Raw genomic sequence first — 57130 nt, 5'->3', positions numbered from 1 at the left:
TGCTGCAGCCGCAATTGCAGGCGGGCACGATTGTTCATCGATGCCAAGAGATCGCGGTTCTGCTTCTCGACCTCGACGTCGACCCAGGTGCGCAGCAGCGTGGTGGCACGGGTGAGCTTCGTCGACAGGTTGGCCTGACGCTCCTCGACCGAACGGCAGGTACGCATCGCCGGCGCCACGCGGCGCTGCAGAAAGCCGCCCCAGGTGTCGTAGCCGGGCACCGCCTCTTCCTCGAGCGCCTCCAGCCGTTCGCCAACGATGCCGTCATAAGCGCGGCTGGCGCCGAAGCGGTAGAGGCTGGAGGCGGCATCGGCCTCCAGCTCGGCCGCCAGTTCGGTCAAGTCGGCAAGTAGCGTCTGGCTGTCCCGGGTCTCGGCGACCTTCATTTCCAGCGTGGTCTGGGCCAGCCTGTCCTCGATGCGGCGAGCACGCCCCGAAAGCGTCAGCGCCAGCGGCAGGCCGAGCATGGCCAGCGTGCGGTAATTTTCGATATCGATCAGCCGCTGCGACAGTGCCCCGGTGCGCGCCGGCGTCAGCCCGCGATCGAGCACCAGCATGCGGGTCAGGCCGTCGCCATCCTGACGGAAATCGGTGACGATGGCCGCGTTGCCGCGCTCGACCAGCGAGTAGCACAGGCTGGTCGGGTCGAAGCCGGCGATCAGTTTTTCGTTCGCCGGCGTCCATTTGCGGATTTCCAGCCTGATGCCGGAAATCACCGTGCCCGGCGGCGAAAACCCGTTGCCGAAGGGTGTGTCTTCTTGCCCCCTGCCGTTTTCGGCGAGCGGCCCTTCCCAGAGATAGGTCGAGAACTCCGTGTGGCGTTCCCAGCGCAGTGAGCCCTTGCCCCATTTCATCGCGTGGTGGCGGGCGTGAGGGTCGGGCGCGGCGATGCCGAGGCGGCGCGACAATTCGGAAAGCACGGCCTGATCGACGCCGGATCCAGCTTCGGTCATGAAGGAAAGTTGCACCAGCACGCGCGGCTTTTCGACCAGCGGCTGCGGCCGGGCGTGGACCTCGCCAAGCGCGCCGGGGCGACCTTCATGCGCCGGAAAACCCATGACGCTGCCGCCCACTGCTTTGGCGCGCAGCTGGAATTCGAGGTTGGACGGGTCGGCGTCAGGCACGGCTGGTCCCCCGGGCTTCTCTGAGCCCTTTGGCAATGATGTCCCTCTAGAGCGGTTCATCGTTTCAAGGAAACGCCGAACCGCTCTATCTCTTTGATTCTGTGCAATTCCGGACGGAAAACCGTTTCACACTTTTCCTGGAATTGCTCTAGAGGCAATCTCGAGAGGACGCAAACGGCAGTTTAGCTCAAGCTGATATGAAGCCGCGGCTGTGAAACCGACCCGGCGCGGGCAAATTGGATAAATAATTTGACCAGTTGGCGACGCTGGCTTTATCTTGCGCGACATCGGTTCAACTCCCAGGCATCCCGTTTGAGCGACATTTTCTCCCGGATCGAGCATTCGCGCACCGCCGACGAGGTGGTGCAGCAGATCGAGAGCCTGATCCTCGAAGGCGTCCTGCGCACCGGCGACCGGCTGCCGGGCGAGCGCGAGCTGGCGCGCCAGTTCGAGGTGTCGCGGCCGATCCTGCGCGATGCCTTGAAGGCGTTGGAAGGGCGCGGGCTGTTGACGACACGGCCAGGCGGCGGCACCCATGTCGCCGACGTCATCGGCCAGCTGTTCACCAAGCCGGTGACCGACCTGATCTCTATGCATCGCAAGGCGGTGACCGACTATCTGGAGTACCGCCGCGAGATCGAGGCGGTCGCGGCGGAGTATGCGGCGCGGCGCGCCACATCGGACGATCTGGCGCTGCTCGACCGCATCATGGCGCGCATGGACGAGGCGCACCGGACCGGCAATTTCGACGACGAGGCGGAAATCGACGTCGAGTTCCATCACGCGATCTGCGAATGCGCGCACAACATCATCCTGCTGCACACGCTGCGCTCCTGTTATCGGCTGCTGTCGGAAGGCGTGTTTCAGAACCGGCGGCTGGTGTTCAGCGTGCCGGGCGCGCGCGAGGCGCTGCTCTCGCAGCACCGGGCAATCTACACGGCGGTCAAGGCCGGCGATCCGGCCGCGGCGCGGCAGGCGGCGATGGACCACATCTCCTATGTCGAGCGGTCGATGGCCGAGGCCGAGCGCAGCGGCGACTGGCAGCGCGTGTCGCGGCTGAGGCTCAGGCAGCGCTCCGAGCCCGGTGACGGCGAGGCGGCAAGAAAACAGCCGTAGGCACCGGCCAGAAAATTCAACGACGAACCAGCGAAGAACCAGCGGAAAAGGATCCATGAGCAGCATTCTCACCATCGCCGACCTCAAGGACCTGGCGCGCCGCCGCGTGCCGAAGATGTTCTTCGACTACGCCGATTCCGGCGCCTGGACCGAAAGCACCTACCGCGCCAACGAAGAGGATTTCCAGAAGATCAAGTTCCGCCAGCGCGTGCTTGTCGACATGGACAACCGCTCGCTGGAATCGACCATGATCGGCGAGAAGGTGACGATGCCGGTGGCGCTGGCGCCGACCGGCATGACCGGCATGCAGCACCCGGACGGCGAGATGCTGGCGGCGCAGGCGGCGGAAGAATTCGGTGTGCCGTTCACGCTGTCGACAATGAGCATCTGCTCGATCGAGGATGTCGCGTCGGTGACCAGGAAGCCGTTCTGGTTCCAGCTCTATGTGCTGCGCGACAAGGACTTCGTCTTCGATTTGATCGACCGCGCAAAAGCCGCGAAATGTTCGGCGCTGGTGCTGACGCTCGACCTGCAGATCCTCGGTCAGCGCCACAAGGATATCCGCAACGGGCTTTCGGCGCCGCCGCGAATGACGCCGAAGCACATCTGGCAGATGGCGACAAGGCCGCGCTGGTGCGTCGGCATGGCCGGGACAAAGCGCCGGAGCTTCCGCAACATCGTCGGCCATGCCAAGGGCGTCGGCGACCTCGCCTCGCTGTCGTCCTGGACGAAGGAGCAGTTCGATCCGCATCTGTCATGGAAGGACGTCGCCTGGATCAAGGAGCGCTGGGGCGGCAAGCTGATCCTGAAAGGCATTCTCGACAAGGAAGATGCGCTGACGGCGGCCAGAACGGGCGCCGACGCGATCATCGTATCCAACCATGGCGGCCGCCAGCTCGACGGCGCCTCGTCGTCGATCATGGCACTCGAAGAGATCGCCGATGCCGTCGGCGACACGATCGAGGTGCATATGGACGGCGGCATCCGCTCCGGCCAGGACGTGCTCAAGGCGCTGTGCCTCGGCGCCAAGGGCACCTATATCGGCCGGCCGTTCCTGTACGGCCTCGGCGCACTCGGCAAGGAAGGGGTTACCAAGACGTTGGAAATCATCCGCAAGGAGATGGACATAACGCTGGCACTGTGCGGAAAGCGCCTGGTCACCGACATGGGCAAGGATCAGCTTCGGCGCTAAGGTCCCGTGACGGCATGATCACGGAGGCGACGCAGGCATTGACGGAGCCCGGCATCAGTTTCTACGAGGCGCGCGGACCGCAAGGCATGCGCCTTTACGCGATCGGCGATGTGCACGGCCGGCTCGACCTGCTGACCGCCATGCACCGGCGGATCGAGGCGGAGCTCGGTCAAAGGCCGTCGACCGATTGGCGCGTGATCCATCTCGGCGACTATGTCGACCGGGGCCCGGACTCCAGGGGCGTCATCGATTTCCTGATCGACGTGCAAAGACGCGATCCACGTCACCTGATGCTGGCCGGAAATCATGATCTCGGCTTCCTCGATTTTCTCGATGTCCCCGACCCGGACGGCCTGTTCATGCGCTATGGCGGCATCCAGACGGCGCTATCCTATGGCGTGTCACTCGGTGGGAGCAGCGCCTGGTTTGGCCGAGCCGATGCGGCACTGCGGCAAGGGCACGCCGCACTGGTCGAGGCGGTGCCGCAGAACCATGTTGAATTCCTGCGCTCGCTGCCCTTTTCGGTGACGTTCGGCGATTTCTTCTTCTGTCATGCCGGCATCCGGCCCGGCGTTGCGCTGGAAAGCCAGAGCCGGCAAGACCTGATCTGGATCCGCGAGGTCTTCCACGATCACACCGGTCTTCATCCCAAGATCGTGGTGCACGGCCATACGCCGGTGCCCAAGGCCGAGATCACCGGCAACCGCGTCAATGTCGACACACTCGCCTGGCAGTCGGGAAACCTCACAGCGCTCGTGGTGGACGGCGCGGACAAGCATATCCTGACAGTCACGGGTGAGCGGGCTTAATTGATATTCAGCCGAGGCCGCATCCCAGGGCCAGCGCTCCGCTTCGCGTTCGCTGCGCCCTGGACGACGAAGGCTAGCGCAGCGCGGCGGTGACGCCGTAGCCGTCGACGGCATTGTGGTCATTGGCCGCGTCGGCGGAATAAATGCCGAGGCCACACAAGACGATGGCCGACAACATGACAAAGGACAAAAAGGCTGCTTTCACGGACGTCATCTCTTGTTGAGCTTCCTGCATCTATGCACGAGCGGGTTACCAATGCGTTGAAACGCAAAACACGTCGCAAATGTCTGCCGGTTTCGCGCTTCTAGGCATGTTCTGTATCGGCGGTGTGTCGCGCGGGTCACAGGAAAGGTTCATCGCGGTTGCACGCAAGATGCAGAGCGCGCGCCTTTTAGGCTGGCGGACAGACACAGGCCAAGGATGAAACGCGTTATCCCCGGCGGATTTGCCGCCGCGTGCCAAATATGCAACGTCGCCAAATACGTTGACTGTATGAGACGTCAGATCGTCGCCACCCAGGCGCGGGCGATGGCCAGGCCGGCGGCATCGGCTTGCGGTCCGTTGCCGGCCATTTCATCGTCGAGCCGGCCCGCCCACTCGGGATGCCGCTCGGCAATGAGCGGTGCAAAAGACGTGCTCCAGTCGCGAACCATCGGCCGGTCGGCCTCGAAATGAAACTGGAAGCCGTAGACGGCGCGTCCGATGCGGAACGCCTGGTTCTCGGCGACGGCGTTGCCAGCCAGCCGCACGGCCCTCTCGGGCAAGACGAAGGTGTCGTCGTGCCATTGGAAGATCGGGAATTTTTCGGGCAAGGCGGCGAGCACCGGATCGGCCTGCGCTGCCGCGGTAAGCGCGACCTCCTGCCAGCCGAATTCCGAGGCACCGCCTACCTGGTTCTCGCCGCCAAAGGCGCGCGCGACCAACTGGCTGCCAAGGCAGATGCCGAGCACCGAGCGATCCCTCTCGCCAAAGTCGCGCGTCAGATCGAGCAGACCCGGGAAATAAGGGCAAAGCTCGTCGTCCAGCGCATTCTGGGCGCCGCCGAGCACCACCATGGCGTCATGCTCGCCGCTATCTTGCGGCAGCGCGTCGCCGCGATAGGGCCGGCGCAGGTCGATATCGGCGCCCGCCTCGACAAGCGCCGCGCCGATCTGACCAAGGCCCTCATTGTCGAAGTTCTGGACAACCAAGACCCGCATCGAAACCTGCTGACATGAAATTGATGCAGCGAGCGATATCATGGCGCCAGCATTGCAGCCAACAGGGAACGCCTATGCCACTACAAAACCGGGTCGATCCGTTCGGCGCCATCCATGCCGTGCCGGAGCGCGGCCTGTTCATGGGCAATCGCGGCATCATTCACGACCCCGAGACGAGAACGCTGTTGAAGAAGCGCTGGGCGCTGCAAGCCTGGATCATCTGCGTCTGCGAATACGGCGACGTGCGGCGCGAGCCGATGGGGCGCAACCGGGCTGGCGGCAAGGCCGGCTGGACCGAGCTGTTTTTCCTCGACGAGGTGACGGCACTTGCCGCCGGGCACCGCCCCTGCTTCTTCTGCCGGCGCGAGCGGGCCAGGGATTTTGTTCAGCGCTTCGGCGACGCCTTCGGCATTGCCGAGCCACGCGCGCCGCAGCTCGACAAACGCCTGCACAAGGAGCGCCTTGCCTCGGGCGGCCGGGCGCCGAGACTGAAACCGGAAGCGCTTGCGGACTTGCCTGACGGCACGATGATCTCGTCAGGAAACAGGGCGTACGCCCTGTTTGACGGCGCCGCGCTGCCCTGGAGTTTCGGCGGCTATGGCGAACCGGTGGGCTTCGGCGGTTTTGCCGATAGTCCAGTCCGCCTGCTCACGCCGGCGACAACTGTTTCGGTGCTAAGGCATGGCTACGAGCCTGTCTGGCACGCCACAGCGGAGACTTGACGCCGGGGACAGCCTCGACCATTCCTCGGCGATGCGCGCTAATTACAAGATGCAGCGGCTGTTCGTGCCAGACGAACTTGGACCCGATACCGAGTTCGACATCGGCCCGCAGCAGAGCCATTATCTCTCGCATGTGCTGCGGCTCGGAGAAGGCGCCGGAATTCTGGTCTTCAACGGCCGCGACGGCGAATGGTCGGCAGCAATCGCCGCAAAATCGAAGAAGGCGTTGCGCCTGAAGGTGATGGAGCTGCAGCGGCCGCAGCCGCCGTTGCCCGATCTCGTCTATTGCTTCGCGCCGCTGAAGCAGGGGCGGCTCGACTACCTCGTGCAAAAGGCGGTGGAGATGGGCGCCGGCATCCTGCAGCCGGTCATCACCCAGCATACGCACGTGGCAAAACCCGGCATCGAGCGCCTGCGCGCCAATGTCGTCGAGGCGGCCGAACAATGCGGCATATTGGCGGTGCCGGAGCTGCGCGAGGCGGAAAAATTCGAGCGCCTGCTCAGCAACTGGGACCGAGAGCGGCGGCTGATCTTCTGCGACGAGGACGCATCGACCAATAATCCCCTGCCGGCATTGCAGGCGGTGCGGGAGAACAAGCTCGGCCTGCTGGTCGGACCGGAGGGCGGCTTTTCCGACGAGGAACGCAAGATGCTGAGAGCGCTGCCCTTCGTTACCGCCATTCCGCTCGGGCCGCGCATCCTGCGAGCCGATACGGCGGCGGTAGCGGCACTGGCGCTGATCCAGGCGACAATCGGGGATTGGTGATCAATTCCCGTTACCCTCTGGCTCAGGATTTTTCGCTTGATCGGCTACTGACATTTCGTCCATCTAGCGCCGGCAGTGGCCGCGCGTCCTTTCGGGCGCGCAAAGGACGCTGTAGCATTTGATTGGGCACATGATCCTTTCCGAAAATCGAAGCCGATTTTCGGGGTCATGTGCGGAGGGCTATTATGGCGCGCGATACTACCGATTTCCGGCCGATCGAAGGCGTCGACGAACTCGTCGAACACCTGGCCGAAGGCAACAAGCCGCGCGACAAATGGCGGATCGGCACCGAGCACGAGAAATTCCCGTTCTATGTCGACGGCAATGCGCCGGTGCCCTATGGCGGCGAGCGCGGCATCCGCGCCATCCTCGAAGGCATGCAGGACAAACTCGGCTGGGACCCGATCATGGATGCCGGCCGCATCATCGGCCTGGTCGAGCCGACCGGCCAGGGCGCGATCTCGCTGGAGCCCGGCGGCCAGTTCGAGCTGTCCGGCGCGCCGCTGGAGACGATCCACCAGACCTGCCGCGAAGGCAATGCGCATCTGGCGCAGGTGCGCGAGATCGCCGAACCGATGGGCATCCGCTTCCTCGGCCTTGGTGGCAGCCCGAAATGGTCACTGGCCGAGACGCCGAAGATGCCGAAATCGCGCTACGAGATCATGACCCGCTACATGCCCAAGGTCGGCACCAAAGGCCTCGACATGATGTACCGGACCTGCACGATCCAGGTGAACCTCGACTTCGAGAGCGAGGCCGACATGCGCCGCAAGATGCAGGTGTCGCTGAAGCTGCAGCCACTGTCGACGGCGCTGTTTGCCAACTCGCCCTTCACCGAAAGCCGGCCGAACGGCTTGCAGAGCTGGCGCGGCGAGATCTGGCGCGACACCGACAATCAGCGCTCCGGCCTGCTCGACTTCTGCTTCTCGCCCGATTTCGGCTTTGCCGATTATGTCGAATGGGCGCTCGACGTGCCGATGTATTTCGTCATCCGCGACGGCCAGTACCACGACATGACGCACGTCACCTTCCGCCAGTTCATGGCAGGTGCTGCCCGCAACGAATTGCCGGACGGGCTGCCGACGATGGGCGACTGGGCGAACCATCTGTCGACGCTGTTTCCGGACGTGCGGCTGAAGCGCTTTCTCGAAATGCGCGGGGCCGATGGCGGGCCGTGGCGGCGTATCTGCGCGCTGCCGGCCTTCTGGGTCGGGCTGCTCTATGACGCGGCGGCGCTCGACGCGGCCGAGGCGCTGACTTCGAGCTGGAGCTATGACGAAGTGCTGGCAATGCGCAACGCAGTGCCGGAACAGGGCATTTCGGCGCCCTTCCGCAACACGACGTTGCGCGAGATCGCCCGCGACGTGCTCATCATCTCGCGCATGGGACTGAAGAACCGCGGCCGCAAGAACCGCGACGGCTATGACGAGACCTCGTTCCTCAACACGCTGGACGAGGTCGTCGCGCGCGGCACGACCAGCGCCGAAGAGATGCTCTCGGCCTATCACACACGCTGGGGCGGCTCGATCGAGCCGGTGTTCATGGAATACGCGTATTAACGCTTCGCCGTCCGCTTGGTCGATGGTCCGGCAAATTCGCTTCAATCGGTGATGGAAACGAACTAGGCTTCTCCAACGAGGATTTTCCCGGAGGAGAGAACAATGCCTTCCTTGTTCGATATTCTGGCACAGGCCCAGAACGGCAACGGCATGCAGGCGCTGGCCCAGCAGTTCGGGCTTTCGCAGCAGCAGACGCAGGCGGCGGTCGCGGCGCTGCTGCCGGCCTTTTCGCAAGGACTGAAGCGCAACACGGCGGACCCTTATGGACTCGGCGCCTTCATGACGGCGATGGCCAGCGGCCAGCACGCCAAATATTTCGAGGATGCAAGCCGGGCCTTCTCGCCGCAGGGCCTCGATGAAGGCAACGGCATTCTGGGGCATTTGTTCGGCTCGAAGGACCTGTCGCGCGCCGTCGCCAGCCAGGCCGCGCAGGCGAGCGGCGTCAGCCAGCAGGTGTTGCAGCAGATGCTGCCGGCAATCGCCTCGATGATGATGGGAGGATTATTCAAGCAGACCACCAACCAGCTAGGCGGGCAGATGCATGCGGCAGGCGGTGGCGGCAATCCGCTCGGCGAGCTCATCGAGCAGATGATGCGGCAGGCGGGCGGCGGCAGCCAGGCGCCGGCCCCTCAGCCTGCAAGCCCCACGGATAACCCGCTCGGCAAGGTGCTGCAGGACATGTTCGGCGGTGGCGCGCAACAGCCGCAGCAGCCGCAGAACCCCTATGGTGACAATCCGCTCGGCAAGGTGCTGCAGGACATGTTCGGCGGCGGGCAGCAGCCGCAAAGCCAGCCGCAGCAGACACAGAACCCTTATGGTGACAATCCGCTCGGCAAAGTACTGCAGGATATGTTCGGCGGCGGTGCACAACAGCCGCAGCAGCCGCAGAACCAGCCCCAGCAAACACAGAATCCTTATGGTGACAATCCGCTCGGCAAAGTACTGCAGGATATGTTCGGCGGCGACGCACCGCAGTCTCAGCCGCGTCAGGCGCCGCAGCAGCCCCAGGCGCCGCAGCCGCAGGCCAATCCGAGCGGCAGGCCGAGAAATCCGTTCGACGACCTGTTCGGCAAGATGTTCGAGACAGGCGCCCAGCAGCGCGACGACTACCAGAAAGGCATGGAGTCGATCTTCGACCAGTTCAAGCAGGGCATGGGCCGGCGGTAGGGCTTCTCGCTGACCCACGCGGCGTCGTCATCCTGGGGCGGAGCAAGGAGCGAAGCGACGCGGCGCAGACCCCAGGATCCATGCCGTGAATTGGGAGCGCCGCTGCGGTGCAAAATTCTGCTCCGCTGCATCCTCGGTTGAGGTCACGGCATGGATCCTTGGGTCTGCACTCCGCTTCGCGTCGCTACGCCCAAGGATGACGAAGCAGAGGAAAAATGCCCGGTCCTGGGAGGACCGGGCAGCGCGCAGGCTGGCCGGGGGGATCCGGCAGGGAGTGGGGAGCCTGCGTAACTTGGTGGCGTCGTGCCTCAAAAAGGTTCAATGCGCCCGAACGGCGAAACCACGCGATCAGGCCACCTTGCGGGCAAGATCCTCGATCGTTTCGGCGCGCTCGATGGCGATGACGCGAAGCCTCTCGGTCGGATCGCGGCCAAAGGGTACACCGACAGCGACGTGCAGGTCGGCGCGGGTCAGGCCGATGTCGGCGAGCTCGGCATCCGACATCTCGCCGAGGCGATAAAAGGCGCGGCGGTTTTTCCAGGCGCGGTAAACATTGGCAGCGGCATTGGCCACGCGCGTCGCAACGGCCGGACGCGAAGTGATGCGCGAGGTCTCGGTAGCGAAATCAAACGTAGCCATGTCGGTCTCCTTCACATTCGAACGGGCGAAGCCGGTCGATCGGGCGCTGGCGACAGCGGCCGTTCCGGCTTCGATTCACATGCCTTCATGTGGACAATCGGAATTTGCCATGGCGCGATTGATTAATCCAACGAATGTTTCTAATCTTTAGCATCAGCATCAATGATGGATTAGGCCAATGAAAGCGCCGCTCGATCTCGATCAGTTGCAGACCTTCATCTCGATTGTCGACACCGGCAGCTTTACCCGCGCGGCGGAAGCGGTGCATCGGACCCAGTCTGCGGTGTCGATGCAGATGCGGCGGCTGGAGGAACGGATCGGCAAGCCGCTGTTCGAAAAAGACGGCCGCACCAACAGGCTGACCGAGGAAGGCGACAGACTGCTCTCCTACGCAAGGCGGCTGCTGTATCTCAACAAGGAAACACTGGCCGCCTTCGACGACCGCCGGCTCGAAGGCACCATTCGCATCGGCACGCCGGACGATTATGCCGATCGCTTCCTGCCAGAGATCATGGCGCGGTTTGCCCGTTCCAATCCGCATGTCGAACTGACCGTTATCTGCGAACCGACGCCGGGACTGGTCGAACACATCAAGCGCGGCAATCTCGACCTGGCGCTGGTGACGCACAATGACGCGCGCGGCCAGTCGGAAGTGGTGCGGCGCGAACCGCTGCTGTGGGTCACCTCGGCCAACCATGCGACGCATGAACAGCCGATCCTGCCGATGGCCTTCGGCCGGCCGAACTGCATCTGGCGGCGGGCCGCCGCCGACGTGCTCGACCAGCAGAACCGCGACTACCGCATCCTGTTCACCAGCTTCTCGGCCACCGTCATCGCCGCGGCGGTGCTTTCCGGCCTGGCGATCTCGGTGCTGCCGGAATGCGCGCTGCGGCCCGGCATGCGGGTGCTGGGCGAGGCCGACGGTTTCGGCGCCCTGCCCGATTGCCGCATCGGCATCATGCGCGGCCAGACCTCGCGGCCGGAGATCGTCGATGCGCTCGCGCGCCACATTTCGGAGAGCCTCGACAATATTTCCGTGCCACTCGGCGAGGAGACCGGCACGTTCGATTTCGCCGCCCTCGCCTTCGCCAAGATGAAGCGGACCAAGCCGAACCAGATCCTGCCGGGCTGGTGAGGGATCGCGCAATTGGGGCGTACATCGAACACGGCCGCCTTGACGGCGGGCAACAACCGTCCCCCAATCGGCCGATGAGCGACGCAGCATCCGAATCACGCACCAACGCCACCGAATATACGGTGAGCGAGATTTCCGGCGCGCTGAAGCGTACGGTCGAGGACGTCTTCGGCAATGTACGGGTGCGCGGCGAGATTTCCGGCTATCGCGGACCGCATTCCTCCGGCCATGCCTATTTCTGCCTGAAGGACGATCGCGCGCGGCTCGACGCCGTTGTGTGGAAGACCACGATGAGCCGGCTGAAATTCCGTCCAGAGGAAGGCATGGAGGTGATCGCCACCGGCCGGCTCACCACCTATCCCGGAAAATCCAACTACCAGATCGTCATCGACAATCTCGAGCCGGCCGGTGCCGGTGCGCTGATGGCGCTGCTGGACGAGCGCAAGCGCCGGCTGCAGGGCGAAGGCTTGTTCGACGCCGGCCGCAAGCGCCGGCTGCCGTTCATGCCGCGCGTGATCGGCGTCGTCACCTCGCCGACAGGCGCCGTCATCCGCGACATCATCCACCGCATCAAGGACCGGTTTCCGCTGCACGTGCTCGTCTGGCCGGTGCGGGTGCAGGGCGAGACGGCAGGTGCGGAAGTGACCGCTGCCGTCAACGGCTTCAACGCACTGCCATGGGACGGCGCCATTCCGCGGCCCGACCTGTTGATCGTGGCGCGCGGCGGCGGCAGCCTGGAGGATCTGTGGGGCTTCAACGACGAAGCGCTCGCCCGGGCTGTTGCCGCTTCGGGCATTCCGGTGATTTCCGCTGTCGGTCACGAGACCGACTGGACGCTGATCGATCTGGCGGCGGATGTGCGGGCGCCGACGCCGACAGGCGCCGCCGAAATCGCCGTGCCGGTCAAGGTCGACCTCGAAGCGATGCTTGCCGGCATTGGCGCGCGGTTGAAGACCGCCCTGTCGCGCAATTTCGAACGCAAGCGGCAGGCGGCGCGCGCAGCAGCCCGGGCACTGCCCTCGCCCGACCAGTTGCTGGCGCTGCCGCGGCGGCGCTTCGACGAGGCGACGAACCGGCTCGGCCGGGCGCTGTCGGTCAGCGTCGAGCGCAAGCGGGGCAGGCTTCTGGGGCAGCGGCTGACGCCGGCCACCTTGTCGCGGCGCATGAACGAGGCGCGCACACTGACCCTTCGCGACCTCGCCCGTGCGCAAGCGGCGTTCTTTGCCATCGTGCGCGAGCGTCGGGCGCGGTTTTCGCGCACGGCCGCCAGACTCTCACCGGCGCCGATCGCCAGACGGCAGAAACTGCAAGGCGATACCCTGCTGGCACTGACGCGGCGGCAGGACCAGGCGATTTCGCGGCGGCTGGACCGCCTGCGTGGAAAACTGACGCAGGCCGACCGGCTGCTGGCGACGCTCTCGCACAAGGCCGTGCTGGCGCGAGGCTTCGCGCTGGTCAAGGATGTGGACGGCGCCGTGGTCAAGCATGCGGCGGAAGTTGTGTCGGGAATGGCGCTTTCGCTGGAGTTCGCCGACGGCACCGCGGATGCCGTCGCCATCAGTGGCACGGCGCGGCCGAAGACGGTTGCCAAGCCCGCGCCCAAGCTCAAGGCGCCTGGCGGCCAAGGTTCGCTTTTCTGAGGAAAAAATGACCGACCCGCATCTTGCGACGCCCTCGGGCAAACTGCGCGCCCGCGCCTTCGCGATCCCATTCGATGGCACGCCAGGCCGCTTCAATGCCATCACCGATGTGCCCGGCGTGACGGTCGGCTATACCACGCTGATCTCAGAGGACGGGCCGCTCGTCGTCGGCAAGGGTCCGGTACGCACCGGCGTGACCGCGATCCCGCCACGGCCCAGAGACGAGTTGGCCGTCCCTGCGTTTGCCGGCGTGTTCAGCGCCAATGGCAATGGCGAACTGACCGGCTCGCATCTGATAGAGGAGCTCGGAGCGTTCAATCTTCCCATCACCATCACCAACACGCATTCCTGCGGCGTCAGCCGCGACGCAACGTTGCGCTGGATGCAGACGGTGCTGCCGCAATCGCTCGACAGCGCCTGGGCGCTGCCGGTGGCGGGCGAGACTTATGACGGCTTCCTCAACGATATCAACGGCCATCATGTGAGCTTCGAGCACGTGTTTTCCGCGCTCGAAACGGCTGAAACCGGGCCGATCGAAGAGGGCAGCGTCGGCGGCGGCACCGGCATGATCACCTTCGGCTTCAAGGCAGGGTCCGGCACATCCTCGCGCAGCGTCGACTGGAACGGAGCGCGCTTCACGATCGGCTGCTTCGTCCAGTCGAATTTCGGTGCACGGCGAAACCTCGTGATCCGTGGCATCAGGGCCGGAGCGGAACTCGCCGAACCGGCGATCCGGGACAACACGCCGCGAGCAGAAAAGAGCTCGATCATCGCGATCGTCGCCACCGATGCGCCATTCATGCCGCACCAGTTGAAACGGCTGGCGAAACGCGTGCCGCTCGGCGTAGCGCTGACCGGCGGCTATGGATACAATTCATCCGGCGATATTTTTCTGGCGTTCAGCACGGCCAATGCCGATGCGGCGCGCGGCGCGGCCGGCAAGCTGGTCAGCGCCGGTTATATATCGGATGCCGACATCAACCCGTTCTTCGACGCCGTCGTTCAGAGCGTGGAGGAAGCAATCCTCAATGCTCTGGTCGCCAATGAAGACATGACCGGGCGCGACGGCAATTTCGTGCCGGCATTGCCGAAAGGGTGGCTTAAGGAGAGATTTGGCAAAGCTGCGCGGCGATGAGACCGCGCAACTGCATCAGACAGGCAATGTTCGCCCGGCAGGTTTTGCCGGGGCGATCCGTCAGCCGGCAGGCTTGTTCGAGTGCCGCTCATCCTGTTCGGCCTCGGCCGCCTCTTCGAGCCTTGAAGCAATGAGCTCCTGAATGTCGCCGACCTCTTCCTGAATATCCTCCAGGGGTATGCCGGCTTCGGCGGCCTTGGCCGCACATTCCCTGGCGAGGGTCTCGGCCTGCTTCTCGATCCTGGCTGGCGAGGGCTGGCAGTGGACTTTTTCGCCAATCCACCCGCGCAGGAACTCGATCGCGTGTTCACTCATACTGCTGTTTCCCTAGCGGCTATGCCGGTTGGTAATCATAAACGTCGGCATCTTCGAAAAGATGCGTGCTGCCATTCGAGCCGAGTCGGCTTCGCCCGGCAAGCCGAACTTGTCCGAGGTCCACAGAGCTGAAGGGAATGGTGGGTTCAAGGAGCACGTTCTAGTTCTTGAGGACTGATTCTCTCGACGAAACTCGTTCGACCCGCGCTATTGTTTCTATTTGCTTTTTTTCGGTTTTCAAGCCGTTTTAGATCACAATAGATGACACAATAGCTAGCATATTTACCGCGCTCTCGCTGGCACCACGTAAAAGGCGAGCCGTCAAAGCCGCCGCTATATAGTGATAACCATTTGCAATGTCGACTCTGCTCGCGGTCCTGCTTCTTTCCGCCGCGCTTGCTGGGAGATATGTGGAGTGACGGGCCTTGCAGTGCAAGCTGCTGAGCGCCTCATGCGTCTTGTGGAACCCTGAAGTGCTTGTCTCAGGGTGGCTCTCTACCGCTGGCGGTAAAGAATCATGCCGCCATGATAGAGGACGCCTTCGATGAACTCACCATCCGCGGTGAAGCCCGTATCGTCCCAGTATTCTATGTGGTTGCCCTGCACTTCATAGCGTCCCCGGTAGGCGCTCTCGCGGGCACCGCGCGCTTCGTCATAACGGCCGTTCGGCAGGAGTTCGTGCCTGATATGGCGATCCTCGGTGACCCACAGTCCGACGTAAGCATGATCTTGGTGCGTCATTGGTTCTTCTGCAAGGATTGGAGTTGAAGGAAGGGTCAGGCCGGTTGGAGCTACAGCAACGGCAATACCCGTAAGCACTGCGGCCAAAGTGGATCGCATCAATGCGCCGCCTTCGTCGGACGCACGACGATCTCGTTGACGTCGACATCGTCGGGCTGTTCGATTGCGTAGCGCACGGCCCTGGCGATGGCATCGGGTTGCAGGGCAATAGCACGCCAGGTTTTCATGGCGGCGGCAGCGGCTTCGTCGGAGATCGTGTTCGCCAGTTCGCTTTCCACCACGCCAGGATGAATGCAGGTTACGCGGATATCGTCACTCTCCTGGCGGAGCCCATCGGAAATCGCGCGGACAGCGTATTTCGTTGCGCAATAAACGGCAGCCGTGGGCGAGACGGCCAGTGCGCCGATGGAGGCGATATTGATGATATGCCCGGAACCACGTGCCGTCATCTCAGGCAGAACGGCCGCGACGCCGTACAGCACACCCTTGATGTTGACGTCCACCATCAGCTCCCACTCATCGACCTTCATGGCTGCCATGGCCGACAGCGGCATGACGCCCGCATTGTTGACGATGACATCGACCCGGCCCCATTCGGCTCGGGCGGCATCGGCGAATGCTGCGACATCCGCCCTCCTGGTGACGTCGAGCGCTCGCACGCGAACCATTCCACCAGCCGCCTCGATCTCGGCCGCAAGCGCTTCAAGGCGGTCGGTGCGGCGTGCGCCGAGCATCAGCTTTGCACCTGCCGCGCCAAGCTCGCGGGCAATGCCAGCACCGATGCCGCTGGAGGCACCGGTGATCAGTACAACTTTGTTCATGGTCATCGAGATGATCCTTTTGGTTCTGTGATTATTTTCACGATATGAAGGCTGGCGCATGGGTGAGCTCCCGCAGTGCGTCAGCCTTATTTGGGGTCACTGGGCGGTGTAGCCGCCATCGACCAGAAGCAAGGCCCCGGTGATGAAACTGGATGCCGGCGAGGCAAGAAAGGCGATGGCCTCTGCAACTTCGTGCGGCTGGCCGATCCGGCCGATTGGATGCGCGTTGCCAAAGCTGCGCAGCATCTCCCGGCCATTCTCCACCACACCTTCCATGATGTCGGTTTCGATCACGCCAGGGGCAACGGCGTTGCAGCGAATGCCCATGCGCCCGTATTCGATCGCGATCACCTTGGTCAGCTGTGCGACAGCCGCCTTGGAGGACGCATAGGCGGCCTGCGTCTCGAAGGCCGCGACGGCCGAGATCGACGAGACATTGACGATCGCGCCGCCACCGCCGGCGGCCATCAATTCCACTGCGGCACGGGCGGTGACGAAGCTGCCGCGCGCATTGATCTGCAGAATGCGGTCATAGTCGTCGACCGAGGTCTCAGTCAGACGCTTGTTGAGCGTGCGACCGGCATTGTTCACGACGATGTCCAGTCGTCCGAAGCGCTTCGCGGCGAGTTCGACCGAGCGTCTGGCCAGATCCTCGTCGGCGACATCGCCGACCAGGGTCGCCACATCCTCGGCTTCCAATTCGCGTACGCTGTCGCTGAGATCGGTTGCCACGATCCGGGCGCCCCGCGCCCGCAGCAGTTCCGCTGCGCAGCGACCGATGCCGCGTGCCGCGCCCGTCACAAGGGCAATCTTTCCATTCAGATTCCAGGAGGAAGGCAGTGACGTCATGGGATATCTCCTTTGTCGGCCGGCTTCGGCTTGGATCGGGCGGATCAAGCCTTCTCGCCGTTGCGACAGAGATAGAGCCATGGCATTGTCGCGATAACCCGCCGGCTGTTAACCTCCGTGGTAAGTATGGCTAACCAATGGACATCGATCTCAATGCAATTGCCGTCTTCGTTGCCGTGGCCGAGGAACGCAATTTTCGCGCTGCGGCAGACCGGCTGGGCGTGACGCGCTCAGCGGTCAGCCAGAGCATCCTCAAGCTTGAACAGCGCCTTGGCATCGCCTTGCTGCAGCGCACGACACGCAGCGTTAACCTGACCGAAGCGGGCGAGCGCCTGCTGGCGAGCGTCGCACCGGCGATCGCCGACGTGAACGCGGCAATCGAAGCCACCACGGAGTTTCTGGACCGCCCGCGCGGCCGCCTGCGGATCGCAGTTTCGTCGATCGCAGAGGCCTTTCTGTCAGGACCGTTGCTGGCGTCCTTTGCAGAAAGGGTTCCCGAGGTGCATTTGGATATTGTGGTCACCGACGAGGAATTCGACATCGTTGCCGAAGGCTATGATGCGGGAGTGAGGCTCGGCGAAGTGATCGAGCAGGACATGATTGCCGTGCCGGTATCGGGCGATCAGCGACAGATGGCCGTCTGCGGCCCGCGCTATCTCGAAAAGTTCGGAGCACCCGCCCATCCGCGCGAGCTTGTGGCTCATCGCTGTATCGGCTGGCGGCCGGCGCCGGGAGTTTCGCCCTATCGGTGGGAGTTTGGCGAGGACGGGCGCGAGTTCGACGTGGCGGTTGCGCCCGAGATCACGACCAACGACATGTGGCTGATGATCCGGCTGGCCGTTGCAGGCGCCGGGATCACGTTCGGCATGGCGGACACATTCCGCCCCTGGATCGACCGCGGCGAGCTTGTGCCAATCCTCGACGGCTATTTTCCGCCGTTTGCGGGCTTCTATCTTTATTTTCCCAGCCGACGGAATATCGCGCCGAAGCTGAGAGCCCTCGTGGATCACCTGCGCGGTGCGCGTCAGGCGGGATCGCCGGTGACCGCGCCAGGGTCGTAGAGATCGCTTGGCGCTATTGGTCAGAAACCTGGCTGAAAGCTGAATGGTACCGTTGGCTGGGATCGAACCAGCGACCTCCGGATCCACAATCCGGCGCTCTAACCATCTGAGCTACAACGGCACGCTTGCCCGAGCGAGATCCAGACGGAACGTTCATCCTCCGGGACCCGCTCTGTCGTTCGGCGATGCGTCCATACGGGCTATCGGAGTTTAATTCAAGGCTTTTGGCAAAAGCAAAAGATCGCTCCGGCATCGCGTCATTTTTCGCCGGACAAAAGAAAAGGCCGGCGGGAGGAGGTGCCGGCCTTTTCCTGTTACGAGCCAGCGGGAGGAGGTGCTGGCTGGTTATCCCGGTGAGCAGAGGGAGGAGGTTCCACCCGCCGGGTATTCGCTTAAACCACTATATCGCACATCTATTTGTCTGACGAAATGCGACCTTTTGATGCATCGTCAAACTGTGTCCAAATATTAGGCGATCTTAATTTCTTTCACGGCCTTCTCGAAGGCGGTCTTGATCGGCTTCGATACGTCCTCGGCGGCCTTGGCAGCAACCGCCTGGAAGTCCTTGGCCTGCTCGACGGTCATTTCGACGCGCTTGCGCAGGAAAGCAGTCTGCAACTCGACGACTTCCGACAGCGACTTGGCGCCGATCAGGGCTTCGAAATGCGAGAAGCCGGCTTCGGCATTGGCGCGCAGGGCGGCGATGGTCTTGAGCGACAGCTCGCTGGAAACGGTTTTGGCGGTCTCGTAGGTCGACTCCAGAGCCTTCTGGGTCTCCTCGGCGCCGGTCTTCAGCTTGGCATAGGCCTCTTTCGACTGCTCGACGCCCTTTTCGGCGAAGGCGCGAATCTGGTCGGTGGCCTTGGAAGCGTCGAAGCTCGGGAATTCAACGTTTTCGATCGTGTCAGCGGTCTTGGTCCTGGACATTTTCCATCCTTTTCAGCGGCAGCGGCTTTGACGGAAAGCCGTCTCGTTCATGTATCATGGCAATATAAAGGCAAATTTTGTGCGATGCAACATGTTTGTTGCATCGCACCATAAATTATTTGTCCGTGGCGTTAACCACGCGCCTAGAGATTCCGTTGGTTGCACGCTAAGACTTGTGGACCTTGGCGCCGTCGGCTTTTATTAACAAAGCGTTAACCGCAAATTGCCCGCTCTGTGAGGGTCGCCAAGCGCATGCCGGCTGAAAACTACTCCTTCCTCGATGTCGCCGTGCTCGACGCCGTCCGCCTGCGCTTCGCCGCAGGCGACGCGATCGCCATTCTGTCGGCAGATCTCGAGCAGGTGATCTGGGCCAACGGTCCCGGCGCAGCGGTATTCGGCTATCCCGACATCGGCGCGATCATCGGCGCCTCGGCAGGATTGCCGCTGATCGCCAGGCGCCAGATCATGGCGACCAGCGGTTTTCCGCGGATCGGCCGCGACCGTGCCATCACTGTCCGGCTGGCGACCGGCCTGACCAGCCGCGCGGTCGGCTTCCTGGCCAGCTCGGTGACCATGCCGGATGGCGAGGAAGCAATCATGCTGGCGCTGCCGGCGGCGCAGACCGGCTCGCGTAGCGCGGCCGAGATCGCCGACCGCGCCATCGGTGGCTTTACGGAAGACGGCCACTACATCGCCTTTGTCGACGCCAAGGGCAATATCGACGCCGCATCGGACGGCTTTTCGGCGCTCGGCATCCGGCCTGAGACGCTGGCCGCACTTGTCGCCGACGTGGCGAACGAGAGCGACCGCATCGTCAAGCGCCTGGTTCCGGGTGGATCCAGCTCCTATCCGGCGGGCCTTGCCCGGCTGACGGACGAGCGGCACCTGCTGGTGGTGATCGACGAGGACCGGCTTGACGGCGAGCCCCCTGATGGCGAGCGCGCCGGCGGAGAAACCGAGGCAGCAGCGGCACCGAGCGGTGGCGATCTTCCCCAGCCAACGGATCAGGACAACGAGCAGCCAATCGCCAGCACCGGCGCGGCGGAGATCAACCTTGCAGCGATGGAAGGCACCTCCGCATCGGCGGAGCACGAACCTGCCGACGCGGCTGACGATCAGCAAGCGCCTGGCGAGGCGCCGGCGCAGCATGACCATTGGTACTTCAATGCCGGCGACGACGCGCAGGTCCCGCCCGGGGCAGCTGCGTCCGGCAAAGTCGAGACCAGCCCGGACGCTACGCAGGCCGGCGCGGATACTTCGCCGGAAAGCGCCGCAAAAGCCACCAAAGCCGCCTCCCCGGCCGAACACCGCGCTTCAGCGATCGATCGCACCGCCGCGCCCATGCGTTTCGTCTGGCGTACCGACGCGGAGGGCCGGTTCGGTGCCCTGTCGCCGGAATTTGCCGAGCTCGTCGGCAAGCCTGCCGCCGACGTGATCGGACGCCGCTTCGGGGATGTTTCGGCCGCCTATGGCCTCGATGCTTCTGGCGAGATTGCCGGCCTGCTCGAACGGCGCGACACTTGGTCCGGCCGCTCCGTGCTGTGGCCCGTCGCCGGCACCGATCTGAAGATACCCGTCGATCTGGCGGCGCTCCCGGTTTATAGCCGCAGCCGCGTTTTCGAAGGTTTTCGCGGTTTCGGCGTGGCCAGGAGCGGCGATGCGGTGGTCGATCCCGATGCCGTCGGCAAGGCCCTTGTCGCCGAGGAGAAACCTGCCGAGACCATCGGGCCGAAAGCCGTTGAACCTCTCCTCGAGACACCGAAACCCGCCGATCCGTTCAGGGGCGAAGTGCCGGCATTGACCATCGTGCCAAAGCCCGAGCGGCGCTTTGCCGACAAGGTGATCCGGCTGGCCGAGCACCGGCAGCCGGCCAACGACAAGGGCCTGTCGACGCTGGAACGCAGCGCGTTTCGCGAGATTGGCGAGCGTCTCAAGAAGGACAGCACCCCGGCCGAAGAACAGCCCCGCGCCGGAAGGCCGAAGCCGGTTGCGACCAAAGTCGAGGCAGCCGGCAAGGCCGACGAGCCAAAGCTGAAAGAAGCCGGCCCGACAGACAAGGGTGAGATGCCGGCACAGGGTCTGGAAAGCGGGGCTGCTGCCGCCGAACCACCCGAGGCCGATGCCGAGGACCAGAAGGATCTTGCCCGGCTCGACGGCGAGCAACCCGAGGAGGCGGCAGCAGAGGAGCAAGCCGGCGAACCCGTCACGCGCGCGGCCTCCGGATCGCTGCGCGACTATGCCGACCGCGAACCCAGCGACGAACCGCAGGAAGGCGTTGAGCCCAGCACGAACCGTCGAACGATCGTCGCCGAAGCGCCGCAGGATGGCGACGACGACAGCATGACGGCCGAAGATTTCCGTGACGCCGAGGACAGCGAGGATTGGTCCGAGGACAGCGCAGCCGCAGCCGACGTTGCCGGCCAGGTGCCGCCCATCGAGCGGCCGCAGGCACCGCCGCTCAAACTCGACGGCTTCGTGCCGTCGGCGTTTGCCGGAGAGGACAACAAGGGGCCCGATACCTCGATCCTCGGCAAGCTGCCAGTGCCAGTGCTTATCCATTCCGGCGACCAGCTGCATTACGCGAACGATGAATTCCTCGGCTTGACCGGCTATGCAACGCTCAATGCCCTGGACGAGGCCGGCGGGCTCGGCGCCCTGTTTGCCGACCCTTATGCGGACGACGGCAGTTCCGACGGCGGCAACCGCGCTCTGCGGCTGAAGACGCGCGACGGTCAGGAGTTTCCGATCGACGCGATTTTACGCTCCGTCCCCTGGGGAAACGGCAAGGCGCTGATGCTGGTCGTACGCCGTTCCGGCGACGACGAAGCAGCAGCCATTCCACATGGCGCCGCCGATGACCAAACGCAGCCGGATGTTTCCGAGCTCAAGGCACGCATTGCCGAAATGCGCACCATCATCGACACCGCCACCGACGGCGTGGTGCTGATCGGCCGTAACGGAACGATCCGTTCAATTAGCCGTCCGGCGGAAGCGCTGTTCGGCTTCGACAGCGACGAGGTGACCGGCAAGCCGTTCGTCTCGCTGTTTGCGATCGAAAGCCAGCGCGCGGCGCGTGACTATCTCGATGGGTTGTCGGAGCCCGGCGTTGCAAGCGTGATGAACGATGGCCGCGAGGTGATCGGACGCGAGGCGCAGGGGCGCTTCATTCCGCTGTTCATGACCATCGGCAGGCTGCCCAACGACAGCGGCTTCTGCGCGGTGGTGCGCGACATCACCCAGTGGAAGCGGGCCGAAGAGGACTTGACCCAGGCGCGCGCAGTCGCCGAGCGCGCCTCGTCGCAGAAGACCGATTTTCTGGCCCGCATCAGCCACGAGATCCGCACGCCGCTCAATGCCATCATCGGCTTTTCCGAGCTGATGGTGGACGAGAAATTCGGGCCGGTGGCCAATGACCGCTATCGCGACTATCTGCGCGACATCAACCGTTCGGGCAACCACGTTCTCGATCTGGTCAACGACCTGCTCGACATTTCGAAAATCGAGGCCGGCCAGCAGGAGATGGCCTACGAGGCGGTGTCGCTCAACGACACGCTGGCCGAAACCGTGGCGATGATGCAGCCGCAAGCCAACCGGGAACGCGTCATCATCCGCTCCAGCTTCGCCTCGCGGCTGCCGGAAGTGGTGGCCGATCTGCGCAGCGTGCGGCAGATCGCGCTCAACATCCTGTCGAACGCCGTCCGCTACACGCAGGCCGGCGGCCAGGTGATCGTGTCGACGGCCTACGAGATCTCCGGCGATGTCGTCATGCGCGTGCGCGACACCGGCATCGGCATGAGCCAGTCCGAGATCGAGCAGGCGCTGAAGCCGTTCAAGCAGATCAACGCGCTGAAGCGTGGCCGCGGCGACGGCACCGGTCTCGGGCTGCCGCTGACCAAGGCGATGGTCGAAGCGAACCGGGCCCGGTTCACCATCAACTCGACCCCCGGCGAGGGAACGCTGGTCGAAGTCGCCTTTCCCTCGACCCGCGTGCTCGCTGGTTAGCTATGGCTGAGCAAAGAAAAAAGGCGTCCAACAGGACGCCTTGATAAATTGGAATTGCTGTCACAACGGGGCTTGAGCGAATCAGATCCTCTCGGGGCTAAGAGGAACGGGATTTCTCCCTCAAGTTACGCACGACTATCGATGCCGGGCCTTAACAAATCCTTACTGCCACGCCGGAAAATTTACCAATGTGTACCACTCATGAAATCTAGGTAAATTCCGAAGAGATAATTTGTTAACGATACCGGAGACCTCAAAACGGCTCCCCCCTTGGACCCGGGTCAGTCGGCAAGCTGCGGCAGATTGCGGAACAGCTCGAGCGCTTCAGGATTGGCGAGCGCTTCCTTGTTCTTGATGGCGCGGCCATGCACCATGTCGCGTACCGCGAGCTCGGTGATCTTGCCCGATTTGGTGCGCGGAATATCGCTGACGGCAACGATCTTGGCCGGCACGTGGCGCGGGCTCGCCCCGGTGCGGATTTTCGCGCGGATGCGTTTTTCCAGCTCGGCATCGAGCTCAACGCCGGCCGCCAGCCGCACGAACAGCACGACGCGAACGTCATTGTCGAAATCCTGGCCGATGCATAGTGCTTCGAGGATTTCCGGCATTTGCTCGACCTGATTGTAGATCTCCGCCGTGCCGATCCTGACACCGCCCGGATTGAGCGTGGCGTCCGAACGGCCATGGATGATCAGCCCGCCATGGACGGTCCATTCGGCGAAATCGCCGTGGCACCAGACATTGTCGAAACGTTCGAAATAGGCGGCTTTGTATTTCCTGCTGTCAGGGTCGTTCCAGAAGCCGATCGGCATCGCCGGAAACGCCTTGGTGCAGACGAGCTCGCCCTTCTCCTGACGGAGCGGGCGGCCGTCATCGTCCCAGACATCGACGGCAAGACCGAGCCCGGGCCCCTGAATCTCGCCGGTCCATACCGGTTCGATCGGCACGCCGAGCACGAAGCAGGAGACGATATCGGTGCCGCCGGAAATCGAAGCCAGATGCACGTCCTTCTTGATGCCTTCATAGACGAAGCGGAAGTCTTCCGGCGATAGCGGCGAGCCGGTCGAGGAGATGGTGCGCACGCTGGAAAGATCATGCGTGCGGATCGGCTTCAGGCCGGCCTTGCGCACGGAATCGATGAATTTGGCCGAGGTGCCGAAATACGTCATCTTTTCGGCATCGGCGAAGTCGAACAGCGCATTGCCGTCCGGGTAGAACGGCGAGCCGTCATAGAGCAGCAAGGTGGCGCCCGATGCCAGGCCCGACACCAGCCAGTTCCACATCATCCAGCCGCAGGTGGTGAAATAGAAGAAGCGGTCGCCGTCGAGCAGACCGGCATGCAGCCGTTCTTCCTTGACGTGCTGGATCAGCGTTCCGCCGGCCGAATGGACAATGCATTTGGGAACGCCGGTCGTGCCCGACGAAAACAGGATGTACAGCGGATGCGAAAACGGCAGCCTTTCGTAGGCGACAGGCCTGGCGGCAAAGGGTGACAGCGCCTCCTCCAGCGCAGCCGCCTTGCCGATGGTCGCCGCGACGTCGAGCGAGGTGCCGAGATAGTCGACAATGAGGACCTTGCGGACGGTGGCGAGCTTGTCCGCCACGGCCGCGATCTTGTCGGCGACTTCGATCGCCTTGCCATTGTACCAGTAGCCGTCCGGCGCGATGAATATGACCGGCTCGATCTGGCCGAATCGGTCGAGAACCCCCTGCTCACCGAAATCTGGGGAGCAGGACGACCAGACGGCGCCGATCGAGACGGCCGCCAGCATCGCAGCAACGGTCTCCGGCATGTTGGGCATCATCGCGGCGATGCGGTCGCCCTTCTTCACCTTGAGCGACAGGAAAAGCTGCTGCAAGCGCGAGGTCAGCGCATGCAGCTCGTTCCAGGACAGCCGCCGCTCGACCTTGTCCTCGCCGCGAAAGACGATTGCGTCGCCAAGCCCGGTTTTCTTCAGGAGATTCTCGGCGAAGTTCAGCTTTGCGTCAGGGAAGAAGGTCGCGCCGGGCATCTTGTCGCCATCGACCAGCACGCGTTCGCCCTTGTCGCCGACGATGCCACAAAAGTCCCAGACCAGGCTCCAGAAGGTCTCGCGATCCTCGATCGACCAGCGATGCAGGTCGGTATAGGAGGAGAAAGCCTTGCCGGCCATGCTCGCCGCGGCGTTCATGAAGGCGGTCATCGGCGCTGCGTCGATCTGCTCTTGCGTCGGGATCCAGAGCGGTGCGTCGTCAGCCATCATTGTTCCTCCGCAGGCTGCATCGCTTATGCATATCGCGATGCAGCAGAGCAAGATTTTGTTGGACCGTGCCGGTCAGGGTGTGCGCAAATGCCATCGCCGGGCCATAAAGACTTGAAATGCGTCAGCCGTCGGTTACACCCGTCGGGCGATTTTGTCGGAATGGAAGCATACGGGGCGATATGCCATCACCTTTGATCCGACGCGGAATATGGGCGATCGGCGCAGCCGTCATTGTCATCGCGCTGGTTGTCGCAGCCTTGCCGTTGATCGCCTCGACCCGCATCGTGCGTGACCGCATCGCGTGGGAAATGAGCGCCTGGAGCGGTTTCCGGGTCACCATCGACGGCGCGCCGCGCATCGAGGTCTGGCCGAATTTCCGGGCGATCCTGAGCGACGTGACGCTGTCGCAATGGACAGAGACGGATGCGCCGCCCGTGGTCGAGGCCGAACGGGTCGAGGTCGACCTCTCGGCCATGGCGGCGCTGCGGGGCGACGTGGTGTTTTCGACGGCGCGGCTGGTGCGACCGACGATCAGGGTCCAGCGTACCGCGAGCGGGTTTTTCCTGCCTGCGATTCCTAGCGGCGGGCGCATTACGCGTTCGATCGACGCTGCCCGCGCGGTGATCAACACAAATCCCGCCAAGCCGGATCTTGGCAAGCTGCCGACAGATCCGTTCGGCGCAGTCGAGTTCAGGGACGGCCGCGTAGTGGCTGCCATCGGCGGCAAGGACCAGGAGATATTGAGCAGCCTGAGCGGCCAGGCGAACTGGGCCGCGATGAACAGCAATGCGACGCTGTCGGCGACCGGGATATGGCGCGGCGAAAGCGTTGCCATCGACGCCGCATCGCCGAACCCGCTTGTGCTGTTTGGTGGCGGCACAGCACCGGTCACGTTTTCCTTCAAGGCGGCACCGGCCAGTTTTTCGTTCGACGGCCGCGCCAGCATGTCGGAAAACGGCTATTTCGACGGCCAGGCAAAATTCGCCGCACCTTCGCTCCGACGCGTGCTCGAATGGTCGCAGGCCGGCATCGCGCCCGGTGCCGCAATCGGCTCGATCTCGGTTTCAAGCAAGATCACGGCGACGGCCGGGCGCATCAAATTCGAAAACACAGCCCTGACCCTCGACAACAATCCCGGAATGGGCGCGCTGGACTTCACCTACGGCGAGGCACTGCCGGTGATCTCCGGCACACTTGCTTTCGATACGCTCGACCTCAGATCGTTTCTCTCCGCCTTTACGCCGGTGCCATCCGCCGGCGGCACCGGTCCGGGCGAAATCGACACAAGCTTCGCCGACCGGATCAATCTCGATCTCAGGCTGTCGGCGGCGCATGCCACCGCCGGTGCCATCCAGCTTGCCGACGTCGCCGCCACCGCCCAGGTCAAGAACGGCCTTGCCGTCTTCGACATCTCGGATGCATCCGCCTTTGGCGGCAATGTCCAGAGCAGCGTCCGTTTCGACCGCAAGCCCGCCGGCACGGAAGTCGAGATCCGGCTGCTTGCTTCCGATATCGACGGCGGCGCTTTCGGCACCGCGGCCGGGATGACGCGGCTGGTGCCGATCGGCACTGGAACCGTTTCGGTCATCCTCAAGGGGCCTGGCAGAACCTGGGACTCGATTTTCGAAAACGCCAATGGCTCGCTGTCCGCGACGTTCGGCGCGGGTGCGCTGAGCCGGCTTAACCTGCCGGCGTTCCTTAAGCACACCGAACAGGGCGGATTCTTCGCGCTGGACGACGTCTCGGACGGAACGCTGCCGATCGACGGGGCCGAGCTCAAGGCGAGCATTTCGAACGGCGTGGCGCGCATCGACAAGGCCGAGGTGAATTCCGCGCAATACAAGATCTGGCTTTCCGGCATCGCATCCTATGCCGGACGCGGGCTGGCGCTGTCCGGCGGCATCGTCCAGCCGAGCCAGGCTGCCACGCAGACGAACAGCCAGGCGCCCAAGCAGTCGTCGTTCTTCGTCGGCGGCACGTGGAGCACGCCGTTCATCTCGCCGATAAGCCGCGGCGTCTCGGGAGAGTAGCGAGCCCTTCAACCTCGCTGCGCGGCCCGCTCGTCGCGCTGGCGCTGCACCTCGCGCCGTTTGTTTGCGAGCGAAGCGATGATCACGCCAACTGCGACGACCGCGATCAAGATGGTGCAGGCCGCGTTGATTTCCGGCGTCACGCCAAGGCGAACCTGGCTGTAGATCTTCATCGGCAGCGTCGTGGCGCCAGGCCCCGAGGTGAAGCTGGCAATAACCAGATCGTCGAGCGACAGCGTGAAGGCCAGCATCCAGCCGGAGACGATAGCCGGCATGATAACCGGCAGCGTGATCTGGAAGAAGGTCTTCACCGGTGGCGCACCGAGGTCCATCGCGGCCTCTTCCAGCGAACGATCGAATGTGATCAGGCGCGACTGAACCACCACCGCAACGAAGCACATGGTTAGCGTTGTGTGGGCAAGCGTCACCGTGAGAAAGCCGCGATCGAGGCCGACGGCGACGAAGAGCAGCAGCAGCGACAGGCCGGTGATGACTTCCGGCATGACCAGCGGTGCAAACACCATGCCGGAAAACAGCAGCCGGCCGCGAAAGCGCGTGTAGCGTGTCAAGGTGAGCGCCGCCAGCGTGCCGAGCACGGTCGCCACCGTGGCCGAGATGACGCCGACGCGGGCCGTCACCCAGGTGGCGTCCATCAGACCCCGATTGTGGAACAGCGAGACATACCATTTCGTCGAAAAGCCGCCCCAGACGGTGACCAGCTTCGACTCGTTGAAAGAGAACACAACGAGCAGGACGATCGGCAGGTAAAGAAAGGCAAAGCCGAGCACGATCGAAGTGATGTTGAAGCGGCTCCAGGTCGCATTCATTGGTCCTGCTCCTGGGCACGCGCCTGGGCTCGCTGGAAGAGCATGATCGGCACGATCAGCAGCAGCAGCAGGATGACGGCGACGGCGGACGACACCGGCCAGTCGCGGTTGGCGAAGAACTCGTTCCACAGCGTCCTGCCGATCATCAGCGTCTGCGAGCCGCCGAGCAGGTCGGGGATGACGAACTCGCCGACGGCAGGAATGAACACCAGGAGGCAGCCGGCGATGACGCCGGGCAGCGACAGCGGAAAGGTGATTTTCCAGAAGGCGCTGGTCGGTGGGCAGCCGAGATCCTTGGCCGCCTCGATCAGCGTATGGTCCATTTTCTCCAAGGACGAATAGAGCGGCAGCACCATGAACGGCAGATAGGAATAGACGATGCCGATGAAGATTGCCGTATAGGTGTTGAGGATGATCAGCGGCTGGCTGATGATGCCGCTGGCGAGCAGCAGCTGGTTGAGCAGGCCCTCGGGCTTGAGGATGCCGATCCAGGCGTAGACACGGATCAGGAACGAGGTCCAGAACGGCAGGATCACCAGCATCAGCAAGGTCGGGCGGATCGTCGCCGGAGCGCGCGCCATGCCATAGGCTATGGGATAGCCGACCAACAATGTCAGGACCGTCGAGACGGCGGCGACGATGACGCTCGTCACATAGGCGTTGAAGTAGAGCGCATCCTGCGTCAGCCAGGTGTAGTTGTCGAAATTCAGCGCGCCGAATTCTGAGATAAACCCGGAAATGCCACTGCGGAAATCAAGCACCGGCGTGTAGGGCGGCATGGCGATCGCCGTCTGCGACAGCGAAATCTTGAAGACGATGATGAAGGGGACGAGAAAGAAGAACAGCAGCCAGAGATAGGGCACGATGATGACGAGCCGGCTAACGAAGGCCGCTCCCAGCCTGACCAAGGCGGATTTGCCGGCAGCGCTTGCCGGAGAGCTTGTTGCGGCGGTGACAGCGGCCATGATCAGTCCCTACCGTGTCAGGACGACGCCGGCGTCGGGGCGAAAAGAGACCCAGGCGCGGTCGTTCCAGGTCAGCGGATCCTCGGTGAGGCGTGCCGCGTTCATGGTGCTCGCCCGCACGACCTGACCGTCATCCAGCCTGACGTGATAGACGGTCATGTCGCCGAGATAGGCGATGTCGTAGACCTCGCCCTCAATGGCGTTGACGGCACCGGCCGGTTTCGTGGAGGACACCTTGATCTTCTCCGGCCTGATGGCGAAGGTGACGGATGTTCCGGCGGCCGCACTGCCGGCATTTTCGGTCCGGATGGTGATGCCGTTGCCGGCATCGATGCTAGCGCTGCCAGCCTCGCCAGCCGCGATCTTGCCGTCGAACATATTCACGTTGCCGACGAAGCCGGCGACGAAGCGGGAACCCGGCGCCTCGTAGACCTCGGCCGGCGTCGCCACCTGCATCACCTCGCCCTTGTCGATGATGGCGATGCGGTCAGCCATCGTCATCGCCTCTTCCTGATCATGGGTGACGACGACGAAGGTGAGGCCGAGGTTCTGCTGCAAATCCATCAGCTCGAACTGGGTTTCCTCGCGCAGCTTCTTGTCCAGCGCACCAAGCGGCTCGTCGAGCAGCAGGACTTTCGGCCGCTTGGCGACCGAGCGGGCGAGCGCGACGCGCTGGCGCTGGCCGCCCGACAATTGGTGCGGCTTGCGCTTGGCGAACTGCTCGAGCTTGACCAGCTTCAGCATCTCGGCGACTCGCTTGTCGATATCGGCCTTGGCCATGCCTTCCTGCTTGAGGCCGAAGGCGATGTTGTTCTCGACCGTCATATGCGGAAACAAGGCGTAGGACTGGAACATCATGTTGACCGGCCGCCTGTAAGGCGGAATGCCGCGCAGATCCTGGCCATCGAGCAGGATGCGGCCGGCGGTCGGCTCCTCGAAGCCGGCGAGCATCCTGAGCAGCGTCGATTTCCCGCAGCCTGAGGCCCCGAGCAAGGCAAAGAATTCGCGTTCGAAGATGGTCAGCGATAGGTTGTTGACGGCTGTGAACTCACCGAATTTCTTGGTGACGCTGTCGAACTGGATGTATGGCTTGGCGTTCGGATCGTTCCATGGCGCGAAATCCCTGCGGATGCTGCCAAGCGATTTCATGTCCCACTCCGTCCTGCTGCTTGCCCCATAAGAAAGCGCCCCGGCAGCCGGCTGCCGGGGCCTGGTCAGATTGTTATTGGCCGGTGACGATCTTGGTCCAGGTGCGGGTGATAATGCGCTGGGTCTTGGGATCGTAAGGCGAGACGGTGTAGAGCTTCTGCAAGGTGGCAGCGTCCGGATAGATCGCCGGATCTTCCAGGATCGCCTTGTCGATGAACTGCTGCGAAGCCTTGTTGCCGTTGGCGTACAGAACGGCATTCGACGATTTGGCGATCACTTCCGGTTTCATCATGTAGTTGAGGAATTCGTGTGCCTCGGCGACGTGCGGTGCATCGGCCGGTATCGCCATCTGATCAAACCATATCTGCGCCCCTTCCTTCGGCACGGAGTAGCCGATTTCGACACCCTGCTTGGCTTCATCGGCGCGGTCGCGCGCCTGGAAGATGTCGCCCGAGAAGCCGACCGCCAGGCAGATATCGCCGTTGGCCAGGGCGTTGATGTATTCGGAAGAATGGAACTTGCGGATGTAGGGCCGGACCTTGAGCAGAGCCTCCTCGGCCTTGGCGATATCGTCGGCAGACGTGCTGTTCGGGTCAAGACCGAGATATTTCAATGCAGCCGGTATCATGTCCGCCGGCGAGTCCAGCACATGAACGCCGCAATCATTGAGCTTCTTCAGTGTGTCTGGATTGAAGAAAACATCCCAGCTGTCGATCTTGTCGGAGCCAAGTGCCGCCTGCACTTTCTTGATGTTGTAGCCAATTCCGACCGTTCCCCACATATAGTTGACCGAATATTCGTTACCGGGGTCGTATTTATTGGTCCGCTCCGAAATAACGTCCCACATGTTTGAAATGTTCGGCAGTTTCGATTTGTCGAGCTTCTGGAACACACCCGCCTGGATCTGTCGTGCAAGGAAATTGCCGCTGGGCACGACAACGTCATAGCCGCTGCCGCCGGCGAGCAGTTTCGTTTCCAGGATCTCGTTGGAATCGAAAGTGTCGTAGACCACCTTGATGCCGGTTTCCTTGGTGAAGTCGTCGATGATCGAACTGTCGATATAGTCCGACCAGTTGAAGACGTTGACGACGCGATCCTCGGCATGCGCGCCCAAGGTAAAAGCTGCCAAAAACGCCGAAGTCGCCGAAAGCCAGAGCGCTTTGCGGATCATGCTATTCTCCTTTGATGAGTGTTCCGTCGCCAGCTCGTCGCGGCGTTCGCGCGGCTGGGCATTTGCTTCAGGGTATTGGGCTTGCAGGCAGGCGACAAGCGGGAATTGCCCGCGCCATTATGGTCCGTCGACGAGCCGACAGTGAAGACTTGGCGTGGCGTTGGTGGTGTTGCGGCGCCGTCGGAAGCTTTCGCTACCGCGCGGGCAGGAAGACGACGATATTGTCCGGCCTCGATGCGGCCGGCATGGAGACTTGGCAAGATACGCCTGTCTTGTTGTTGCCGTGATCGCAGCCTGCCCGCGCGGCTGCGACGTTGTCAATGGTTCATCTCGCTTTGACGCGCGCACTGCATCAATTAGGCGAAGGCACACCGGTGACGCCCGCTCGCGCGGGCCGCGTCTGACGCTTGAATTCGAGCCCGATGTGGACGAGCAGCGCGGTGACGACGACCGCACCGCCGACGATGGTGCGCGCCGACGGCACCTCGGAATGGATGAGCCAGACCCAGATCGGGCCAAGGATCGGTTCGAACGTGCCGAGCAGCGCCGCGACAGCGGCCGGAACAAGTCGAGCTCCGGTGGCGAAGAAGGCGAGACCGAGTCCCAGATTGATCACGCCGAAGGCAAAGAGGAAGCCCATGTCATGGCTGGAGACGCCCAGCGCCGACGCCTGGGAGGCCGCAAAGGCGGCCGCCAGCATCGTGCCGAGGCAGGTCGCCGGGGTCATACGCACATGGGCAAAGCGGCGCGTGATGACGGTGGCGATCGAGAACATGACGGCGATGAGCAGCGCCAGCCCGTCGCCGATCGGCGACACGGCGCCATCGAGCGATTCCGAGACCATGATGGCGACGCCGGCAATGACGGCAGCAATTGCCAGCCAGGTCGCCACGGCCACCCGTTCGCGAAACAGCGCCCAGGCAAACAGCGCCGCCAGAAGCGGCACGCCGGCCTGCATCAGGAGGATGTTGGCGACGGTGGTATAAGCAAGCGCCACGACAAAAGAGGTCGAGGCCGTGGCGAAGCAGAACGCCACCGCAAGACCGGCCAGGCCCATGCCGCGAAACAGCTTCAGCGTGCCACGCCAGCCGTCGCGCCAGACCATGAAGCAGAGCAGGAAGGCGGCGGCCCAGACCGAGCGCCAGAACACCACCGTCCAGCTGTCGTCGGCATCGATGAAACGGGCAATGGTACCGCCGAGGCTCCACATCAGCGCCGACAGGAACACCAGCAGGAAACCGATACGCTCCTCATTTCGCGGAGGCGAAACGGCGATCTGCGGTGATGATATGTCGGTCATGACTACGACTGTCGGCGATTTCGGGGCAGCACGATGAACACGACAGAAACGTGCCTTAATCGCGTAACGCAAAGACGGAGATCGGGCGTGATCCAGCGCGGTGTTCCGTTTGGGGCACCCAGCTATCAGCAGGCGTGAGAGTTGAGCCGATGAAATCGATCTAGGAGGTTGTCTTGTTGCCGCGAATGAGGCGCCAGAGACCTGCCAAGGGAATCAGCAGGATAAGACCGAATTTTTTCAGCGCGATGAGCGCTACCACCAGAAATCCTGCCTTTGCCGCCAGTTTGCCGGCAATGAGGCCACCGATGCCAATCGCCGCGACCGTATCGACGCCTGGTCTGAAGTCCAAATATGTCTTGCCGGGCTTGAAGACAGCAAGATCAAGCACTTCATCGAGACTCTGCTTGATTTCCGGCAACTGGTCCACAGTTGCGATGTAGCTCATCACGAAAACGCCCTCCCTGCCGAGAAAGCGAACGTCGTAGTTAAGCGTGTGGACTGCATCGTTTCCGAACTGCAGTTCCTTGGCCCAGTGCAGGCGCTTGTTGACTGCGTCGTACACGGGCGGTGATGCCCAGCCGATCAGAGTGATGGGCGAATAGCCGTCCTTTACCCTTTGATCGTTGCCCGACAAGGTATCCGCCCGCATGTTGCGCAGCAGTTCATTGTAGTCGATGGATCCCGCCTCGCTGTCGTCGACGTAACCTATCTTCTCCCATCTCAGCTCTATTCCCCAATTGTTCTCGGCAATGGGGTCATTGCTGACTGGAAAGATCATGCCGAGCGATTCGGAAGCGGCGTCGGGTGGATTGCCCCAGGCTTCCGTCAGGACGGAGGCAGTATCTTTCTTGTTCAGGAAATAGAATTTGTCCTTGAGGTCCAGGTGCACGCCTTCGGCTAGGTCTATCGCGCCAGTCTTCGGATCGATCTTGTCCAGGAACGCTTTGCCGGCGTCATTATACTGTTGATAGGATTTGAAGAAGTCCGCGGACTTTTCCGCAAATGCGGGGCAGATCGAAAAGGCAAGCACCAAGCCAAGCCAAAAAAACGTCCTGCCCATCCCTGATCCCCCGATCGTCGCCCAACTCGTCTTTTGATATCTCACGGCCGATGCTGAATCAATACGATGCTGAATCAATACTTCGACGATCAATGTCCCAAGGGACAGCTTGTTATTTTCCTGCCGTGAAACCGCGTATGATCTTCTCTGGCCAGCAAGCTGCCACGGCCCTCACTGGAAATCGAAAGCCGACAGTCCCGTCACCATCTCGTCGAGGCCGAGCGGACGTGTCACGGGTGGCTCGGCGCGGGCGAGGCAGCCGATGCGTTCGCACAGCCGGCAGGCAGGGCCTATCGGCGTCGCCGGCGCAGCGGCGCTCTGTCCGGTCTTGCCGATGGCGGCCGGCCCCGGCAATGCCGCTCCATAGACGACCTCGTCGCGAAAACCGATGTCGCAGCTGAGCAGCAGCGCCGTGCGCCGCGGTCGCTCGGCAAACGAGCCTTGCGGCCCTTCGAGCGTGCGGGCCATGCAGAGAAACGCTGCGCCGTCGGGCATTTCCACTGCCTCGACCAGGATCTGGCCGGGCTGGGCGAAGACGGCATGGACCGGCAGTTTCGGACAGCCGCCGCCGAAGCGGCTTTGCGGAAAGCCGTGGCTGCCCGCCTTGCGGAACCGATTGCCGGCACTGTCGACCTCGAGCATGAAGAACGGCACGCCCGACGCACCCGGCCGTTGCAGCGTGGTCAGCCGGTTCGCCGCCTGCTCGAAGGAGACGCCGAAGCGCGACCGCAGCATGTCGATGTCATAGCGGGCACGGACCGCGGCGGCGTGAAAAGGCCGATAGGGCATCATCAGCGCGTGCGCGGCATAGCGGCCGAGCTCGAAACGTGCCAGCCGGCGGGCTTCGTCCGTGGCCAGCTTCAGCGCCTGGATCTCGGCGGCGACAGCGACGCTCATGCGGATCAGGCAGGCCTCCATAGCCACCTCGCGCAGCTGATCGAATGGCGACAGGCGCTCGGACAGGAACAGGCGTTGCGAGTGACGGTCATAGCGACGGCGCCAGTTGGGCATTGTGGCGACCGGCAGTACCTTGACGACGATGCCGAATTCACGCCGCAGCCAGGCCTTCAACGCACTGAACAGATCGTCGCCGGGATCGAGCACCGACGTGAATGCCTCGGCCTCCTCTTCGAGCGCGGTAAAATGGTTCGGCCGGCGTTCGAAAATCTCATGCACCTCGTCGATCGGCAGCCGGGCACCGGAGAGTGCGGTGGCCTTGCCCTCACGCGCGAGCAGCTCGTTGAGATCCGATAATCGCTCGGCCTGCTCGCGATAGGCGCGAAACAGCTTTATGACAGCGGCGGAAGCGTTTGGCGCCGCCTCGGCAAGCTCGATGAGTTCCTGGTCGCCCGGCAGTTCGCCGGCCAGCAACGGATCTGAAAACACTTCCTTCAAATCGGCGACCGACCCCCTCGCCTCGCCCTGCAATTCATGCGGGTCGACCTTGTAGACGGACGCCAGTCTCAAGATCAGTTGCACCGTTAGCGGCCGCTGGTTGCGCTCGATGAGATTGAGATAGGACGGCGAGATGCCGAGCCCTTCGGCCATCGCCGTCTGGGTCAGCCCCTTGGCGTTGCGGATGCGACGAATGCGCGGCCCGGCAAAGATTTTGTGGTCGGCCAATCGACTGTCCTTGACAAGAATTTACATCCGCTGATGGCATGGCGGCGTTTTACAATCATGACAAATTTACAGCTCTCATCAGTCAAACACAACACAGGTTTTCTCTTATTTCATGGGCAATTTCGGAGTTTGTCTCGCTTGCCTAGTGCCGACATGTGAATGATGTCACACATACGGCGCACATATTTCCCCTGTACGGCGTTCCGAAACCGGCATTAAGGCCAGCCTGGAGTGACCAATGACCGATTTTTACAACCTTGTCCCGTCAGCGCCGCAAGGGCGCTTCGATGGCATCGAACGCCCGTATTCGCCAGAGGACGTGAGACGGCTGCGCGGCTCGGTGCAGATTCGGCAGAGCCTCGCCGAAATGGGCGCAAACCGGCTGTGGCAGCTCATCCATGAAGAGGATTTCGTCAACGCGCTCGGTGCCATGTCGGGCAACCAGGCGATGCAGCAGGTGCGGGCCGGGCTGAAAGCGATCTATCTGTCGGGATGGCAGGTCGCCGCCGATGCCAACACCGCTTCCGCCATGTACCCGGACCAGTCGCTCTATCCCGCCAATGCCGCGCCCGAACTGGTCAAGCGCATTAACCGCACCTTACAGCGCGCCGACCAGATCGAGACTTCGGAAGGCAAGGGGCTGTCTGTCGACACCTGGTTCGCGCCGATCGTCGCCGATGCCGAAGCCGGCTTCGGCGGGCCGCTCAACGCCTTCGAGATCATGAAGGCGTTCATCGAGGCGGGTGCGGCCGGCGTCCATTACGAGGACCAGCTGGCTTCGGAAAAGAAATGCGGCCATCTCGGCGGCAAGGTGCTGATCCCGACCGCTGCACACATCCGCAACCTCAACGCGGCGCGGCTTGCCGCTGACGTCATGGGCACGCCGACGCTGGTCGTGGCGCGCACCGATGCGGAGGCGGCAAAGCTCTTGACCTCCGACATCGACGAACGCGACCGGCCCTTCGTCGATTATGGCGCCGGCCGCACGGCGGAGGGCTTCTATCATGTCAGCAACGGCATCGAGCCCTGCATCGCCCGCGCCGTCGCCTACGCGCCCTATGCGGACCTGATCTGGTGCGAGACTTCCAAGCCCGATCTGGCGCAGGCCAGGACGTTTGCCGAGGGCGTGCGCAAGCATCATCCAGGCAAGCTGCTTGCTTATAATTGCTCACCGTCTTTCAACTGGAAGAAGAATCTCGACGACGCGACGATTGCGAAGTTCCAGAAGGAACTCGGCGCCATGGGTTACAAGTTCCAGTTCATTACGCTGGCCGGTTTTCACCAGCTCAATTTCGGCATGTTCGAGCTCGCCCGCGGCTACAAGGAGCGGCAGATGGCGGCCTATTCGGAATTGCAGGAGGCTGAGTTCGCCGCGGAAGCCAATGGCTACACCGCCACCAAGCACCAGCGCGAGGTCGGCACCGGCTATTTCGACGCCGTCTCGATGGCGATCACCGGTGGCCAGTCTTCGACCACGGCCATGCATGGATCGACCGAGCACGCCCAATTCAGGCCGGCGGCGGAATAGCGGGGTAGCAGACAAACAGAGGGAACGCCCAAACGGGCATGGCAACACAACAGACATGGCAACACAGGGAGAAGACCAATGGCATCGATAAGCCGCGTCAAGGAACGGGCCGAGGAGCAGGCCACCAGCATGAATGTCGACCAGCAGGCGACCATCCGAATGCTGGCGAACGATCTGCACAGGCTCAATCAGTCGGTGATGAAGGCGGTCGAGGCCGGCGTCTCGGTCGAGCTGGTGCGCTCGGCACGGCACCATGGCGGCGACGGCAACTGGGGCGATCTGCTGATTCCGGTCATCGTCACGCAGCGGAGCCGCGACTGATGAACTCGATCGCACCGCGCCTTTTTGAACGCGTGCTATCGCACCTCGCAGGCAGCGGCTCTGCCTAATCCGGCAGAGCCGCTAATGCAACGATTTCAATGACAAGATCAGGCTGCGCAAGCGCTGCAACGCCAATAACTTCCGAGGGCGGCGGGTTGTTGTAGCTGCAGTGCTTCGGGCAGTGCACGGCAAAGAATTCGTCCAAGACGTCCAGGCGAAAATTGGGCGAGCTCAGCACGCCGCCATCGGGAAATGGCCCCTTAACAAAGAAGGTCAGCCGGATGAGATGCTCGAGCGCACTGCCAAGCTCCTCCAGATCTGATTTGATATTGGTGAGAATTGCGCGCCACTGTGCGGCCGCATCGCCGACGGCGCCGCCGCCGCTTTTGCCGATCGGATCGTAGTCCTCGGCCGTCGCGGTGTTTCCGGAAAGGTAGACAAACCCCTTTGCGCCGGTAACGACCGTACCCTTTCCCCATGGCATCAACCGGCCGTTTTTAAATTTCTTGTGAGTCACGAGTTCCATTGTCAGCTCCCGTCGCTCAAAGAGACGTGCTTAGCCAACGAGGAAGGATAGTCCAGCGAGGCGATGCGACAAGCTCGCGACAGACCCGCCTCGCCTTCATCCAACCTGCGTCAATCCGGCTACGGCTGCGAGTTGATGCGTTCGCGCTGCACAGCCAAACTTCGCTGAAGCCTGCCCAGTTGTAATGGCGACTTCTCCTTTCGAGCGGCGGCAAAGAAAAGCATTTAATTTTAATTTTAATGTTTCTCGCGATATTCTCCTGATATGCCATTTGAGCTTGACATGAGCAATGATCTCACGCCAATTACCTCTCGAGTTTCAACCCTGCATTGAAACATTGAACAACGGCCTGCCCCGCCATGTGCCCAGCGAATCGCGATATCGAGACTGCAAAACAGCTGGCTTTCGTTAGCCGGGACATGGCGACGCGGATGCTCCCGGATTTCTCGCGGGTGCTGGTGGTCGGAAAATCACCGATCAACCGCGTCGTGGTTTCAAAGATCGTGGAGCGGTCCGGCCTCAAACCGATCTCGGAAACTCCCGAAACCGCGGCAAAGGCCTTGCACGCGCTGATTCCCGGGACTGTCGTTCTCGACGGCGGCGCGGAGAACGGGGACTGCGACGCCTTGCTGTCGGGTATCGACGCACTGCGAAGGGCGTCAGGCAGATCGCTTCCGTCGGTGATCCTGCTTTCAGTCAAGACCGGCACTCCGGAGAGCCTGGGCCTGTCAAGCGTCATCGATGCAGTGGTCGTCAAGCCGATCACCACCGAACGGCTGCAGCCGGTGATCGACCGGCTGATCGCAATTAGCCGCAATTGACGCCTACCGCGATGCCTCGGCTGCAGACCTGATCAATCAGTCTCGCCAATACGCTCGATCAAGCCCGGCAGTTCACCGAGATCGGCTATCTGGCGGAAGCGTGGCGCCGAGACCGGCGGCTCGACATGTTCCAGCACCCAGGTCAGCTCATGCGGAACGTGGATGCCCCAACTGCCGGCTTCGATGGCCGGCACGACGTCCGATTTGAGCGAGTTGCCGACCATCATGCCCTTTTCCGGGCCGTCGCCGTGGCGGCTGAAGATGCGGCTATAGGTGGCCGCGCTCTTGTCGCTGACGATCTCGACGGCATCAAACAGCTCGCCCAGGCCGGATTGCGCCAGCTTGCGTTCCTGGTCGAACAGGTCGCCCTTAGTGATCAGCACCAGGCGGTAGGCGCCGGCCAGCTTTTCCACGGTTTCGCGCGCATGCGGAAGCGGCTCGATCGGATGGCTGAGCATCTCGCGGCCCGCGGCGAGAATTTCGGCGATAGTCGAGGCCGGCACCTGGCCGTTGGTGACCTCGATCGCCGTCTCGATCATCGACAGCGTGAATCCCTTGATGCCGAAGCCGTAGACCGCGAGGTTGCGCTTCTCGGCCTCCAGCAATCTTGCTGAAATCCGGTCCTCCTCGGCGTGATCGGCGAGCAGTGCGGCAAAGCGTTTCTCGGTAACGCGGAAGAACTGTTCGTTCTGCCACAGTGTGTCATCGGCGTCGAAGCCGATCGTCGTCAGTTTGCGGCTGTGTTGCATGCGGCCCATTAATTACAGCGTTGCGGGATGCCGACCCTAAACCAGGAGGCTTTTATCCGGAAGTCGTTGTGTTCCCCGGGGTTATCGAGGCGCACGCCAGCCGGCTCCCCTTCCCTTTCGTGGTCGGCAACGGCTATACTCCACAATCTGCAACAAATCTGGTGATTGATGCCGCCTGCAAAAAAGGAAGTCCGTCCGTCGAGCCGCGGAGGACGCGCCCGCACGCCTGCCTTCGTGAAAAACCAACGCGGCGTCAAGAACTGGAAGGAAGTCAGCGCCTGGCTGGAATGGCGCGGCATCGAAGATATCGAATGCATCACACCCGACCAGGCCGGGGTTGCGCGCGGCAAGATGATGCCATCGAAGAAATTTACCTCCAATACCTCGCTGGCACTGCCTTCGGCGGTGTTCATGACGACGATTTCCGGCGGCTATCCGGAGGACGGCAACGGCTTCCACTATCCGGAGGACGATGGCGACCTCAAGCTAATGCCTGACCTCTCGACGCTGACCGTGGTGCCGTGGGAGGAGGACCCTACGGCGGCGGTTATCTGCGATCTCGTCCACCAAGACGGCCGCTCGGTCGAGTTCACGCCGCGCAACGTGCTGAAGCGCGTGCTTGCCGCCTATGACAAGCGTGGGCTGAGACCGGTCGTGGCGCCCGAGATCGAGTTCTACCTGGTGCGCAAGAACCCCGATCCGGACTACCCGCTCACCCCGCCTGTCGGGCGCTCCGGGCGACCGATCGGCGGCGGTGCCGGCTATTCGATCGCCGGGGTCAACGAATTCGACGAACTGATCGACGATATCTACCATTTCTCCGAAAGCCAGGGCCTGGAGATCGACACGCTGATCCACGAGGAGGGCGCCGGCCAGCTCGAAATCAATCTGCGTCATGGCGATCCGATCGAGCTCGCCGACCAGGTGTTCATGTTCAAGCGCACCATCCGCGAAGCGGCGCTCAAGCACGAAATCTACGCCACGTTCATGGCCAAGCCGATCCAGGGGCAGCCCGGTTCGGCCATGCATATCCATCAGTCGATCATCGACAAGAAGACCGGCAAGAACGTCTTTTCGGCGGAGGACGGCTCGGAGACCGACGCCTTCTTCCACTTCATCGGCGGCATGCAGAAACATGTGCCGAACGCGCTGGTGATGTTTGCGCCGTACGTCAATTCCTACCGGCGGCTGACGCAGTCGGCCTCGGCGCCGGTCAACAACAAATGGGGCTACGACAACCGCACCACGGCCTTCCGCGTGCCCCGCTCCGACCCGGCGGCGCGGCGCGTCGAAAACCGCATCCCGTCCTCGGACGCCAATCCCTATCTGGCGATGGCGGCATCGCTCGCCTGCGGGCTGATCGGCATGACCAACAAGATCCAGGCCGAGCCGCCGGTTCTGACGACCGCCAACGAGGACCAGATCGACCTGCCGCGCAGCCTGCTCGAAGCCGTCGACCTGTTCGAGGCAGACGAGGAACTCTGCGCGCTGCTCGGCAAGTCATTTGCCGCCACCTATGCGGCGATCAAGCGAGCGGAATTCGAGACCTTCATGGAAGTGATCAGCCCGTGGGAGAGGGAGTATTTGCTGCTGAATGTGTAGTAGGGGAGTAGGGGAGTAGGGGAGTAGGGGAGTAGGAGAGTAGGAGAGTAGGAGAGTAGGAGAGTAGGGACGAATGGCTGAGCAAACGGGTTCCTACAAGGATTTGATAGTCTGGCAGCAGGCAATGGACCTTGCTGTGGCCGTTTACGGCGCGACGAAATCATGGCCCAAGGAAGAACTTTATGGACTGACCAGCCAAGTGCGGCGCGCTGCAAGCTCGGTGCCGTCGAACATTGCGGAGGGATATGGCAGAGATCCGAGGTTCCTATCAACAATTTCTCCGCATCGCTCAAGGATCATTGAAGGAACTGGAAACTCAGCTTCTGATCGCCGAGCGTACCGGCATCGCGCCGAAGGCGACCGCGGCTTCATTGTTGGCGAGTACCGAAAGCGTTGGGAAGCTTCTTCGCCTTCTAATCCGCAAACTGTCACCCGACTAGCTCCCCTACTGCCCTACTGCCCTACTGCCCTACTGCCCTACTGCCCTAGCCGAGCATCATGACTTACCAATCCCCCATCTCCCCCGGCCGCTCCTGGTACGAAGACACGGCCGGACCAAGGCCCGAATATCCGGCGCTCGACGGCGACCGGACATGCGATGTGGTGATTGTCGGCGGCGGCTTTACCGGACTGTCGGCGGCGGCTCATCTCGCCAAGTCAGGCGCGGATGTCGTGCTTATCGAAACCCATCATTTCGGTGACGGCGCATCGGGCCGCAATGGTGGCCAGCTCGGCACCGGCCAGCGGGCCTGGGCAGAGGAGCTGGAAGCGGAGTACGGCTTTTCCCGCGCCAAGGCGCTGTTCGACCTCGCCGAAGAGGCCAAAGCGCATCTCCTCGACTTCGCCGCAATGCACCAGATCGAGATTGACTATATGCCCGGCCAAATGTCGGTGGCGCACAAGAAGCGCTATGTCGACGACTACAAGGCGCATGCCGAGATCATGGCGAGCCGCTTCGGCTATCCGCACATCTCATTCATGGACGCCGCGGAGACAGCCGAGCGGCTGGGCTCGACGCATTATTTCGGCGGCACCCGCGATACCGGCACCGGCCACATTCATCCGCTGAAGCTGGTCATCGGCACCGCAAAGGTGGCGGCAGAGGCCGGCGCAAAGCTATTCGAGCAGACGCCGTCGACCGGCATTACCTCCGGCGGGGGCAAAGTCAAGGTCACGACGCCGAAGGGCACGATCACCGCCGCTAAATGCCTGATCGGGGTCAATGCCTATGGCGGCGCGCTCGAACCGGTGAGTGCCGCGCATATTATGCCGATCGGCTCGTTCATCGGCGCAACGGTGCCGCTGGGAGCCGATTCCAAAGTGTTGCCGGGTGGCGAGGCGGTCGACGATTCGCGCTTCGTCGTGCGCTATTTCCGCAAATCGAAGGATGGGCGGCTGCTGTTTGGCGGACGCGAGATCTATGCGGTCAACGATCCCAAGGACATCCACATCCACATCCGCCGGCAGATTGCCGAGATCTATCCCTCATTGAAGGACGTCGAGATCACCCATGGCTGGGGCGGCTATGTCGGCATCACCGTGCCGAGAAAGCCGTTCGTGCGCGAAGTGATGCCCAACGTGATCTCGGTCGGCGGTTATTCCGGCCACGGCGTCATGCTGTCGAACTTTTTCGGCAAGCTTTATGCCGAGACGGTCGCCGGCAACCGCGACCGGCTGAAGCTGATCGAGGACCTGAAGATTCCGCCCTTCCCCGGCGGCCGGCGTTTGCGCGCGCCATTGCTCTTCCTCGCGCTCAACTGGTACGCGTTGCGGGATAGGATCTAACCAGACGTTGCAGAATCCTTAACTGGGACGCAGAATTCCGGCCAAGGGCGCAGTGATGCCACAATCGCGGGCGAAAGATGATGCTCGTGGGCAGCTGAACGGGGAATTTTTTGCGGGCTTGCCCGCTTTTGGTTTGGGACCGATGCCGATCGAAATGCCGGCTCTCCGGCATGGATCGTAAGAACATCGGCCCGCAAATGGAGGTGGCAAGAGTGAGAGAGCCCTTCAGTTTCGGCGCGCCGGAACGACGGCGCCTTGCGATGCAATTCGGTTACGATATGCGGCCGACGTTCTGGCACGGGGTCCGGTCGAACGCGCATCTGGTAATCGCCGCGCTTGGCACGGCCGCACTGCTCGGCGTTGCCGCGGTGGCACTGTGGCTGGCATTGCCGGCAAATGAGCGACAGGCGGCCGCAAGCCCTGAGCAGATCGTTCCGACCATTCCGGTCAAGACGACGAAGATCATGCCTGCCAAGGTCGCCGCGGCGCCGCGGACGCCCGGCAACGCCGATGCGGGTTACCCGGCAGTGGCGGCGGCGGCAGCCGAGATACCGGCGCTCGCTCCCAACGATCCCCGCTGGACGGGGCCAAAGACGGCATCGGCCGCCGCCACCGAAGCATCCGACCAGCTGGCAAGCCAGACCGAGCAGGCGGCCGATAAATCGTCTGCTTCGGTGGCATTCGCCGACCCGGCAGCGAAACCCGACGCTGCGGCTTTGTTTGCCAAGGTGGCGGCTCCCGGAAGCTCGACGAAAAACACCGGGCCCGACGGCGCGCAGACCGCCGCCATCCCCACGCCCAACCCGCAATTGCCGGCAGCGCAGTCCGCGAGTGAGGACGACAATGGCAGCACCAAGGCAAAATCCGGAAAAGCCAATACCGCCGGTACCGGACGCATCCTGAGGTCGGTCACAATGCGCACCGGCCCGAAGAAGAATGCGGCCGCCATTCTCACCGTGCCCGCCAAGACCTCGGTGCAAGTGATGAGCTGCAAGCAATGGTGCCAGATCGTCTACAACGGCAAGCGCGGCTGGGTCTACAAGAGCTACGTCAAAACCGGGGCGTAGGGCCGGCAGAGCGATTGCGGGTCGCTCGCCATCAGCCAGTCCTCCGCCGGACGACCGGATCGTTCAAATACAACGCCCGCCGTCGACTTCCAGCGCCACGCCGGTGATGAAGGCCGCCTCGTCCGAAGCGAGCCAAAGCGCGGCATTGGCTATGTCGAGCGGCGTCGAAAGCCGGCCGAGCGGAACCGATGCGCGGAACTTCTCGCGGATCTCGGGTGTGTCGGCGCCCATGAATTTCGCGAGCATGCCGGTCTCGCCGGCAACCGGGCACAGGCAGTTGACACGGATATTCTTCGGCGCGAGTTCCACCGCCATCGATTTGGTCGCGGTAATCGCCCAGCCTTTCGATGCGTTGTACCAGGTGAGGCCGGGCCGCGGCCTGATACCGGCCGTGGAGGCCGTCGTCAGGATGACGCCGCCGCCTTGCCGCTCCATGACCGGCACCACGGCAAGTGCTGCGTGGTAGATCGCCTTCATGTTGACTGACGTGATCAGATCGAAGGTCGCCTCGTCGACATCCAGCATGTCACCGTTGCGATGGGTAAAACCGGCGTTGTTGACCATGATGTCGATGCGGCCGAAGGCGCCCATTGCAGCATGGACCATGTCGTCGAATTCGGACCGCAGCGAGACGTCGGTCTGGGTCCAGATCGCCTTTTCGCCGATCTCGCCGGCAACGCGCTCTGCGCCCTTGGCGTTCAGATCGGCGACAACTACCCGCGCGCCCTCCTCGGCAAAGCGCCTGGCCATGCCCTCGCCAAAGCCCGAGGCAGCGCCGGTGATGATGGCGACCTTGTTTTTGAGGCGCAAGCTTTTCTCACTCATCGTTGAAGACGATCGAAAACGCGTTTGGCCATGGCCATCGAAAGATGTGTGTCCATTGCCGATTTCTCCTTTGGCTTTCGCCTTGATCCCGCTCTATGCTGCACCTGCGAACGCTCCCGGAAGCATCGCTTGCCGACAAGCCTCCGGCTGGCGCCGGTGTCAAGAGCACACGCGGATGTGACGCAATGGCACTGGCAAGTTTAAATCGATTAGATTATATCAGCCGCGTTATCGCGACCGGCGTCAGAGCGGACAGACCATGACCAGCCAGATCATCCCCGTCGATCCTTTCGACTTCATCATTTTCGGCGGCACCGGCGATCTGTCGGAACGCAAGCTTCTGCCGTCGCTGTACCACCGGCAGCGCGACCACCAGTTTTCTGAGCCGACGCGCATCATCGGCACATCACGTTCGAAGATGACCGACGAGGAATTCCAGTCTTTCGCCAGGCAGGCGATTGCCGATCATGTGAAACCAGAAGATATCGACGCCACGGAACTGAAGACGTTCCTCGCGCGGCTCTCCTATATCCCGGCAGATGCAACAACTGGTGCCGGCTTCGACAGGCTGAAGGAGGCGATTGGCAACAGCGAACACATCCGCGCTTTCTATCTGGCAGTGGCACCGGCGCTGTTCGGCGACATCTCGCACAAGCTGAAGGAGCACGGGCTGATCACGCCGAATTCGCGCATCGTGCTGGAAAAGCCGATCGGCCGCGATCTCGTTTCGGCGCGCGCGCTCAACGACCTGGTCGGCGACGACTTCCATGAAAGCCAGATTTTCCGCATCGACCACTATCTCGGCAAGGAGACGGTTCAGAATTTGATGGCGCTGCGCTTTGCCAACGCGCTCTACGAGCCGCTTTGGAATTCCGCCAATGTCGATCATGTGCAGATCACCGTGGCCGAGACGGTCGGCCTGGAAGACCGCGTCACCTATTACGACAAGGCCGGCGCATTGCGCGACATGGTGCAGAACCACATGCTGCAACTGCTCTGCCTCGTCGCCATGGAGGCGCCGTCGTCGATGGACGCCGATGCCGTCCGTGACGAAAAGCTGAAGGTGCTGCGGGCGCTGAAGCGCATCAACGGCAACGAAGCGCCGAAGCACACGGTGCGCGGGCAATACCGTGCCGGCGCCTCGGCCGGCGGGCCGGTGAAAGGCTATGTCGAGGAACTCGGCAAGAACAGCAACACCGAGACTTTCGTTGCGCTCAAGGCCGAGATCGGCAACTGGCGCTGGGCGGGCGTGCCGTTCTACCTCCGAACCGGCAAGCGGCTGGCGACCCGCGTTTCGGAGATCGTCATCGAATTCAAGCCGATCCCGCATTCAATCTTCGGCGAGAGCGCCGGGCCGATTTCCGCCAACCAGCTGGTCATCAGGCTGCAGCCCGACGAAGGCGTCAAGCAGTTCATCATGATCAAGGATCCAGGGCCAGGCGGCATGCGGCTGCGCCAGATTCCGCTCGACATGAGTTTTGCGCAATCCTTCGACGGCCGCGCCCCCGATGCCTATGAGCGGCTGATCATGGACGTCATCCGTGGCAACCAGACGCTGTTCATGCGCCGCGACGAGGTCGAGGCGGCGTGGAAATGGATCGACCCGATCCAGGACGCCTGGGAAAGCGGAAGGCAAGAGGCGCAAGGCTACACCGCCGGCACATGGGGTCCCTCGGCCTCGATTGCGCTGATCGAACGCGACGGGCGGACATGGCACGAGAGCAATTAGGCGGCGCCTACAACTGGCACGAATTTGCCGGACGCCAGGAGTTGGCGACAGCGCTTGCCGGCCACGTCGCCGGCCGTCTGTCAAAGGCGATCGCCGAGCGCGGCGCGGCACTGCTTGCGGTCTCGGGCGGAACGACGCCGGCGAAATTCTTCGCGGCGCTTTCGACCGTTCCGATCGCCTGGGAAAAGGTGACGATAACATTGGTCGACGAGCGCTTCGTGCCGCCCTCATCGCCGCGCTCCAATGCCGGCCTGGTTGCCGCCAACCTGCTGCAGAACGCGGCCGCCGCCGCGAATTTCGTGCCGCTCTACCACGCCGCGGCAAGTATCGAGGGCGCAGCGGTCTCTGATAGTGAGGCGCTGCAAGTGCTGCCCTGGCCACTCGACGTCGTTGTGCTTGGCATGGGAACTGATGGCCACACCGCCTCGTTCTTTCCGGATGCAGACAACCTGGCAAGATTGCTCGACCCGTCGTCGCAAAGGATCGTGCTTCCGGTTCACGCGGCAAGCGCCGGCGAGCCACGGCTGACGCTGTCACTGGCGCGGATCATCAATGCCGCCTTCATCGCGCTGCATATCGAGGGCGCGGAAAAACGCACCGCATTCGAGGCCGCGCTTGGAGCTGGAGCACGAAAGCCCATTCGCGCCGTGCTCGATGCCACTCAAAAGCCCGTAGAGGTTTTCTGGGCACCCTGATCTCAACTTGGCTGCAGGTCCCGGCAACAGCCGGAAGTTGCGGGACCTCGCCTGAAAGGACCGACCGCCATGACCGCAAGACGCGACATCGAAGCCATCACCCAGCGCATCCGTGAGCGCTCCAAGCCCGGTCGCGAGGCCTATCTCGGCCGCATCGCCGAAGCCTCGAACCGCACCGCCAACCGGGCCGTGCTGTCCTGCGGCAACCTGGCTCATGGCTTTGCCGTGTGCAGTCCATCCGAAAAGGTGGCGCTCGGCGGCGACCGGGTGCCGAATCTCGGCATTATCACCTCCTATAACGACATGCTGTCGGCGCATCAGCCTTTCGAGACGTTTCCGGCGCTGATCAAGGACGCGGCGCGCGAGGCCGGCGGCATCGCCCAGGTGGCCGGCGGCGTGCCGGCGATGTGCGACGGCGTCACCCAGGGCCAACCCGGAATGGAGCTGTCGCTGTTTTCGCGCGACGTGATCGCCATGGCCGCGGCGATCGGCCTGTCCCACAACATGTTCGACGCCGCCGTCTATCTCGGCGTCTGCGACAAGATCGTGCCGGGGCTAGTGATCGCGGCGCTGACCTTCGGCCACCTGCCGGCCGTGTTCATTCCGGCCGGGCCGATGACGACCGGCATTCCGAACGACGAAAAGGCCAAGATCCGCCAGCTCTATGCCGAGGGCAAGGCAGGGCGCGCCGAACTGCTCGAAGCCGAATCAAAATCCTATCACGGGCCGGGAACCTGCACTTTTTACGGCACGGCCAATTCCAACCAGATGCTGATGGAGATCATGGGCCTGCACACGCCTGGTGCCTCGTTCGTCAATCCGGGCACACCACTGCGCGACGCGCTGACCAGGGAAGCGACCAAGCGGGCACTGGCGATCACCGCGCTCGGCAACGCCTACACGCCGGTCGGGCGGATGATCGACGAGCGCTCGATCGTCAACGGCATCGTCGGCCTGCACGCCACCGGCGGTTCGACCAATCACACCATCCATTTGATCGCCATGGCGGCGGCGGCCGGCATCGCCATTACCTGGCAGGATATTTCCGACATCTCGGAAGCGGTGCCGCTGCTGGCGCGGGTCTATCCGAACGGCCTTGCCGATGTGAACCACTTCCACGCCGCTGGCGGGCTCGGCTTCCTGATCCGCGAACTGCTCGACGCAGGCATCCTGCACGAGGATGTGCAGACAGTGTGGGGCGAAGGGCTGCGCCCCTACGCGGTCGAGGCCAAGCTCGGCGCCGACGGCGGCGTTCTGCGCGAGGCATCGCCGCGCGAGAGCGGCGACGAGAAGGTGCTGGCGCCGTTCAAGAAGGCCTTCCAGCCGAGCGGCGGGCTGAAAGTGCTTTCAGGCAATCTCGGCCACGCCGTCATCAAGACATCCGCGGTCAAGCCGGAGCGGCGCGTCATCGAGGCGCCGGCCAAGGTGTTCGACAGCCAGCAAGGGCTGAACGAGGCGTTCAAGGCGGGGTCGCTGACCGGTGACTTCATCGCCGTCATTCGGTTCCAGGGACCGAAGGCCAACGGCATGCCGGAATTGCACAGGCTGACCACCGTGCTCGGCATCCTGCAGGACCGCGGCCAGCATGTGGCGTTGGTCACCGACGGCCGCATGTCGGGCGCTTCCGGCAAGGTGCCGGCGGCGATCCACGTGACGCCGGAAGCGGCGGAGGACGGGCCGATCGCCAGGATCCATGACGGCGATATCATCAGGCTCGATGCGGAGGCCGGAACGCTCGAAGTACTGGTGCCGGCCGGAGACTTTGCCCTGCGCCGGCCCGCGGACAGCGACCTCATAGGCAATGAATTCGGCTTCGGCCGCGAGCTTTTCGCCGGGTTCCGGCAGTTGGTAGGCCGCGCCGACCATGGCGCCAGCGCCTTCGGTACGGCGTGACTTTTTTCGGCCATGAGGAAGAGCGGCTGGTGGCCGCTCTCCCCTAGATCTATTGAACCGTCAGCTCGGCTCGCGCGCCGGCCCTGACCGTGACTGTGCCTTCCTTCGAGCTGTTGTCCGATTTCTCCGAAACCACCGCGTAGTCGCCGGCCGACAGGGTGGCTTCATACTTCTGGTCATAGGCGTAGCCGACCGACTTGCGGGTTCCGTCGATGTTCTTCTTGGCCTCGAATATCTCGATCTTCGAGGCCCCTGGCGCGGTAATCGTCAGCATGCCGGCGTTCATCGCGATCTTCAGATCCTGATGGTCGCCAACCTTGACGCTGAACGGCTGCTCGGCCACCGCAAGGTCGACCGTCGCGACCATTACATAATCGTCGGGCGGCAGATCGAACTTGCTGTCCGGACCGTAGGCATAAGTCACCTCCTGCCTGATTCCGTCGACGTTCTTTTTCGCCTGGAGCACCTTGAAGCCGACACCCGAACCCTCGGCCTTGTCGCCGCCGGCAGCATAATAGGCGTTGGCGACGATACGCCCGACGCCGACGATGATGTCCTTGTCGATGACCCTGCCGGCGGCAAGCGGGATCGTCTCGGTAACCATGCCCTGGCCGATCGTGACCGTCACCTTCTCGTCACCGGCCGGCAGCACGACTTTCGTGTCGCCGTAATAGGTCGGCGGGGTGTCGACGCCCGGATAGCCGACTACGACAGCCGCGCCGCCGTCAACGTCCGCTCCTTCACTTGGCCTGGGGTGGATGACCAGCGTGCCGGCATTCAGGTTGAAGTGCGGCTTGGCGACCTGGCCAGGCTCGATCTTGATCTTCTGTTCGGCCTTGGCCTCGCCGGCGCGTGCGACGACGATATAGTCGCCCGGCTCCAGATGGCCCTTGTAGGTGCCATATTCGGTGGTGACGGGATCGCCGCGCGCGCCGTCGGAATTCGCCTTGTAGATCTCCCAGGCATTGCCGTCGGTGACGGGATCGCCACCCTCGGCAAGCACGACGGTGGGCACGAAATTGGACTCCGCCGGCTGGTCGGGCGCCGGCTGGAGAACAGGCTGCGGGGCGGGAGCCGGTTCAGGGGCGGGTGGCGGAGGCGCGACGGTCTCGACGAGGGCGTCCTGCAATGCCTTTTCATCCGACGCTTCGAGATATTTGCCGCCGGTGTTGTCGGCGAGGCAAGCGACCTGCTTGCCTTCGGCAGCCGTCAAGCCGAAGCCGACGACATTGACGGTGAAGTCGATGCCGGCAGCCTCCAGTTCCTTGCCGAGCGCACAGGGGTCGCCGTTGCATGTCTCGATGCCATCGGTGATGAGCACGACCGTCGCCTTGTCCTCGGTGTATTTCAACACCTCCGCCGCTTGCTTGACCGCGGCGGTCAGCGGCGTCTTGCCCTGAAATTTCAGGCTGTCGGCCGCGGCTGAGATCGCACTTGCCGAGCCTGCCTGTGGCGGCACGATAAGTTCGATGTCGTCGCAACTGGCCTTCTCGCGATGGCCATAGGCCATGAGGCCGATTTCCTCGTCGGCCGGCACCAATTGCAGCACGTTCCGCAGCGATTGACGGGCGATTTCGAGCTTGGGCTTGCCGTCGATCTGCGCCCACATAGAGCCCGAGGCATCGAGAACGACGATGACGCGATCGGCGGCGAAGCCGACCCCAGTCATCCACAGCAGCAGGGCCGCCACAGCGGCGCTCCGCACAAATCCGGCCATCAAATATCTCCCCCTCGGTCGCCGCCGCTCGGCGCCGGAAAGCTATTTGACGCTGCGTCGCGACACAAGCCCGGGCGGAGCATGAAGCTGCGCCGCCTCTGTGCAAAACCCTCAATAGGTCGTGCGGCGTTCCTCGGAAGGCGGCCGGCCGAATTGCAGCCGGTAGCTCTGGGCAAAATAGGAATGCGAGGTGAAGCCGGTGGCGATTGCCACGTCGAGGATCGGCATGTTGGTCTGGCGCAGCAATTCGCGCGCCCGCTCGAGCCTGAGCCGCATGTAGTAGCGCCCGGGCGTCACGCTGAGATGGCGCAGGAACAGGCGCTCGACCTGGCGCACTGACAGGCCCGCCGACTTGGCGAGCTGCACCGCCGACAGCGGCTCGTCAAGATGGTCGGCCATCAGCTCGACGATGCGGCGCAGCTTCTCCGACTTGCCGGTCAGGTCGCGCTCCGGGCCGACGCGCTGGCGGTCGCCGGCCGAGCGGATGCGCTCATGCTGGAACTGGTTGGCGACGCCATTGGCGAGGCTCGAGCCGAAATCGCCGCGCACGATCTCCAGCATCAGGTCGATCGAGGTGGTGCCGCCGGCGCAGGTGTAGCGCTTGCGGTCGATCTCGAAGACGTTGCCGGTGCAGTTGATCTCCGGAAAGCGTTCGAGGAAACCGGCACGGTTTTCCCAATGGATGGTGCAGCGATAGCCATCGAGCTGGCCTGCCTCGGCAAGCAGATAGGAGCCGACCGAAAGCGCGCCGAGCGCATTGCCGCGTCGGCCCCAGCTGCGCAGCGCCGCCAGCACCTTGCTCTTGCCGGGAAATTCCGTCGTCAGCCCGACCGAGACAAAAAGGATATCGACCGGCGGCAGATCGGCGACGGCATAGTCGATCTTGAGCGGCAGGCCGTTGGAGGCCATGACGGCATCGCCGTCGGCCGACACCGTCGTCCAGCCATAGAAATCGCGGCCGAGCAGCCGGTTCGCCGACCGGAACGTGTCGATTGCCGCGGCCAGCGAGAACATGGAGAACTTGTCGACCAGCAGAAACCCGAACTGTCGGCCGCCCTGAACGGGATCATTGGTGACCGGCCGCTCTAAGGGAACAGTGAGGTTCGGCAAGGACGCTGCTCTCTGGTCAGAAGGAAGGCCGTTTCAACCCGGCTGCGAGGTAGGCGGAAGCTAACGTGTTGGCCATCAGCATGGCAATGGTCATCGGCCCCACGCCGCCAGGCACCGGCGTGATGGCGCCGGCCGCCTTCGCTGCTTCGGCAAAGGCGACATCGCCGACGAGGCGGGTCTTGCCTTCGCCCTTTTCAGGTGCGGCGATGCGGTTGATGCCGACATCGATGACGGTGGCGCCAGGCTTGACCCAGTCGCCGCGGACCATTTCAGGCCGGCCGACGGCTGCGACCAGAATATCGGCGGTGCTAGCAAGCGCCGGCAGGTCCCTGGTGCGGCTGTGTGCGATGGTCACGGTGCAGTTGGCGGCAAGCAGAAGATTGGCCATCGGTTTGCCGACGATGTTCGAACGCCCGACGACGACCGCATTGAGGCCGGACAGGTCCTTGCCGCGCACGCGTTCGATCAGCAGCATCGAGCCGGCCGGCGTGCAAGGTACGAAGGCGGTCTCGAGCTCGCCGGTGCCGAGCTTGCCGACATTGATGAAGTGGAAGCCGTCGACATCCTTCTCCGGCGCGATGGTCTGGATGATCTTGCCGGAATCGATATGGCGGGGAAGCGGAAGCTGCACCAGGATGCCGTTGATGGCCGGATCGGCGTTGAGCTGGCCGATGATCTTCAACAGGTCCGGCTCGGAGGTTTCGGCCAGCAGCGTGTGCTGAACCGAATGGAAGCCGCATTCCTTGGCGGTGCGGGATTTGGAGGCGACATAGACCTGGCTCGCCGGATCCTCGCCGACGATGACCACCGCGAGACCGGGCTGCCGCCCGCCCTTTTCCGCCAGTTCGGCGGTCAGGGTCTTGACCCGCCGCACCACGTCTTCGGCGACGCTTTTTCCGTCAATCAACTCAGCCATGAATCACCCTCGACGCCTATTGCTAAGCCTGCCGCGTTAAAGCATCCATGCGGCGTGCTCCAGATATGTTTTTATGCAGGTCGTTGCCCAGAACCATGCGCTGGCGGGCGGACATGCAGCGCGGCATTTTCACGAAAATCGAGCCGGGCAATCCCGTCAATGCGCCGTCCCATGCCGTTAACTCGAAACCGGCATGTTTTATTCGACGCTCAGAAATAGCGGCGATGCGTGCGGTTTTCGGTGAGCTCGCGAACCGCCTCCCGGAATTCGCGCAGGCTGGCGCGGATTTCCTCGATCTGGCTTTGCTGATCGGCGGCGTCCGAGGCCTGATTTGCCGCCTTCGACCAGGCCTGAGCATGGGCCGAATGCGGCGGCGTGGGTTGCTGCGGGTAAGGTGCCTGTCCGGCATAGAGCGGCTGCGGGTAGAAGGCAGGCGGCATCGCTGCGCTGGAATTTGTGGCGGCGGAAGTCTCGCCGGACGCCATCTCCTCCGGCGCTCTGCCGGGAATGAGCCTGCTCAGCGCCGACAACACTACGCCGATCGGACCCGTACGCGCGGCCCGGTACGCTTTGTCCTCGGCGGAACCGGCATCGGGGCCGCCAAGGGAGCCAGCGGGGTCGAAAACTACATCGGCAGCTGCAGCCTCTTCCATCAGCATGGTGCCGGCCTTTGGCTCATCAGGATGGGGCTGGCTTATGCCGGCGGCTGCCAACAGGATCGGACTGGCACGAGCTTCGCGGCGCGAGCGGGCGAGACGATGGCGTGTGGCGGCATCCTCGCGCCATGACGGGCCTGCACGGTCCTCTAGCGAAACCAGCGACGCTTCGTCCCCGTCGCGCGCTGCCTCGACGAACGACAGCAAAGACCGCTCGTTCCTCCAGTGTTCACGATTATTCCTCTAAGCCATGGTTTCTGGAGCTTTCCCCCTCGGGCTGGGACGTAGCGACCGCCACTGGTTAAGCGATGCTAAACAGGCACAGGAAATAAAAGGTTAATTTGGTCGCCGCGCGGCTGCGCGACTACATGCGCATCCCAATAGCAAGGTCCGGGGTTTCAGCGTGATCACAGTCCCAACAGGGCTTCCCCGCCCTGCCGCGAACGTCTATGGGGAAGCCATCTCTATGGGAGGCTTTCGATGACGATCAGGCTTGTTCTCGCCGGTTGCGGTAATATGGGCTACGCCATGCTCTCGGGCTGGTTGAAAGCCGGCAAGCTCGCTCCGGCTGCGGTGTTCGTGGTCGAGCCCAATGCCGAGTTGCGCAAGCGTGCCGAAGCACTGGGCTGCGCTGCTGCCGCGGATGCCGGCGCCATCCCGGCGGATACCGTGCCGGCCCTCGTCGTCCTTGCGGTCAAGCCGCAGGTGATCCGCGACGTGACGGCTGGCTACATCCGCTTCAACGATGGCCGAACCACTTTCCTCAGCATCGCCGCCGGGACGCCGGTCGCCACGTTCGAAGGCATTCTCGGCGACCATGCGCCGATCGTGCGCTGCATGCCCAACACGCCGGCGGCGATCGGCAAGGGCATGATGGTGGTGTTTTCCAACAGGCTGGTTTCCGACGACACCAAACGCCTTGTCGCCGACCTGCTTTCGGCGAGCGGGCAAGTGGCTGATATCGACGACGAGGGCCTGATGGACGCGGTGACGGCAGTCTCCGGGTCGGGGCCGGCGTACATCTTCCATTTCATCGAAGCGCTGACCGTGGCGGCCGAGAAGGCCGGCCTGCCTGGCAAGGTCGCAAAGCTCCTGGCCATGCAAACGGTCTACGGCGCCGCCTCGCTTGCCGCCGAAAGCGGCGAGGAGCCTGGCGTGCTCAGGCAGCAGGTGACCAGCCCCAACGGCACCACGGCTGCCGCCCTTGCGGTGCTGATGGGCGAGGACCGTCTGACGCGCCTGCTCACCGAGGCGGTGGAAGCGGCGCGGCTGCGGTCGATAGAGCTGGGGAAGTAGGGCTTTTGGGGGAGCCGGTCGGCGGCGATGGTCTGCCGTGCGTTTCAGCGGCAATAGCCGCCTGTAGAAAAGCCGCTACGCGGCGCTCCTTCGCGCCCCTCTCTGTCCTGCCGGACATCTCCCCCACGAGGGGGGAGATTGGCAGTTTGGGCGCTCCGCTCACGAACTGCGATGTTGGAGATTGGCGAAAGCTGGCGTGACGTCCGATCTCCCCCCGTGTGGGGGAGATGTCCGGCAGGACAGAGAGGGGCGCTGTCCCGCCGACGTCAAAGTTTCTGCGATGCACCTACCCCGCCCCATACAGCATCTCGTCCTGCAGCCGGCGCAAGGCGAACAGCCTGGTCGTCGGGTCGGGCGCGGCATTGTCGGCGGTGAGCAATTCGCCTTTCCGAACCGGTTTCAGCACCTTGCCGCCTTCGAGCAGACCGACCGGCACGGCGCGATGGGCGCGGGCCTCTTCGACCGTCATGGTCCAGGAGCGGTAGCAGGTCTCACCGATCGCGTCGAAAACCTCGCCCGCCGCCAGATCGCGTTTGGCCAACGCGCAGACCTCGGCCACCGGCCGCGGCAGCGGCACCATGTCAGGCTTGCCGTAGAGCGCGATGCGAGCGGCCGTCAGCGGCACTTCAAGCGAGGTCAGATGGTAGGGCCGGAAGAAGCTGTAATAGGGGCCGTGGCCGATATGCAGATCGTCCATGCGCTCGATGATGCGCGGATGCGTCGCTTCGACGATGACGAAGACACCGGGCGCCACGCCCTTGCCGACGGTATAGTCGACGACGCCCTTCTTCGACAGGATGCCGCCCTGCTCGCGCGGGATCAGCACCTTGACCAGCTCGTCACGGTCGGCTTTAGGGCCGTGCATGCCGGGAACATCGGGCACCAGCCCGGTGGCGTTGGCGATGGCGCACATCTCGACCATGGTTTTCGAGCCGTCGACGAACTCGACCAGCATGCGCGGATTCATGTTGCGGCGCAGCGCTTCCGCGCGGTAGTCGTCCGGAACGGCATCGTGGTAGAGCGGGTTGTTCTTGCCCTTGCCGGCGGAGACGATGGTGTAGCCGAGCGCCGAGGCGAACTCGATCAGCTCCATGCAGCTCGACGGCTCGTCGCCGGCGCCGACCGAATAGACGACGCCGAGCCGGTCGGCCTGCTGCTTTAGATAGCAGCCGATGGTAACGTCGGCCTCGACATTCATCATCACCAGGTGCTTGCCGTGCTGCATCGCCATCAGGTCGAAATCGGCGGCGACGCCGGGCTTGCCGGTGGCATCGATGACGACATCGATAAGCGGATTGGTGACCAGCATCTCGTTCGAGGTGACGGCGATCTTGCCGCTTTCGATCGCCTGGCTGACCTTCGAAGCGCTGTCCGCTTCGGCTGCCATCGCCTCGTCGCCATAAGCAATGCGGATAGCGTCACGTGCCGTATGCGGGCGGCGGGTCGAGATCGCGCAAACCGAAATGCCCGGCATCAGCATGCCTTGCGTCACCAGGTCGGTGCCCATCTCGCCCGAACCGATGACGCCGATGCGCACCGGGCGGCCCTCCGCGGCGCGCTTGGCAAGATCGCGGGCAAGCCCGGTCAATGCGACATTGGTCATACTGGAAACGTCCACTGCTTTTTGATTTGAAGCGGGAATAGCAGGGAACGGCAACCCATTGCCAATCGAAACCGGCCGCGGCGATCTTTTCTTGCGCATGACCCCGGAAACCAGAATTGTTCCTATGAAGACATGCACCCGGCCGAAGGACTAAAGAGGGTCCTGTGGCGCCAAAGGCCCGCGTTGAAGCGGCGGAACGGACCGTTAAGCCCGGATGGACCGCAGCCAAGAAATGTACGGAAATTCTTAGTCATTCTTTTATGCAATCCTGCTTTAATAGGGAAATGGACTGGCGTGCCCGCATTTCTAGGTGTTTTTTCCGCGCTATGCGACCGATCGGCGAGAGCGGCAACGTTGCTACTATTTTTGCTCTATCTTTGCCGATTGTCGTCGGCGGTGCGGGCCTCGGTATCGAGACTTCCTATTGGTATTACAGCAGCCTGAAGCTACAAGCGGTGGCGGATGCGGCGGCCTATGCTGGCGCTTTGGAAAAGGTTTCGGGATCCGACACGCCAAAGATCGTCTCCGCAGCGACAGCGTCAGCGACCACGAACGGCTGGGGACCGTCAGCAGGTACAATAGAGGTCTTCTCGCCTCCGTCAGCCGGTCCAAATGTCGGAAAAAAGGCGGTTGAGGTAGTCGTTCATCAGAACCTCGATCGGTTCTTTACGTCGATATTCACGCAAAACACAGTTGGCGCACAAGCAAGGGCGGTGGCTCTTATTACGGATGCTTCAAAAGCCTGCATCTTGACGGTCGATCCTTCCGCTTCGAAAGCGGCGCTCTTTTCCGGCAGTTCGACCACAAAACTGACAGGCTGCTCCGTCATGTCGAATTCGATAGCTCCGGACGCCATCAAACTTCAGGGATCGGCAAGCCTTGATGTCGATTGCCTGATATCGGCAGGCGGTGTTTCGTTGAGCAACGTCGTGAAGACCGTTTGCGCCAGCCTGATAACTCAGGCGCTGCCCGCTGCTGATCCTTTTGCCGACCTGCCGGCGCC

At 63.0% G+C, this 57130-nt stretch carries 49 protein-coding genes, 1 tRNA gene and 1 pseudogene (2 of these 51 running past the window's edge); 25 read left to right on the top strand and 26 right to left on the bottom strand.

The window, feature by feature from the left end; translation table 11 throughout:
* Nucleotides 1-1124, bottom strand: the 5' portion of a protein-coding gene (locus NKJ40_RS04740; protein ID WP_352465017.1) for a DUF3422 family protein. It extends 211 nt beyond the left edge of the window; 1124 of the gene's 1335 nt are visible here — the first part of the coding sequence; it begins with the start codon at nucleotides 1122-1124; its stop codon lies off the left edge, out of view.
* 312 nt (nucleotides 1125-1436) lie between these two features.
* Between NKJ40_RS04740 and NKJ40_RS04735 the strand changes: the two genes are divergently transcribed.
* Genes NKJ40_RS04735 through NKJ40_RS04725 form a run of 3 tightly spaced genes read left to right on the top strand, consistent with a single transcriptional unit; the run spans nucleotide 1437 to nucleotide 4241 of the window.
* The gene (locus NKJ40_RS04735) at nucleotides 1437-2240 is read left to right on the top strand and encodes a FadR/GntR family transcriptional regulator (RefSeq protein ID WP_352465016.1); all 804 of its coding nucleotides are present in this window, start codon (nucleotides 1437-1439) and stop codon (nucleotides 2238-2240) included.
* 55 nt (nucleotides 2241-2295) lie between these two features.
* Entirely contained in the window at nucleotides 2296-3432 is a 1137-nt protein-coding gene (locus NKJ40_RS04730) for an alpha-hydroxy acid oxidase (protein ID WP_352465015.1), read from the top strand.
* A gap of 38 nt (nucleotides 3433-3470) precedes the next feature.
* A complete protein-coding gene (locus NKJ40_RS04725; protein WP_352465099.1) occupies nucleotides 3471-4241 on the top strand; it encodes a metallophosphoesterase family protein in 771 nt (256 codons plus the stop codon).
* Between the two features lie 73 nt (nucleotides 4242-4314).
* Here NKJ40_RS04725 and NKJ40_RS04720 read toward each other — a convergent pair whose 3' ends face one another.
* Nucleotides 4315-4455, bottom strand: coding sequence for a hypothetical protein (locus NKJ40_RS04720; RefSeq protein ID WP_292664785.1), 141 nt, complete (start codon nucleotides 4453-4455; stop codon nucleotides 4315-4317).
* A 287-nt stretch (nucleotides 4456-4742) separates the two neighbouring features.
* The gene (locus NKJ40_RS04715) at nucleotides 4743-5441 is read right to left on the bottom strand and encodes a type 1 glutamine amidotransferase (RefSeq protein WP_352465014.1); all 699 of its coding nucleotides are present in this window, start codon (nucleotides 5439-5441) and stop codon (nucleotides 4743-4745) included.
* 74 nt (nucleotides 5442-5515) lie between these two features.
* Between NKJ40_RS04715 and NKJ40_RS04710 the strand changes: the two genes are divergently transcribed.
* The 4 genes from NKJ40_RS04710 (at nucleotide 5516) to NKJ40_RS04695 (ending at nucleotide 9655) form a co-directional block, all read left to right on the top strand.
* Complete coding sequence (locus NKJ40_RS04710; RefSeq protein ID WP_352465012.1) at nucleotides 5516-6163, top strand: hypothetical protein; 648 nt, start codon at nucleotides 5516-5518, stop codon at nucleotides 6161-6163.
* A gap of 31 nt (nucleotides 6164-6194) precedes the next feature.
* Entirely contained in the window at nucleotides 6195-6929 is a 735-nt protein-coding gene (locus NKJ40_RS04705; RefSeq protein WP_352465098.1) for a 16S rRNA (uracil(1498)-N(3))-methyltransferase, read from the top strand.
* Nucleotides 6930-7114: 185 nt separating this feature from the next.
* Entirely contained in the window at nucleotides 7115-8488 is a 1374-nt protein-coding gene (locus NKJ40_RS04700) for a glutamate--cysteine ligase (protein WP_352465011.1), read from the top strand.
* Nucleotides 8489-8590: 102 nt separating this feature from the next.
* On the top strand, nucleotides 8591-9655 hold the full coding sequence (locus NKJ40_RS04695; protein ID WP_352465009.1) for a DUF937 domain-containing protein: 1065 nt from the start codon (nucleotides 8591-8593) through the stop codon (nucleotides 9653-9655).
* Between the two features lie 348 nt (nucleotides 9656-10003).
* Here NKJ40_RS04695 and NKJ40_RS04690 read toward each other — a convergent pair whose 3' ends face one another.
* Nucleotides 10004-10294: a DUF1127 domain-containing protein gene (locus NKJ40_RS04690; RefSeq protein WP_352465007.1), complete on the bottom strand. Its 291-nt coding sequence runs from the start codon at nucleotides 10292-10294 to the stop codon at nucleotides 10004-10006.
* A 178-nt stretch (nucleotides 10295-10472) separates the two neighbouring features.
* On the opposite strand from NKJ40_RS04690, the gene NKJ40_RS04685 reads away from it, so the two are divergent.
* The 3 genes from NKJ40_RS04685 to NKJ40_RS04675 all read left to right on the top strand — a co-directional run bounded on the left by NKJ40_RS04685 (nucleotide 10473) and on the right by NKJ40_RS04675 (nucleotide 14204).
* The gene (locus NKJ40_RS04685; protein ID WP_023716458.1) at nucleotides 10473-11429 is read left to right on the top strand and encodes a LysR substrate-binding domain-containing protein; all 957 of its coding nucleotides are present in this window, start codon (nucleotides 10473-10475) and stop codon (nucleotides 11427-11429) included.
* Between the two features lie 74 nt (nucleotides 11430-11503).
* Nucleotides 11504-13069, top strand: a complete 1566-nt coding sequence (gene xseA, locus NKJ40_RS04680) for an exodeoxyribonuclease VII large subunit (protein WP_352465005.1) — start codon at nucleotides 11504-11506, stop codon at nucleotides 13067-13069.
* Nucleotides 13070-13076: 7 nt separating this feature from the next.
* Nucleotides 13077-14204 (top strand): DmpA family aminopeptidase, encoded by a 1128-nt coding sequence (locus tag NKJ40_RS04675; protein WP_352465003.1) that lies wholly within the window; start codon nucleotides 13077-13079, stop codon nucleotides 14202-14204.
* 60 nt (nucleotides 14205-14264) lie between these two features.
* On the opposite strand, the gene NKJ40_RS04670 is transcribed toward NKJ40_RS04675, so the two are convergent.
* The 4 genes from NKJ40_RS04670 to NKJ40_RS04655 all read right to left on the bottom strand — a co-directional run bounded on the left by NKJ40_RS04670 (nucleotide 14265) and on the right by NKJ40_RS04655 (nucleotide 16930).
* On the bottom strand, nucleotides 14265-14519 hold the full coding sequence (locus NKJ40_RS04670) for a hypothetical protein (RefSeq protein WP_352465001.1): 255 nt from the start codon (nucleotides 14517-14519) through the stop codon (nucleotides 14265-14267).
* A 495-nt stretch (nucleotides 14520-15014) separates the two neighbouring features.
* Nucleotides 15015-15359, bottom strand: coding sequence for an Atu4866 domain-containing protein (locus NKJ40_RS04665; RefSeq protein ID WP_352465000.1), 345 nt, complete (start codon nucleotides 15357-15359; stop codon nucleotides 15015-15017).
* Complete coding sequence (locus NKJ40_RS04660) at nucleotides 15359-16087, bottom strand: SDR family oxidoreductase (protein WP_352464999.1); 729 nt, start codon at nucleotides 16085-16087, stop codon at nucleotides 15359-15361. Before NKJ40_RS04660 ends, NKJ40_RS04665 begins: the two co-directional genes overlap by 1 nt.
* Nucleotides 16088-16177: 90 nt before the next feature.
* Nucleotides 16178-16930: an SDR family NAD(P)-dependent oxidoreductase gene (locus tag NKJ40_RS04655; protein WP_352464997.1), complete on the bottom strand. Its 753-nt coding sequence runs from the start codon at nucleotides 16928-16930 to the stop codon at nucleotides 16178-16180.
* A 137-nt stretch (nucleotides 16931-17067) separates the two neighbouring features.
* Between NKJ40_RS04655 and NKJ40_RS04650 the strand changes: the two genes are divergently transcribed.
* Entirely contained in the window at nucleotides 17068-17991 is a 924-nt protein-coding gene (locus tag NKJ40_RS04650) for a LysR family transcriptional regulator (RefSeq protein WP_352464996.1), read from the top strand.
* A gap of 44 nt (nucleotides 17992-18035) precedes the next feature.
* Here NKJ40_RS04650 and NKJ40_RS04645 read toward each other — a convergent pair.
* Nucleotides 18036-18112, bottom strand: a tRNA-His gene (locus NKJ40_RS04645).
* Between the two features lie 347 nt (nucleotides 18113-18459).
* Complete coding sequence (locus NKJ40_RS04640) at nucleotides 18460-18918, bottom strand: phasin (protein WP_352464994.1); 459 nt, start codon at nucleotides 18916-18918, stop codon at nucleotides 18460-18462.
* A gap of 252 nt (nucleotides 18919-19170) precedes the next feature.
* On the opposite strand from NKJ40_RS04640, the gene NKJ40_RS04635 reads away from it, so the two are divergent.
* Nucleotides 19171-22920, top strand: a complete 3750-nt coding sequence (locus NKJ40_RS04635) for a PAS domain S-box protein (protein WP_352464992.1) — start codon at nucleotides 19171-19173, stop codon at nucleotides 22918-22920.
* Nucleotides 22921-23201: 281 nt separating this feature from the next.
* Here NKJ40_RS04635 and NKJ40_RS04630 read toward each other — a convergent pair whose 3' ends face one another.
* Entirely contained in the window at nucleotides 23202-25160 is a 1959-nt protein-coding gene (locus NKJ40_RS04630) for an acetoacetate--CoA ligase (RefSeq protein WP_352464990.1), read from the bottom strand.
* 182 nt (nucleotides 25161-25342) lie between these two features.
* On the opposite strand from NKJ40_RS04630, the gene NKJ40_RS04625 reads away from it, so the two are divergent.
* Nucleotides 25343-27193: an AsmA family protein gene (locus NKJ40_RS04625; protein WP_352464988.1), complete on the top strand. Its 1851-nt coding sequence runs from the start codon at nucleotides 25343-25345 to the stop codon at nucleotides 27191-27193.
* A gap of 8 nt (nucleotides 27194-27201) precedes the next feature.
* On the opposite strand, the gene NKJ40_RS04620 is transcribed toward NKJ40_RS04625, so the two are convergent.
* The 7 genes from NKJ40_RS04620 to NKJ40_RS04590 all read right to left on the bottom strand — a co-directional run bounded on the left by NKJ40_RS04620 (nucleotide 27202) and on the right by NKJ40_RS04590 (nucleotide 35288).
* Nucleotides 27202-28020, bottom strand: a complete 819-nt coding sequence (locus tag NKJ40_RS04620; RefSeq protein WP_352464986.1) for an ABC transporter permease — start codon at nucleotides 28018-28020, stop codon at nucleotides 27202-27204.
* The gene (locus NKJ40_RS04615) at nucleotides 28017-28991 is read right to left on the bottom strand and encodes an ABC transporter permease subunit (protein ID WP_502903690.1); all 975 of its coding nucleotides are present in this window, start codon (nucleotides 28989-28991) and stop codon (nucleotides 28017-28019) included. Before NKJ40_RS04615 ends, NKJ40_RS04620 begins: the two co-directional genes overlap by 4 nt.
* A 3-nt stretch (nucleotides 28992-28994) precedes the next feature.
* Entirely contained in the window at nucleotides 28995-30134 is a 1140-nt protein-coding gene (locus NKJ40_RS04610) for an ABC transporter ATP-binding protein (RefSeq protein ID WP_352464982.1), read from the bottom strand.
* Between the two features lie 73 nt (nucleotides 30135-30207).
* Nucleotides 30208-31305, bottom strand: coding sequence for a polyamine ABC transporter substrate-binding protein (locus NKJ40_RS04605; RefSeq protein ID WP_352464980.1), 1098 nt, complete (start codon nucleotides 31303-31305; stop codon nucleotides 30208-30210).
* Nucleotides 31306-31657: 352 nt separating this feature from the next.
* A complete protein-coding gene (locus NKJ40_RS04600; RefSeq protein WP_352464979.1) occupies nucleotides 31658-32605 on the bottom strand; it encodes a DMT family transporter in 948 nt (315 codons plus the stop codon).
* A 160-nt stretch (nucleotides 32606-32765) separates the two neighbouring features.
* Nucleotides 32766-33665 (bottom strand): DUF2167 domain-containing protein, encoded by a 900-nt coding sequence (locus tag NKJ40_RS04595; protein WP_352464977.1) that lies wholly within the window; start codon nucleotides 33663-33665, stop codon nucleotides 32766-32768.
* A 171-nt stretch (nucleotides 33666-33836) separates the two neighbouring features.
* On the bottom strand, nucleotides 33837-35288 hold the full coding sequence (locus NKJ40_RS04590) for a helix-turn-helix domain-containing protein (protein ID WP_352464975.1): 1452 nt from the start codon (nucleotides 35286-35288) through the stop codon (nucleotides 33837-33839).
* A gap of 238 nt (nucleotides 35289-35526) precedes the next feature.
* Here NKJ40_RS04590 and aceA point away from each other — a divergent pair, with 238 nt between their 5' ends.
* A complete protein-coding gene (gene aceA / locus NKJ40_RS04585; protein WP_352464973.1) occupies nucleotides 35527-36816 on the top strand; it encodes an isocitrate lyase in 1290 nt (429 codons plus the stop codon).
* 78 nt (nucleotides 36817-36894) lie between these two features.
* Nucleotides 36895-37137: an SMc00767 family acetate metabolism repressor gene (locus tag NKJ40_RS04580; RefSeq protein ID WP_352464972.1), complete on the top strand. Its 243-nt coding sequence runs from the start codon at nucleotides 36895-36897 to the stop codon at nucleotides 37135-37137.
* 64 nt (nucleotides 37138-37201) lie between these two features.
* Here NKJ40_RS04580 and NKJ40_RS04575 read toward each other — a convergent pair whose 3' ends face one another.
* Nucleotides 37202-37663 (bottom strand): RidA family protein, encoded by a 462-nt coding sequence (locus NKJ40_RS04575; RefSeq protein WP_352464970.1) that lies wholly within the window; start codon nucleotides 37661-37663, stop codon nucleotides 37202-37204.
* 431 nt (nucleotides 37664-38094) lie between these two features.
* Between NKJ40_RS04575 and NKJ40_RS04570 the strand changes: the two genes are divergently transcribed.
* The gene (locus NKJ40_RS04570) at nucleotides 38095-38484 is read left to right on the top strand and encodes an ANTAR domain-containing protein (protein ID WP_245274728.1); all 390 of its coding nucleotides are present in this window, start codon (nucleotides 38095-38097) and stop codon (nucleotides 38482-38484) included.
* A 32-nt stretch (nucleotides 38485-38516) separates the two neighbouring features.
* Here the strand turns inward: NKJ40_RS04570 and NKJ40_RS04565 are convergent, their stop codons facing one another.
* A complete protein-coding gene (locus NKJ40_RS04565) occupies nucleotides 38517-39233 on the bottom strand; it encodes an HAD family hydrolase (protein WP_352465097.1) in 717 nt (238 codons plus the stop codon).
* A 168-nt stretch (nucleotides 39234-39401) separates the two neighbouring features.
* On the opposite strand from NKJ40_RS04565, the gene NKJ40_RS04560 reads away from it, so the two are divergent.
* The 4 genes and pseudogenes from NKJ40_RS04560 to NKJ40_RS04545 all read left to right on the top strand — a co-directional run bounded on the left by NKJ40_RS04560 (nucleotide 39402) and on the right by NKJ40_RS04545 (nucleotide 43687).
* A complete protein-coding gene (locus NKJ40_RS04560) occupies nucleotides 39402-40835 on the top strand; it encodes a glutamine synthetase family protein (protein ID WP_352464968.1) in 1434 nt (477 codons plus the stop codon).
* A 73-nt stretch (nucleotides 40836-40908) separates the two neighbouring features.
* Nucleotides 40909-41275: pseudogene (locus NKJ40_RS04555) on the top strand (four helix bundle protein).
* Nucleotides 41276-41333: 58 nt separating this feature from the next.
* On the top strand, nucleotides 41334-42620 hold the full coding sequence (locus NKJ40_RS04550; protein WP_352464966.1) for an NAD(P)/FAD-dependent oxidoreductase: 1287 nt from the start codon (nucleotides 41334-41336) through the stop codon (nucleotides 42618-42620).
* A 170-nt stretch (nucleotides 42621-42790) separates the two neighbouring features.
* On the top strand, nucleotides 42791-43687 hold the full coding sequence (locus NKJ40_RS04545) for an SH3 domain-containing protein (RefSeq protein ID WP_352464965.1): 897 nt from the start codon (nucleotides 42791-42793) through the stop codon (nucleotides 43685-43687).
* A gap of 63 nt (nucleotides 43688-43750) precedes the next feature.
* Here the strand turns inward: NKJ40_RS04545 and NKJ40_RS04540 are convergent, their stop codons facing one another.
* A complete protein-coding gene (locus NKJ40_RS04540; protein ID WP_352464963.1) occupies nucleotides 43751-44512 on the bottom strand; it encodes an SDR family oxidoreductase in 762 nt (253 codons plus the stop codon).
* 259 nt (nucleotides 44513-44771) lie between these two features.
* Here NKJ40_RS04540 and zwf point away from each other — a divergent pair, with 259 nt between their 5' ends.
* The 3 genes from zwf to edd all read left to right on the top strand — a co-directional run bounded on the left by zwf (nucleotide 44772) and on the right by edd (nucleotide 48829).
* Nucleotides 44772-46241, top strand: coding sequence for a glucose-6-phosphate dehydrogenase (gene zwf, locus NKJ40_RS04535; RefSeq protein WP_352464961.1), 1470 nt, complete (start codon nucleotides 44772-44774; stop codon nucleotides 46239-46241).
* On the top strand, nucleotides 46223-46936 hold the full coding sequence (gene pgl, locus NKJ40_RS04530; RefSeq protein ID WP_352464959.1) for a 6-phosphogluconolactonase: 714 nt from the start codon (nucleotides 46223-46225) through the stop codon (nucleotides 46934-46936). The genes zwf and pgl overlap by 19 nt, the downstream gene beginning before the upstream one ends.
* A gap of 69 nt (nucleotides 46937-47005) precedes the next feature.
* Nucleotides 47006-48829 (top strand): phosphogluconate dehydratase, encoded by a 1824-nt coding sequence (gene edd / locus NKJ40_RS04525; protein WP_352464957.1) that lies wholly within the window; start codon nucleotides 47006-47008, stop codon nucleotides 48827-48829.
* A gap of 49 nt (nucleotides 48830-48878) precedes the next feature.
* Here the strand turns inward: edd and NKJ40_RS04520 are convergent, their stop codons facing one another.
* From NKJ40_RS04520 to NKJ40_RS04505, 4 genes are all read right to left on the bottom strand, one after another.
* Complete coding sequence (locus tag NKJ40_RS04520; RefSeq protein ID WP_352464955.1) at nucleotides 48879-50546, bottom strand: vWA domain-containing protein; 1668 nt, start codon at nucleotides 50544-50546, stop codon at nucleotides 48879-48881.
* Nucleotides 50547-50657: 111 nt separating this feature from the next.
* Nucleotides 50658-51656, bottom strand: a complete 999-nt coding sequence (locus NKJ40_RS04515) for a GlxA family transcriptional regulator (RefSeq protein ID WP_352464953.1) — start codon at nucleotides 51654-51656, stop codon at nucleotides 50658-50660.
* A gap of 16 nt (nucleotides 51657-51672) precedes the next feature.
* Entirely contained in the window at nucleotides 51673-52572 is a 900-nt protein-coding gene (gene folD, locus NKJ40_RS04510) for a bifunctional methylenetetrahydrofolate dehydrogenase/methenyltetrahydrofolate cyclohydrolase FolD (RefSeq protein ID WP_352464951.1), read from the bottom strand.
* 209 nt (nucleotides 52573-52781) lie between these two features.
* Nucleotides 52782-53435 carry a hypothetical protein gene (locus NKJ40_RS04505; protein ID WP_352464950.1) on the bottom strand — a complete coding sequence of 218 codons (654 nt, stop codon included), beginning with the start codon at nucleotides 53433-53435 and terminating at the stop codon, nucleotides 52782-52784.
* Nucleotides 53436-53708: 273 nt separating this feature from the next.
* Here NKJ40_RS04505 and proC point away from each other — a divergent pair, with 273 nt between their 5' ends.
* A complete protein-coding gene (gene proC, locus NKJ40_RS04500) occupies nucleotides 53709-54524 on the top strand; it encodes a pyrroline-5-carboxylate reductase (protein WP_352464948.1) in 816 nt (271 codons plus the stop codon).
* A 286-nt stretch (nucleotides 54525-54810) separates the two neighbouring features.
* Here the strand turns inward: proC and NKJ40_RS04490 are convergent, their stop codons facing one another.
* A complete protein-coding gene (locus NKJ40_RS04490) occupies nucleotides 54811-56127 on the bottom strand; it encodes an NAD(P)H-dependent oxidoreductase (RefSeq protein WP_352464947.1) in 1317 nt (438 codons plus the stop codon).
* Nucleotides 56128-56291: 164 nt separating this feature from the next.
* Between NKJ40_RS04490 and NKJ40_RS04485 the strand changes: the two genes are divergently transcribed.
* On the top strand, nucleotides 56292-57130 hold the 5' portion of the coding sequence (locus NKJ40_RS04485) for a pilus assembly protein TadG-related protein (protein ID WP_352464945.1). The gene runs 517 nt beyond the window's last position; 839 of the gene's 1356 nt are visible here — the first part of the coding sequence; the start codon lies at nucleotides 56292-56294; its stop codon lies off the right edge, out of view.

The sequence above is a fragment of the Mesorhizobium sp. M0119 genome, assembly GCF_040322615.1.
Taxonomy (GTDB): domain Bacteria; phylum Pseudomonadota; class Alphaproteobacteria; order Rhizobiales; family Rhizobiaceae; genus Mesorhizobium.
This window is presented reverse-complemented; position numbering and strand designations above follow the sequence as displayed.

Excerpts from the sequence above, each read along its gene's own strand:
- zwf (WP_352464961.1), top strand. The coding sequence starts at position 44,772 with ATGACCAGCCAGATCATCCCCGTCGATCCTTTCGACTTCATCATTTTC.
- NKJ40_RS04560 (WP_352464968.1), top strand. The coding sequence starts at position 39,402 with ATGCCGCCTGCAAAAAAGGAAGTCCGTCCGTCGAGCCGCGGAGGACGC.
- pgl (WP_352464959.1), top strand. The coding sequence starts at position 46,223 with ATGGCACGAGAGCAATTAGGCGGCGCCTACAACTGGCACGAATTTGCC.
- NKJ40_RS04575 (WP_352464970.1), bottom strand. The coding sequence starts at position 37,663 with ATGGAACTCGTGACTCACAAGAAATTTAAAAACGGCCGGTTGATGCCA.
- NKJ40_RS04720 (WP_292664785.1), bottom strand. The coding sequence starts at position 4,455 with ATGACGTCCGTGAAAGCAGCCTTTTTGTCCTTTGTCATGTTGTCGGCC.
- NKJ40_RS04565 (WP_352465097.1), bottom strand. The coding sequence starts at position 39,233 with ATGCAACACAGCCGCAAACTGACGACGATCGGCTTCGACGCCGATGAC.
- NKJ40_RS04710 (WP_352465012.1), top strand. The coding sequence starts at position 5,516 with ATGCCACTACAAAACCGGGTCGATCCGTTCGGCGCCATCCATGCCGTG.
- folD (WP_352464951.1), bottom strand. The coding sequence starts at position 52,572 with ATGGCTGAGTTGATTGACGGAAAAAGCGTCGCCGAAGACGTGGTGCGG.
- edd (WP_352464957.1), top strand. The coding sequence starts at position 47,006 with ATGACCGCAAGACGCGACATCGAAGCCATCACCCAGCGCATCCGTGAG.
- NKJ40_RS04690 (WP_352465007.1), bottom strand. The coding sequence starts at position 10,294 with ATGGCTACGTTTGATTTCGCTACCGAGACCTCGCGCATCACTTCGCGT.
- NKJ40_RS04570 (WP_245274728.1), top strand. The coding sequence starts at position 38,095 with ATGCTCCCGGATTTCTCGCGGGTGCTGGTGGTCGGAAAATCACCGATC.
- NKJ40_RS04625 (WP_352464988.1), top strand. The coding sequence starts at position 25,343 with ATGCCATCACCTTTGATCCGACGCGGAATATGGGCGATCGGCGCAGCC.
- NKJ40_RS04705 (WP_352465098.1), top strand. The coding sequence starts at position 6,195 with ATGCGCGCTAATTACAAGATGCAGCGGCTGTTCGTGCCAGACGAACTT.
- NKJ40_RS04640 (WP_352464994.1), bottom strand. The coding sequence starts at position 18,918 with ATGTCCAGGACCAAGACCGCTGACACGATCGAAAACGTTGAATTCCCG.
- NKJ40_RS04600 (WP_352464979.1), bottom strand. The coding sequence starts at position 32,605 with ATGACCGACATATCATCACCGCAGATCGCCGTTTCGCCTCCGCGAAAT.
- NKJ40_RS04520 (WP_352464955.1), bottom strand. The coding sequence starts at position 50,546 with ATGGCCGGATTTGTGCGGAGCGCCGCTGTGGCGGCCCTGCTGCTGTGG.
- NKJ40_RS04730 (WP_352465015.1), top strand. The coding sequence starts at position 2,296 with ATGAGCAGCATTCTCACCATCGCCGACCTCAAGGACCTGGCGCGCCGC.
- aceA (WP_352464973.1), top strand. The coding sequence starts at position 35,527 with ATGACCGATTTTTACAACCTTGTCCCGTCAGCGCCGCAAGGGCGCTTC.
- NKJ40_RS04490 (WP_352464947.1), bottom strand. The coding sequence starts at position 56,127 with ATGACCAATGTCGCATTGACCGGGCTTGCCCGCGATCTTGCCAAGCGC.
- NKJ40_RS04685 (WP_023716458.1), top strand. The coding sequence starts at position 10,473 with ATGAAAGCGCCGCTCGATCTCGATCAGTTGCAGACCTTCATCTCGATT.
- NKJ40_RS04550 (WP_352464966.1), top strand. The coding sequence starts at position 41,334 with ATGACTTACCAATCCCCCATCTCCCCCGGCCGCTCCTGGTACGAAGAC.
- NKJ40_RS04675 (WP_352465003.1), top strand. The coding sequence starts at position 13,077 with ATGACCGACCCGCATCTTGCGACGCCCTCGGGCAAACTGCGCGCCCGC.
- NKJ40_RS04650 (WP_352464996.1), top strand. The coding sequence starts at position 17,068 with ATGGACATCGATCTCAATGCAATTGCCGTCTTCGTTGCCGTGGCCGAG.
- NKJ40_RS04545 (WP_352464965.1), top strand. The coding sequence starts at position 42,791 with ATGGATCGTAAGAACATCGGCCCGCAAATGGAGGTGGCAAGAGTGAGA.
- NKJ40_RS04595 (WP_352464977.1), bottom strand. The coding sequence starts at position 33,665 with ATGGGCAGGACGTTTTTTTGGCTTGGCTTGGTGCTTGCCTTTTCGATC.
- NKJ40_RS04580 (WP_352464972.1), top strand. The coding sequence starts at position 36,895 with ATGGCATCGATAAGCCGCGTCAAGGAACGGGCCGAGGAGCAGGCCACC.
- NKJ40_RS04715 (WP_352465014.1), bottom strand. The coding sequence starts at position 5,441 with ATGCGGGTCTTGGTTGTCCAGAACTTCGACAATGAGGGCCTTGGTCAG.
- NKJ40_RS04630 (WP_352464990.1), bottom strand. The coding sequence starts at position 25,160 with ATGGCTGACGACGCACCGCTCTGGATCCCGACGCAAGAGCAGATCGAC.
- NKJ40_RS04660 (WP_352464999.1), bottom strand. The coding sequence starts at position 16,087 with ATGACCATGAACAAAGTTGTACTGATCACCGGTGCCTCCAGCGGCATC.
- NKJ40_RS04665 (WP_352465000.1), bottom strand. The coding sequence starts at position 15,359 with ATGCGATCCACTTTGGCCGCAGTGCTTACGGGTATTGCCGTTGCTGTA.
- NKJ40_RS04670 (WP_352465001.1), bottom strand. The coding sequence starts at position 14,519 with ATGAGTGAACACGCGATCGAGTTCCTGCGCGGGTGGATTGGCGAAAAA.
- NKJ40_RS04635 (WP_352464992.1), top strand. The coding sequence starts at position 19,171 with ATGCCGGCTGAAAACTACTCCTTCCTCGATGTCGCCGTGCTCGACGCC.
- proC (WP_352464948.1), top strand. The coding sequence starts at position 53,709 with ATGACGATCAGGCTTGTTCTCGCCGGTTGCGGTAATATGGGCTACGCC.
- NKJ40_RS04620 (WP_352464986.1), bottom strand. The coding sequence starts at position 28,020 with ATGAATGCGACCTGGAGCCGCTTCAACATCACTTCGATCGTGCTCGGC.
- NKJ40_RS04540 (WP_352464963.1), bottom strand. The coding sequence starts at position 44,512 with ATGAGTGAGAAAAGCTTGCGCCTCAAAAACAAGGTCGCCATCATCACC.
- NKJ40_RS04700 (WP_352465011.1), top strand. The coding sequence starts at position 7,115 with ATGGCGCGCGATACTACCGATTTCCGGCCGATCGAAGGCGTCGACGAA.
- NKJ40_RS04655 (WP_352464997.1), bottom strand. The coding sequence starts at position 16,930 with ATGACGTCACTGCCTTCCTCCTGGAATCTGAATGGAAAGATTGCCCTT.
- NKJ40_RS04610 (WP_352464982.1), bottom strand. The coding sequence starts at position 30,134 with ATGAAATCGCTTGGCAGCATCCGCAGGGATTTCGCGCCATGGAACGAT.
- NKJ40_RS04695 (WP_352465009.1), top strand. The coding sequence starts at position 8,591 with ATGCCTTCCTTGTTCGATATTCTGGCACAGGCCCAGAACGGCAACGGC.
- xseA (WP_352465005.1), top strand. The coding sequence starts at position 11,504 with ATGAGCGACGCAGCATCCGAATCACGCACCAACGCCACCGAATATACG.
- NKJ40_RS04605 (WP_352464980.1), bottom strand. The coding sequence starts at position 31,305 with ATGATCCGCAAAGCGCTCTGGCTTTCGGCGACTTCGGCGTTTTTGGCA.